Source organism: Cytobacillus sp. C11.1, assembly GCF_058145115.1.
The window spans coordinates 689,692-747,362 of record NZ_CM176935.1; the positions used below are offsets into that span (position 1 = coordinate 689,692).

Annotated in this window: 47 protein-coding genes, 10 tRNA genes, 3 rRNA genes and 1 pseudogene (1 of these 61 running past the window's edge); 8 read left to right on the top strand and 53 right to left on the bottom strand. The window is 42.5% G+C overall.

The window, feature by feature from the left end; all coding sequences use genetic code 11:
• Nucleotides 1-238: 238 nt before the first annotated feature.
• The 7 genes from AC3ZVC_RS03495 to AC3ZVC_RS03525 all read right to left on the bottom strand — a co-directional run bounded on the left by AC3ZVC_RS03495 (nucleotide 239) and on the right by AC3ZVC_RS03525 (nucleotide 7,592).
• Nucleotides 239-1,867, bottom strand: coding sequence for a peptide ABC transporter substrate-binding protein (locus tag AC3ZVC_RS03495; RefSeq protein WP_490066278.1), 1,629 nt, complete (start codon nucleotides 1,865-1,867; stop codon nucleotides 239-241).
• 109 nt (nucleotides 1,868-1,976) lie between these two features.
• The gene (locus tag AC3ZVC_RS03500; RefSeq protein WP_214724218.1) at nucleotides 1,977-2,975 is read right to left on the bottom strand and encodes an ABC transporter ATP-binding protein; all 999 of its coding nucleotides are present in this window, start codon (nucleotides 2,973-2,975) and stop codon (nucleotides 1,977-1,979) included.
• Nucleotides 2,976-2,979: 4 nt separating this feature from the next.
• Nucleotides 2,980-3,936 carry an ABC transporter permease gene (locus AC3ZVC_RS03505; protein ID WP_490066279.1) on the bottom strand — a complete coding sequence of 319 codons (957 nt, stop codon included), beginning with the start codon at nucleotides 3,934-3,936 and terminating at the stop codon, nucleotides 2,980-2,982.
• A complete protein-coding gene (locus AC3ZVC_RS03510; protein ID WP_214724214.1) occupies nucleotides 3,936-4,868 on the bottom strand; it encodes an ABC transporter permease in 933 nt (310 codons plus the stop codon). The genes AC3ZVC_RS03505 and AC3ZVC_RS03510 overlap by 1 nt, the downstream gene beginning before the upstream one ends.
• Before the next feature lie 13 nt (nucleotides 4,869-4,881).
• The gene (locus AC3ZVC_RS03515; RefSeq protein ID WP_490066280.1) at nucleotides 4,882-5,706 is read right to left on the bottom strand and encodes a M55 family metallopeptidase; all 825 of its coding nucleotides are present in this window, start codon (nucleotides 5,704-5,706) and stop codon (nucleotides 4,882-4,884) included.
• Nucleotides 5,707-5,905: 199 nt separating this feature from the next.
• Nucleotides 5,906-6,223: a DUF3870 domain-containing protein gene (locus tag AC3ZVC_RS03520; protein ID WP_214724210.1), complete on the bottom strand. Its 318-nt coding sequence runs from the start codon at nucleotides 6,221-6,223 to the stop codon at nucleotides 5,906-5,908.
• Nucleotides 6,224-6,383: 160 nt separating this feature from the next.
• On the bottom strand, nucleotides 6,384-7,592 hold the full coding sequence (locus AC3ZVC_RS03525) for an alanyl-tRNA editing protein (protein WP_490066281.1): 1,209 nt from the start codon (nucleotides 7,590-7,592) through the stop codon (nucleotides 6,384-6,386).
• Nucleotides 7,593-7,770: 178 nt separating this feature from the next.
• Between AC3ZVC_RS03525 and AC3ZVC_RS03530 the strand changes: the two genes are divergently transcribed.
• Both AC3ZVC_RS03530 and AC3ZVC_RS03535 read left to right on the top strand, forming a co-directional pair.
• Entirely contained in the window at nucleotides 7,771-8,544 is a 774-nt protein-coding gene (locus AC3ZVC_RS03530; RefSeq protein ID WP_490066282.1) for a general stress protein, read from the top strand.
• A gap of 413 nt (nucleotides 8,545-8,957) precedes the next feature.
• The gene (locus tag AC3ZVC_RS03535; protein WP_490066283.1) at nucleotides 8,958-9,446 is read left to right on the top strand and encodes a DUF4145 domain-containing protein; all 489 of its coding nucleotides are present in this window, start codon (nucleotides 8,958-8,960) and stop codon (nucleotides 9,444-9,446) included.
• Nucleotides 9,447-9,540: 94 nt separating this feature from the next.
• Here the strand turns inward: AC3ZVC_RS03535 and AC3ZVC_RS03540 are convergent, their stop codons facing one another.
• From AC3ZVC_RS03540 to AC3ZVC_RS03555, 4 genes are all read right to left on the bottom strand, one after another.
• Nucleotides 9,541-9,675 (bottom strand): BA3454 family stress response protein, encoded by a 135-nt coding sequence (locus AC3ZVC_RS03540; RefSeq protein ID WP_214724202.1) that lies wholly within the window; start codon nucleotides 9,673-9,675, stop codon nucleotides 9,541-9,543.
• Nucleotides 9,676-9,744: 69 nt separating this feature from the next.
• A complete protein-coding gene (locus AC3ZVC_RS03545; RefSeq protein ID WP_490066284.1) occupies nucleotides 9,745-10,311 on the bottom strand; it encodes a TetR/AcrR family transcriptional regulator in 567 nt (188 codons plus the stop codon).
• Nucleotides 10,311-11,723 (bottom strand): efflux RND transporter permease subunit, encoded by a 1,413-nt coding sequence (locus AC3ZVC_RS03550; RefSeq protein WP_490066285.1) that lies wholly within the window; start codon nucleotides 11,721-11,723, stop codon nucleotides 10,311-10,313. Before AC3ZVC_RS03550 ends, AC3ZVC_RS03545 begins: the two co-directional genes overlap by 1 nt.
• Nucleotides 11,716-12,729, bottom strand: coding sequence for an MMPL family transporter (locus AC3ZVC_RS03555; RefSeq protein ID WP_490066286.1), 1,014 nt, complete (start codon nucleotides 12,727-12,729; stop codon nucleotides 11,716-11,718). Before AC3ZVC_RS03555 ends, AC3ZVC_RS03550 begins: the two co-directional genes overlap by 8 nt.
• Before the next feature lie 371 nt (nucleotides 12,730-13,100).
• Between AC3ZVC_RS03555 and AC3ZVC_RS03560 the strand changes: the two genes are divergently transcribed.
• The gene (locus AC3ZVC_RS03560) at nucleotides 13,101-13,751 is read left to right on the top strand and encodes an aspartate/glutamate racemase family protein (protein WP_490066287.1); all 651 of its coding nucleotides are present in this window, start codon (nucleotides 13,101-13,103) and stop codon (nucleotides 13,749-13,751) included.
• Between the two features lie 339 nt (nucleotides 13,752-14,090).
• On the opposite strand, the pseudogene AC3ZVC_RS03565 reads toward AC3ZVC_RS03560, so the two are convergent.
• Both AC3ZVC_RS03565 and AC3ZVC_RS03570 read right to left on the bottom strand, forming a co-directional pair.
• Nucleotides 14,091-14,402: pseudogene (locus AC3ZVC_RS03565) on the bottom strand (efflux RND transporter permease subunit); the annotation flags it as partial.
• Between the two features lie 18 nt (nucleotides 14,403-14,420).
• Nucleotides 14,421-14,987 carry a hypothetical protein gene (locus AC3ZVC_RS03570; protein ID WP_490066288.1) on the bottom strand — a complete coding sequence of 189 codons (567 nt, stop codon included), beginning with the start codon at nucleotides 14,985-14,987 and terminating at the stop codon, nucleotides 14,421-14,423.
• Between the two features lie 192 nt (nucleotides 14,988-15,179).
• Here AC3ZVC_RS03570 and AC3ZVC_RS03575 point away from each other — a divergent pair, with 192 nt between their 5' ends.
• A complete protein-coding gene (locus AC3ZVC_RS03575) occupies nucleotides 15,180-16,403 on the top strand; it encodes an MFS transporter (protein WP_490066289.1) in 1,224 nt (407 codons plus the stop codon).
• A 52-nt stretch (nucleotides 16,404-16,455) separates the two neighbouring features.
• On the opposite strand, the gene AC3ZVC_RS03580 is transcribed toward AC3ZVC_RS03575, so the two are convergent.
• Nucleotides 16,456-19,539, bottom strand: coding sequence for an efflux RND transporter permease subunit (locus AC3ZVC_RS03580; protein WP_490066290.1), 3,084 nt, complete (start codon nucleotides 19,537-19,539; stop codon nucleotides 16,456-16,458).
• Nucleotides 19,540-19,633: 94 nt separating this feature from the next.
• On the opposite strand from AC3ZVC_RS03580, the gene AC3ZVC_RS03585 reads away from it, so the two are divergent.
• Nucleotides 19,634-20,470 (top strand): TetR/AcrR family transcriptional regulator, encoded by an 837-nt coding sequence (locus AC3ZVC_RS03585; protein WP_490066291.1) that lies wholly within the window; start codon nucleotides 19,634-19,636, stop codon nucleotides 20,468-20,470.
• A gap of 108 nt (nucleotides 20,471-20,578) precedes the next feature.
• On the opposite strand, the gene AC3ZVC_RS03590 is transcribed toward AC3ZVC_RS03585, so the two are convergent.
• The 9 genes from AC3ZVC_RS03590 to sigW form a co-directional block, all read right to left on the bottom strand.
• The gene (locus AC3ZVC_RS03590) at nucleotides 20,579-21,724 is read right to left on the bottom strand and encodes a mannitol-1-phosphate 5-dehydrogenase (protein WP_490066292.1); all 1,146 of its coding nucleotides are present in this window, start codon (nucleotides 21,722-21,724) and stop codon (nucleotides 20,579-20,581) included.
• 13 nt (nucleotides 21,725-21,737) lie between these two features.
• On the bottom strand, nucleotides 21,738-23,837 hold the full coding sequence (locus AC3ZVC_RS03595) for a BglG family transcription antiterminator (protein ID WP_490066293.1): 2,100 nt from the start codon (nucleotides 23,835-23,837) through the stop codon (nucleotides 21,738-21,740).
• 90 nt (nucleotides 23,838-23,927) lie between these two features.
• Nucleotides 23,928-25,841 carry a PTS mannitol transporter subunit IICBA gene (locus AC3ZVC_RS03600; protein WP_490066294.1) on the bottom strand — a complete coding sequence of 638 codons (1,914 nt, stop codon included), beginning with the start codon at nucleotides 25,839-25,841 and terminating at the stop codon, nucleotides 23,928-23,930.
• 404 nt (nucleotides 25,842-26,245) lie between these two features.
• The gene (gene glmS, locus AC3ZVC_RS03605) at nucleotides 26,246-28,048 is read right to left on the bottom strand and encodes a glutamine--fructose-6-phosphate transaminase (isomerizing) (protein ID WP_490066295.1); all 1,803 of its coding nucleotides are present in this window, start codon (nucleotides 28,046-28,048) and stop codon (nucleotides 26,246-26,248) included.
• 660 nt (nucleotides 28,049-28,708) lie between these two features.
• Nucleotides 28,709-30,058 carry a phosphoglucosamine mutase gene (glmM, locus tag AC3ZVC_RS03610; protein WP_490066296.1) on the bottom strand — a complete coding sequence of 450 codons (1,350 nt, stop codon included), beginning with the start codon at nucleotides 30,056-30,058 and terminating at the stop codon, nucleotides 28,709-28,711.
• Nucleotides 30,059-30,099: 41 nt separating this feature from the next.
• Nucleotides 30,100-31,410: a CdaR family protein gene (locus tag AC3ZVC_RS03615; protein ID WP_490066297.1), complete on the bottom strand. Its 1,311-nt coding sequence runs from the start codon at nucleotides 31,408-31,410 to the stop codon at nucleotides 30,100-30,102.
• On the bottom strand, nucleotides 31,403-32,230 hold the full coding sequence (cdaA, locus tag AC3ZVC_RS03620) for a diadenylate cyclase CdaA (RefSeq protein WP_490066298.1): 828 nt from the start codon (nucleotides 32,228-32,230) through the stop codon (nucleotides 31,403-31,405). The genes AC3ZVC_RS03615 and cdaA overlap by 8 nt, the downstream gene beginning before the upstream one ends.
• A 200-nt stretch (nucleotides 32,231-32,430) precedes the next feature.
• Nucleotides 32,431-33,060, bottom strand: a complete 630-nt coding sequence (locus tag AC3ZVC_RS03625; protein WP_490066299.1) for a zf-HC2 domain-containing protein — start codon at nucleotides 33,058-33,060, stop codon at nucleotides 32,431-32,433.
• Between the two features lie 17 nt (nucleotides 33,061-33,077).
• Nucleotides 33,078-33,641, bottom strand: a complete 564-nt coding sequence (sigW, locus tag AC3ZVC_RS03630; protein WP_490066300.1) for an RNA polymerase sigma factor SigW — start codon at nucleotides 33,639-33,641, stop codon at nucleotides 33,078-33,080.
• Nucleotides 33,642-33,817: 176 nt separating this feature from the next.
• Between sigW and AC3ZVC_RS03635 the strand changes: the two genes are divergently transcribed.
• Nucleotides 33,818-33,976, top strand: a complete 159-nt coding sequence (locus AC3ZVC_RS03635) for a Spo0E family sporulation regulatory protein-aspartic acid phosphatase (RefSeq protein WP_490068816.1) — start codon at nucleotides 33,818-33,820, stop codon at nucleotides 33,974-33,976.
• Nucleotides 33,977-34,016: 40 nt separating this feature from the next.
• On the opposite strand, the gene rocF is transcribed toward AC3ZVC_RS03635, so the two are convergent.
• From rocF to AC3ZVC_RS03710, 15 genes are all read right to left on the bottom strand, one after another.
• Complete coding sequence (gene rocF, locus AC3ZVC_RS03640; protein WP_490066301.1) at nucleotides 34,017-34,922, bottom strand: arginase; 906 nt, start codon at nucleotides 34,920-34,922, stop codon at nucleotides 34,017-34,019.
• Between the two features lie 579 nt (nucleotides 34,923-35,501).
• Nucleotides 35,502-35,577, bottom strand: a tRNA-Ala gene (locus tag AC3ZVC_RS03645).
• 5 nt (nucleotides 35,578-35,582) lie between these two features.
• A tRNA-Gly gene (locus AC3ZVC_RS03650) sits at nucleotides 35,583-35,657 on the bottom strand.
• A 66-nt stretch (nucleotides 35,658-35,723) separates the two neighbouring features.
• A tRNA-Lys gene (locus tag AC3ZVC_RS03655) sits at nucleotides 35,724-35,796 on the bottom strand.
• Between the two features lie 155 nt (nucleotides 35,797-35,951).
• Nucleotides 35,952-36,026: transfer RNA gene (locus AC3ZVC_RS03660), tRNA-Gln, on the bottom strand.
• A gap of 66 nt (nucleotides 36,027-36,092) precedes the next feature.
• Nucleotides 36,093-36,176 (bottom strand) — tRNA-Tyr (locus AC3ZVC_RS03665).
• Between the two features lie 96 nt (nucleotides 36,177-36,272).
• A tRNA-Thr gene (locus AC3ZVC_RS03670) sits at nucleotides 36,273-36,348 on the bottom strand.
• Nucleotides 36,349-36,356: 8 nt separating this feature from the next.
• Nucleotides 36,357-36,432 (bottom strand) — tRNA-Val (locus tag AC3ZVC_RS03675).
• A 4-nt stretch (nucleotides 36,433-36,436) separates the two neighbouring features.
• Nucleotides 36,437-36,511 (bottom strand) — tRNA-Glu (locus AC3ZVC_RS03680).
• A gap of 28 nt (nucleotides 36,512-36,539) precedes the next feature.
• Nucleotides 36,540-36,612 (bottom strand) — tRNA-Thr (locus AC3ZVC_RS03685).
• 36 nt (nucleotides 36,613-36,648) lie between these two features.
• Nucleotides 36,649-36,723, bottom strand: a tRNA-Asn gene (locus tag AC3ZVC_RS03690).
• 19 nt (nucleotides 36,724-36,742) lie between these two features.
• Nucleotides 36,743-36,859 (bottom strand): 5S ribosomal RNA (gene rrf / locus AC3ZVC_RS03695).
• A gap of 124 nt (nucleotides 36,860-36,983) precedes the next feature.
• Nucleotides 36,984-39,917: ribosomal RNA gene (locus AC3ZVC_RS03700) — 23S ribosomal RNA — on the bottom strand.
• A gap of 309 nt (nucleotides 39,918-40,226) precedes the next feature.
• Nucleotides 40,227-41,776 (bottom strand): 16S ribosomal RNA (locus AC3ZVC_RS03705).
• The 16S, 23S and 5S rRNA genes sit together here with 10 tRNA genes alongside, the layout of an rRNA operon.
• A 316-nt stretch (nucleotides 41,777-42,092) precedes the next feature.
• On the bottom strand, nucleotides 42,093-42,320 hold the full coding sequence (locus AC3ZVC_RS03710; protein ID WP_490066302.1) for a hypothetical protein: 228 nt from the start codon (nucleotides 42,318-42,320) through the stop codon (nucleotides 42,093-42,095).
• A gap of 147 nt (nucleotides 42,321-42,467) precedes the next feature.
• On the opposite strand from AC3ZVC_RS03710, the gene pdaB reads away from it, so the two are divergent.
• On the top strand, nucleotides 42,468-43,220 hold the full coding sequence (gene pdaB, locus AC3ZVC_RS03715) for a polysaccharide deacetylase family sporulation protein PdaB (RefSeq protein WP_490066303.1): 753 nt from the start codon (nucleotides 42,468-42,470) through the stop codon (nucleotides 43,218-43,220).
• A gap of 298 nt (nucleotides 43,221-43,518) precedes the next feature.
• Here the strand turns inward: pdaB and AC3ZVC_RS03720 are convergent, their stop codons facing one another.
• Nucleotides 43,519-44,151 carry a KinB-signaling pathway activation protein gene (locus tag AC3ZVC_RS03720; RefSeq protein WP_490066304.1) on the bottom strand — a complete coding sequence of 211 codons (633 nt, stop codon included), beginning with the start codon at nucleotides 44,149-44,151 and terminating at the stop codon, nucleotides 43,519-43,521.
• Between the two features lie 164 nt (nucleotides 44,152-44,315).
• Between AC3ZVC_RS03720 and gerD the strand changes: the two genes are divergently transcribed.
• A complete protein-coding gene (gene gerD, locus AC3ZVC_RS03725; RefSeq protein ID WP_490066305.1) occupies nucleotides 44,316-44,957 on the top strand; it encodes a spore germination lipoprotein GerD in 642 nt (213 codons plus the stop codon).
• Nucleotides 44,958-45,010: 53 nt separating this feature from the next.
• Here the strand turns inward: gerD and AC3ZVC_RS03730 are convergent, their stop codons facing one another.
• The 14 genes from AC3ZVC_RS03730 to rplQ all read right to left on the bottom strand — a co-directional run.
• Nucleotides 45,011-46,069, bottom strand: coding sequence for an Mrp/NBP35 family ATP-binding protein (locus tag AC3ZVC_RS03730; RefSeq protein WP_490066306.1), 1,059 nt, complete (start codon nucleotides 46,067-46,069; stop codon nucleotides 45,011-45,013).
• A 334-nt stretch (nucleotides 46,070-46,403) separates the two neighbouring features.
• The gene (gene cwlD / locus AC3ZVC_RS03735; RefSeq protein ID WP_490066307.1) at nucleotides 46,404-47,126 is read right to left on the bottom strand and encodes an N-acetylmuramoyl-L-alanine amidase CwlD; all 723 of its coding nucleotides are present in this window, start codon (nucleotides 47,124-47,126) and stop codon (nucleotides 46,404-46,406) included.
• A gap of 135 nt (nucleotides 47,127-47,261) precedes the next feature.
• A complete protein-coding gene (locus AC3ZVC_RS03740; protein ID WP_490066308.1) occupies nucleotides 47,262-47,705 on the bottom strand; it encodes a YbaK family protein in 444 nt (147 codons plus the stop codon).
• Between the two features lie 348 nt (nucleotides 47,706-48,053).
• A complete protein-coding gene (locus AC3ZVC_RS03745; protein WP_490066309.1) occupies nucleotides 48,054-49,322 on the bottom strand; it encodes a glutamate-5-semialdehyde dehydrogenase in 1,269 nt (422 codons plus the stop codon).
• 24 nt (nucleotides 49,323-49,346) lie between these two features.
• Nucleotides 49,347-50,471, bottom strand: a complete 1,125-nt coding sequence (gene proB / locus AC3ZVC_RS03750) for a glutamate 5-kinase (RefSeq protein WP_490066310.1) — start codon at nucleotides 50,469-50,471, stop codon at nucleotides 49,347-49,349.
• 159 nt (nucleotides 50,472-50,630) lie between these two features.
• Nucleotides 50,631-51,473, bottom strand: coding sequence for a pyrroline-5-carboxylate reductase (proC, locus tag AC3ZVC_RS03755; RefSeq protein ID WP_490066311.1), 843 nt, complete (start codon nucleotides 51,471-51,473; stop codon nucleotides 50,631-50,633).
• Between the two features lie 354 nt (nucleotides 51,474-51,827).
• Nucleotides 51,828-52,256 (bottom strand): ASCH domain-containing protein, encoded by a 429-nt coding sequence (locus AC3ZVC_RS03760; protein WP_490066312.1) that lies wholly within the window; start codon nucleotides 52,254-52,256, stop codon nucleotides 51,828-51,830.
• Between the two features lie 260 nt (nucleotides 52,257-52,516).
• The gene (rpsI, locus tag AC3ZVC_RS03765; RefSeq protein WP_026583690.1) at nucleotides 52,517-52,909 is read right to left on the bottom strand and encodes a 30S ribosomal protein S9; all 393 of its coding nucleotides are present in this window, start codon (nucleotides 52,907-52,909) and stop codon (nucleotides 52,517-52,519) included.
• A 20-nt stretch (nucleotides 52,910-52,929) separates the two neighbouring features.
• Complete coding sequence (gene rplM, locus AC3ZVC_RS03770; RefSeq protein WP_214727167.1) at nucleotides 52,930-53,367, bottom strand: 50S ribosomal protein L13; 438 nt, start codon at nucleotides 53,365-53,367, stop codon at nucleotides 52,930-52,932.
• 233 nt (nucleotides 53,368-53,600) lie between these two features.
• Nucleotides 53,601-54,338: a tRNA pseudouridine(38-40) synthase TruA gene (gene truA / locus AC3ZVC_RS03775; RefSeq protein WP_490066313.1), complete on the bottom strand. Its 738-nt coding sequence runs from the start codon at nucleotides 54,336-54,338 to the stop codon at nucleotides 53,601-53,603.
• 12 nt (nucleotides 54,339-54,350) lie between these two features.
• On the bottom strand, nucleotides 54,351-55,148 hold the full coding sequence (locus AC3ZVC_RS03780) for an energy-coupling factor transporter transmembrane component T family protein (protein ID WP_490066314.1): 798 nt from the start codon (nucleotides 55,146-55,148) through the stop codon (nucleotides 54,351-54,353).
• On the bottom strand, nucleotides 55,145-56,014 hold the full coding sequence (locus AC3ZVC_RS03785) for an energy-coupling factor ABC transporter ATP-binding protein (RefSeq protein WP_490066315.1): 870 nt from the start codon (nucleotides 56,012-56,014) through the stop codon (nucleotides 55,145-55,147). Before AC3ZVC_RS03785 ends, AC3ZVC_RS03780 begins: the two co-directional genes overlap by 4 nt.
• Nucleotides 55,990-56,829: an energy-coupling factor ABC transporter ATP-binding protein gene (locus tag AC3ZVC_RS03790; RefSeq protein ID WP_490066316.1), complete on the bottom strand. Its 840-nt coding sequence runs from the start codon at nucleotides 56,827-56,829 to the stop codon at nucleotides 55,990-55,992. Before AC3ZVC_RS03790 ends, AC3ZVC_RS03785 begins: the two co-directional genes overlap by 25 nt.
• Before the next feature lie 583 nt (nucleotides 56,830-57,412).
• Nucleotides 57,413-57,671: the 3' portion of a 50S ribosomal protein L17 gene (gene rplQ, locus AC3ZVC_RS03795; RefSeq protein WP_214727162.1), read on the bottom strand. It continues 104 nt past the right edge of the window; only the last 259 of its 363 coding nucleotides appear in the window; the start codon falls outside the window, past its right edge; it ends in the stop codon at nucleotides 57,413-57,415.

The window sequence follows — 57,671 nt, forward strand, 5'->3', positions numbered from 1 at the left end:
CGGGAAATAATTTCAATAATCGGAGGAGACTGCTTAGGGACGACAAGCACAAGACGATTCCTGCAAGAAGGCGTTTTTTTCTTCTGGAAGGAAACGGCTTATGACCTCGAGTCCCTAGGACCCGCAGCTGGACACTCATCAAAGTTCAGGGAAAATGATTTGTCCTATCTCCTTAAAAAAGGGATGTTCGAGCGAACACCCCTTTTTCCTGTCACCTTCAAATCATTCTTCAGAAGATTTACTTCTTATCTGCCCACTTAAGTTCCATGTAACCCACTGGATGGCGGACGATACCTGAAACTGCATCATTTGTAAGATAAACTTGGTTGTAGAAATGGATAGGGATAATCGGCATTCCTTCAAATAGGATTTTTTCTGCTTCGTACATCATTTCAAAACGCTTCGCTTCATCTGCTTCACTCTTGGCATCTTTAATTAACTGATCGTACTTTTCATTGCTCCAACCAGTACGGTTCATTGAATGTCCTGTCTGGAAGTTTTCCAGGAAGTTGATTGGATCAGCATAGTCAGCAAGGAAAGAGCTTCTTGATAGTTGGAACTTTAGCGCTTTTTGTTCTTCTGCAAATACATTCCATTCCATGTTGGCAAGCTTTACATCAACACCAAGGTTTTCTTTGAACATTTGCTGCAGTGCTTCAGCAATCTTTTTGTGCGAATCGCTTGTGCTGTAAGTTAAAGTTACTTCAGGAAGTGTAGCATAACCTTCTTCTTCCATACCTTTTTGAAGAAGTGCTTTTGCTTCCTCTACATTTGTTTTCACAAGGTCACCTGCAGTTTCGCGGAAATCATTTCCAGATGGATCAGTAAATCCGTAAGAAACAAAGCCATATGCAGGCTTTTCGCCATTCTTTGTTACATAATCAACAATTTGCTGCTGATCTACTGCCATAGCAAATGCTTTACGAATGTTTTCGTTTTGGAATGGTTCCATATTGACGTTAAAACGGTAGAAATAATCACCAGCCTGATCTTCAACATTTGCTTCTCCTAAAAGCTGTTCGCTTAGCTCGGCAGGGACATCAGATACATCAAGCTCGCCAGTTTGGTACATTTGGTATTCAGTATTGGTATCATCAATGATTGCCCAGTGAACTTTATCCAGTTTTACATTCCCAGCATCCCAGTACTGGTCGTTTTTCTCCATTACAAAATGGCTGTCATGCTCCCATTCCGTTAAGTTGAAAGGACCGTTTCCAACAAAAGATTCTGCTTCAGCAAACCACTGCGGGTTTTCTGTTGCTATCTTTTCGTTAATAGGAAAGAATGCTGGATTTGTGATTACACTTAAAAAGTATGCCTGCGGACTTGTTAAAGTCACTTCAAAAGTTTTCTTATCAACAGCTTTTACTTTCACATCATCAGCTGAACCTTCTCCATTGTTATAAGCTTCTCCGCCTTCAATGAAGTAGCCAAGGAATGCTGCTGAAGACCCAGTGTCAGGGTTTAAAAGGCGCTTCCAGGCAAATTCGAAATCTCCTGCTGTTAAATCATCGCCATTTGACCATTTTGCATCTTCACGAATGTGGAATGTATAAGTCTTTCCATCTTCTGAAACGTCCCATTTTTCAGCGATAGCTGCTTCTGGCTCATGGTCTTTGCCTAAACGAGTTAAACCTTCCATTAAGTTGTTTAACGCGCTCCAGGAAACAGAGTCAAACCCAATTGGAGGGTCAAATGAAGTCGGCTCCTGGCCATTATTCAAATAAAGAACTTTCTCAGTGCTTTCTTCCTCTTTCTTACCATCATCCTTGCTATCGGTTTCATTGCCGGCATTTTCGTTTGCCGTACAAGCTGCCATTACAAATAGCAATACAGCCGCTAGCATAAGAGATAAAAACTTTTTCATACTTTTTCCCCCTCTATTAAATTTATTTCTTTCTATATTCAGCTGCCAGTAGCAGCTGAAAGAATAATAACTTTCACTGGCACAAAATAAGCACCGTGAAAGGAAAAACCTATTTAACACCTGCAAGCATTTTCTGTGCCCGCTCATCCTGGAGCCAGCAATCAACATGATGTTCCCGGCTCAGGTGGGTTTTATATGGGTAGACCCGCTCACAGACTTCCATCGCAAAATCGCATCGTGCTGCAAAAGGGCATCCCGCTGGCGGTGAAAACAAGTCTGGCGGGGATCCCCCGATTGGCACCAGGTCAGCCCCATCCAGATCCAGCCGTGGTACTGAATTTAATAAGCCTTTTGTATATGGGTGCTGAGGATTATAAAAGATTTCTCTTCTTTCCCCTGCTTCCACAATTTTTCCGGCATACATGACGGCAATACGGTCAGCTACCTGGGCAACAACCCCCAGGTCATGGGTGATAATTATGATGGAAACCCCTGTTTTCTTTTGAATATCTTTAAATAAATCCAAGATCTGTGCCTGGATGGTTACATCCAATGCTGTAGTCGGTTCATCCGCAATCAGCACTTCAGGCTCGCAGACCAGGGCCATAGCAATGACAATACGCTGCCTCATTCCCCCGCTGAATTGGTGCGGATAATGCTTCAATCGTTCAAGCGGATTAGGGATTCCGACTAAATCAAGCATTTCCAGTGCCTTTTTACGGGCATCCTGCCTTGAAATCGTTTCATGCTGCATAATCCCTTCTATAATTTGCTCTCCGATTGTAATCGTCGGATTTAGAGCTGTCATAGGATCTTGGAATATCATAGAAATGTCCGCGCCGCGAATATTTCTCATTTCCGATTCTTTTAATTTGGTCAAATCCTGTCCATTAAACAAGACTTCACCTGCAGCTATTCTGCCGGGCGGAGAGGGAATCAGACGCATAATACTTTGGGAAGTTACGCTTTTTCCACATCCCGATTCACCGACAATTGCCAGTGTTTCACCTTTGAAAAGATCAAATGTTACTCCCCTTACTGCCTTAACCTCGCCTCCGTAAGTTGTAAATGTGACATGCAAATCTTTTACTTCCAGTACTTTCTCCATGCTGCTACCTCCTTAACTTCGGATCGAGTGCATCCTGCAATCCATCTCCAAGCACATTAAATGAAAACATTGTCAGGGAGATGAAAAAGGCCGGGAAGAATAGGCGCCACCAATGGCCTGATAGAATTGTAGACAAACCATCGTTTGCCATTGAGCCCCAGCTCGCAAAAGGAGGCTGAATACCTAAACCAAGAAAGCTCAGAAACGCTTCTGCAAAGATGGCTGACGGCACTGTAAGAGTCATCTGTACAATGATTGGGCCCATTGTGTTTGGCAGCAGGTTTTTCTTGATAATCCGGGAAGTCTTTGTTCCGAATGTCTTGGATGCCAATACAAATTCATAGTTTTTAATTTGCAGAACCTGTCCTCGGACAATCCGCGCCATGCCTACCCAGCCCGTTACAGAGAGGGCAAATATGATTGTAAATAAACCAGGTCCCATTACAACGCTGATTAATATTACAACAAGCAAGTATGGAAGCCCATAAAGGATTTCAACGATTCTCATCATGGCATTATCTGTCCGGCCGCCTTTATAGCCGGCAATACCGCCATATATGACACCAATTGCAAAGTCAATCATCGCCGCTACAATACCGACGAACAAAGAAATTCTTGCCCCATACCAGGTTCTTGCGAACACATCACGGCCCAGCTCATCGGTGCCAAACCAATATTTTGAAGATGGAGGCAAATTCTGATTGGCGAGGGACTGCTCGGATACACTGTGCGGTGATATGACTGGGCCGAATATGGCCATAAAAGCTAAAGCTATGAGAAAGAATAATCCTGCCATTGCGAGCTTATTTTTCAAAAGCCGGCGCCAGGCATCCTGCCAGTAGGAAAGACTTGGCCTTACAACTGCTTCCGCTTCATCCTGGTCCTTGGCCTTGGGCACAAACCAATCATCCGGGATATCGGGTGCAAGATTATGGTTATCATGCTGTTTGCGCAGTTCCATTAGCTTCCCTCCTTTTTATGCAGCTTAATTCTTGGATCTAAAACTCCGTACGCAATATCAACGAGGAATAGCATCATAATTAAGATTGTGCTGTAAAAAACGGTCGTTCCCATTATGACCGGATAATCACGCGTATTGATGCTTTCGACGAAATACTTTCCCATTCCAGGAATAGCGAAGATCTTTTCAATAACAAATGTCCCTGTCAAAATGCTTGCCGCCAATGACCCCAAAACGGTAACGACCGGCAGCAGGGCATTTCTTAATGCGTGCTTAAAAACAATTTTAACAGGAGATAGCCCCTTTGCTTTTGCTGTCTTTATGTAGTCCTGCGTCAGTACCTCCAGCATACTTGATCGTGTCAGACGGGCAATAATGGCCATTGGTCCGGTTGCGAGCGCCAGGGTTGGCAAGATCATGTGTTTCGGACTTGACCAGGTAGCCACCGGAAGGATAGCCAGATTAACCGCAAGCTGCTGAATTAACAATGTGGCCAGCACAAAGTTTGGTACTGATATTCCCAGTACGGCAATCGTCATCGCCAAATAATCAATAATGCCATTGTGGCGGAGCGCTGCTATGATTCCCAGGGCAATCCCCGAGAAAACGGCTACGATAAGAGTGACTATACCCAGCTCAAATGAAACCGGGAATCCCCGTCCCAGCATTTCATTGACCGTCTGGGATGACTTTTTAATAGATGGGCCAAAATCAAACGTAACAACAGATTTCAAATACATCCCATATTGGACATAGAGCGGTTCATCCAAATGGTAGAACTTCTCAAGGTTTCGCTGAACTGCTTCGCTCGTATTCCTTTCTTCATTAAAAGGAGAGCCAGGAATAGAATGCATTAAGAAAAATGTCAGTGTGATAATGAACCACAGTGTTACCATCATGGCGAAAAGGCGCTTAATTATGTATCCAGTCATTCATTTACACTTCCTAACAGAATGTAGTTCTCATGGCCAGCTCAGTCATCACCAGCATTGCCTGGTATGCCTCAAGGATGTCTTTTGCCTGATAGCGGACAATGGTTGTATTCTTTTCAATCTCTGCTCCAGGCATCAAAGCTGCCCACTCAGCCTGGCCGTAATTGGCAAATTCAATTCTTAATACAGGGTTATCCGGCGGAACAAGAGGCTTGACGAGGTCTCTCTTTTTAAGAGCCTCTGCTGCTTTTTCTTCTAAAAGCTTCCCTGCTTTTGCCGGAGTCAGCGACTTTACAGCTGAACGGGAAATCGTTTCTTTTACAACAGCAGTTGTGACATTTGGAATTAATTCTTCTGCTTCCAAAGCCGCCTGGTTATCCCCGGCCACCATTAAAACAGGAACTCCGTGATAGCCGGCTACATAGGCATTGAAGCCCATCTCGCCAATAGCCTTGTCATTTATGTACATATGCCTCACGCCAAATATCATAGAGTGGGACATAACCCCCTTCATGGAAGCGCGTGCATGATAGCCTACAAACATCGCACCTGCAAAGCTGGAATCCAATCCCTGAACCATTGAATATGGTTTAACATCGCCGGTAATTAGCTGTGTTTCAGGATGCATCCTTTCAATTAGGAGGTTATTCATCTTTGAGTGGCTGTCATTCACAATAACCTCACTGCAGCCTTCTTCAAAGGCAGTTGTGACAACATGATTTGCTTCATCGGTCATGATCACTCTGCCGCGTTCATAATTATGCCTAGAAGAATCAACATGGGTGTGGTCTGCCAGCCCTGTAATCCCTTCCATATCAACAGATAGATAAAGCTTCATTCAGAATCCCCCAAATATTATATTATTATAGTATTTTTCTATATTATAGATTATTTTATATTTTCTGTAAACTATTCCAATAGCCTACCAAATTAAGATATTTGCAGTCCCATTTAAAATGAAAAAAATCCAGCTATCGGAGAAATATAGTTCTTCTCTGATAGCTGGATTTCATCTGCGGATAACAGAAAAAGCAGCTCTATTTATTCATAATTTGTGAGTATTTTATATGGGCATTTTTAAAAGCAACCATTAGGGCCTTTTGAGAGGAACCGAAGTATCGGTTTTCAATTTCTTCCATCACCCTGTCTACTTCTAATATGGATTTGCCAACAAATATAGATTTAATAAATAATGAGGTTAAATTAATGGTAGATGAACATTCAGCATCTACAATTTCATCTGTTTCCCTATCGATTATAAGTGCAACAAAGAAACCATTATATTTTTGCATGATAGGATTGTTCAATGATGTCTTGCTGTCTCCGATAATATAAACGGTATTTTGCTGATACATGAACTTGCCTCCTGCAGAACCGGATACTATATGAGGTGTTTATGCGGTCAACATGAACATTCATTATAATGCATGGCTCATACCAAAATTGTAATACAACAGCGGCTCTATTACAATCACTTTTCAATACTTTTCTAAATATTTTATCAATTCAGCAGCCTTAATTAATCTTTTGTCGTGCAAGTTCAAGTGCTTGCTCCAGCAGTTCTTCTCCACTCATTAGCTTCTCTCCGCCGCCTTGTGCAAATTGCGGATTCCCTCCTCCTTTGCCATTAATCTTTTTTAAGAGAGCTGCCGATAGGTCCTTCATATTGATTTCAGAAAGTGTTCCCCTCGCACAAACAAATTGCAGTTTTCCCCCCATCTCATTTACCAAAATAACGGCTGCACTTTCTGACTGTCCTGCAATAAGGCGTGCAAGCTTTTGCAATTCCTGAATGGAACGTTCCTGATAGTTTCCACTAATCAGCCTCTCATTTTCTGCTATAGCTGCATCGCTGGCCATTTCCTTTGCTTCATAGACTAAAAGGGCAGCTTTTGCTTCTTCCAGTTCCTTCTCGAGATCCTTTCCATTATCAATTAATCGTTTTCCAGCCATAATCAGGTCCTGTTCTGGGGCATTAAGCAGCTGGCTGAGTTCTTTCGTAATCCTGTATCTTTGCTGAAGCAGTTTAAGTACACGGCCGCCGCAGATAAATTGCACTCGTATTTTCTTCTTTTGCCGCTCCCAGCCCAATATTTTGATGCTGCCTACTTGGCCAGTTGAAGAGGGGTGCGTTCCACCGCAGCCGTTATAGTCGTATTCGGGAATAATGACCAGCCGAATATCTTCGCTAACTGAAAGCTGCTTGCGAAGAGGAAAATGCGCAGCTTCTTCAGCTGTTACCCACTTTGTTATAATTGGCCGATTTTCAAGGATAATGGTATTGGCCACTCTCTCAGCTTCCTCTGCATGCTGTTCTGGCAGATCGGCAATATCCAAGTCAATCGTTAATAAATCTTTCCCTAAATGAAAGCTGACCGTTTTATACCCGTAAAGCTCCTCAAGGGCAGCTGATAATATATGCTGGCCAGCATGCTGCTGCATATGGTCAAACCGCCTTTCCCACTCTATTTCACCCGACACTTCCAGGACAGAACCATCCATTTCCCTTTCTAAATAGTGACGGATTTCTCCTTCTGTCTCTTCGACATCCAGCACTTTTATTCCATTCAGTGTTCCCAGGTCATGGGGCTGGCCTCCGCCAGTGGGATAAAAAGCAGTTTCCTTAAGTACCGCAAAAACCCTTCCCTGGCCGTCCGTTCCCTGATTCTGCAATTCCGTTTTAAATGATTGTATGTATGGGTCCCTGTAATAGATTTTATTCAATTTAATCAACCTTCCTAGTCTAGTCTATTATAAAACTAACCATTTAACTTTTTAAGGTCAAGCAAACTCGTTAGTCAAGGATAAATTATTAGTAATTTTACCCACCCGGTTTATAAATGCTCGTAAAAAGGTATGTACACCAATAGATAAGCAACAAAAAACAAGGAGGATGATAACAATGGCAACAAGCAAACATATTGTAGGCGCATATGATACAGAGCAGGAAGCTATTCAAGCCGTAGAAAAATTAAGAGCTGAAGGATATCGTCCTGAGGATATTTCGGTAATCAGTAAAAATCAAGAAGATGTCGACGCAGTTACAGAAGAAACAGGGACTAAAACAGAAGAAGGACTAGCCACTGGTGCCGCTACAGGCGGAGTACTTGGAGGGTTGACAGGTCTGCTTGCAGGCGTTGGCGCATTAGCGATTCCTGGAATTGGGCCGATTGTAGCTGCAGGGCCAATTGCTGCTACATTAACAGGTGCTGCTGTTGGTGCAGGAGCAGGCGGTATTGCCGGGGCTCTTATTGGAATGGGTATTCCTGAAGAGGAAGCACATCGGTATGAAGCGGATGTCAAGTCAGGGAAAATCCTTGTGCTGGTAGATCCCGAAACCAGATCTGCTGACTTTAATGACGGCTATACCAGCACTGACCGTACAACGCTTGAAGGAGATCGGACAGCCTATACAAATGTTGACCCTTTAAATCCTGGCGAGCTTGATCGCGGAACCAATGCTTTTAAGGATAATACTCGAAACAGCAGCAGTCTTTGGACAGATGACAATCTTGATTCAAACCGGCCGCTAAGTGAAAATCTTGGTGATACAACAGCAGATGACTTTACTGACCGCACTGTATCCGGCTATAACGATGAAGTGGATGTTCGCCGCAGAGACGCTTACGACTTTGACAATGTAAGGGAGAATCGAGATAACCCTTATAAAGGATAAGTCCTTTACGAGCAGATATTTAATATGAATGGGAGCTGCTTTCTAAATTGAAAGCAGCTCCTTTTTGTCTTCACCATTAATGCCTATATCGCTAAATCCTACTAAATTCCAGATTTTTCAGGCTTGTCCTTACTATTTTCAAAGTTATACTTAAATGTAATGGAATGGTAATTTAAGTATAGTCACGTTAAAAAGATATACGGAGGGATATTATGAGAAGGGTATTGCCTGCGCAAGTTGTTTCTCATAGTCAGTTCGGCTATAAAAAAATACCCGCAAGCGTTCAATGCGAGTGTCCGAAATGCGGTAAAACAAGCCTTTTCACAATTAAAGCTAATTATAGCCATACAAGTAAGTCAAGCATTCTTTCCCACGGGGTATGTTCGGCCTGCAAAAAAGAGTCAGTCTTTATTATGATTCTTAACCAAACCGATCAAACAAGCGAAGAAACTGCCCTTTATATTTATGATCCCAACTCTGCCAAAGAGCTTTTGACTCATCTAGAGAAAATCCAAGATATACCGGCTGATTTAACAAGAGCTTACCGATCCGCATTAAACGTCAGCCAATCCAAAGATACGGTTGCTACTGCAGTCATGTCAAAACGGGTCCTGGAAAGCATTCTTAAAAACTTTCTCGGTGAAGAAATCAAAGGGCAAAATCTTTCAAAGCAATTTGAACAATTGCCAAAACATGTTGATTTAGCAAGGCCCCTAGAAGCTCTAAGCCAGCTGGTTCAGCCGGGAAGCGCCTTTTACCAAATGCTTGACCTTGAAAAGGATATTGATCAAGAGATGGCTGCATTATTGATGGAGCTATTAGAAAGTTTAATAGAGTATTTATTTGTCCTGCCAAATAGAATTGAATTTTTGCAGGCGAAGTTGGATCAAAAGCTCCGTTAAAAAATTTATGAAACCTCATCAACGTATACAAAAACCCCCTTATCTGCCACACAATGGTGCTAATAAAGGGGTTTTAATGTATCCTTTCGCAGATTCACCCTGCCCATTGTTTTCTGACCTGGTCTTCTGCCTGTTTCATAATTTCCTCATCACGGGCTTCTTTATTTGTGATGATATTGGTCTGATATTTCATTCCATCATAATCAATCGTTACAGTGATTTCTTTCATATCTCATGATCCTTTCTGGTTGTTATACTATATAACTACCAACAAAGGCCGGTTTTAAAACCCTTTTACTCAAAGCAAGCTTAATACCGATTTTGCATATTTTTCGAGAAGTGCATTCTTTTCTTCTGTTTCTAGGATGTGATAGGGGCGATCATTTGGCAGAACGATATAACTCAAAAAGATTCCGCCAAGCAGTCTGGCCCAAAGCTCTGTGTCCACTACCTTTTCTTTTATTTGAAAATGATGATCCAATGCCTTTTTAATACTTTTAAAAATAATTTCCGGCAATTGCAGTTCTTCCGTCAAATTCCCCATCAAACTTTCGGAAATAAGCATTCTGACCATTGGGGCATTCTTAGATAAAACATTAAGTCTGTTATTCATTACTTCCTTCAAAAAAACCTCTGTATCTTCCTCTTCAGCCAGCTGCATTAGCTTCACATCAAATTTAGTCTCGAGCACTTTCTTCATAACTGTTATAAAAAGATTTTGCTTTGTGGAAAATTTGCGGAATAGTGTTATTTCCGCAACATCTGCTTCTTTTGCGATTTCCTGTGTAGTTGCCTGAAGCCCTTTTTTTATAAAAACAGCAGCTGCCGCTGTAAGGATTTGCTCCGTCTTATCTCTCAATGCCATCACCCTGTCACGTTAGGTTCACTCTTCCCCGTTGATTTTATTGTTACAAAACGATCCAAAATAATCAATATTGCCGGCATGATAACAAGGGTACTAATTAAAGCCAATAAAATGTTAATGAGTGTCATTAATCCAAAATTGCTAAGGATGACAAAGTCTGACACCATTAAAGCGCTAAATCCTCCAATTGTCGTCAGTGCAGAAGCGAAAATGGCTTTTCCTATTTTACGGCTGGCAATCTCCACAGCCTTATGCGCTTGCAGACCTTTCTTTCGTTCTTCAAAATACCTTTCCATGATTAAAATAGTAAACTCTGTGCCAATGCCAATAATCAATGCTCCAAGAGTGGCTGTTAACGGGGTATACTTAATATCCAGAAAAGCCATAGCAAGACCGGACCATCCAATAATTAAGATAATTGGAAGCAAGGGAAGGAATGCTTTTACGGGCTGTCGGTAAATCAGCAATAGGCCTAAAAATACGAGGCCCATCCCAAGCAAGGTCATTTTGTACCTCCCTGTTGTCAAGGCAGACACCATTTCAGCATCCAATACTGCTTTTCCCGTAATCGATGTTTCCAGACCTGCTTGTTTTCTTCCCTCCAAAAAGACGGTTAATTCATCAATAAAATCCTGCAACTCCTGTGCTTCCAGGTGCCTTATCCCAACATTAATGACACCCTTGGAACGATCCTCATTTATTAGAAGCTTCAATTGCCCCTCAGGCATTTTATTTATTTGATCTTTAAGTTCAATTTTCTCCGGGAGAGAGCCTTCATTCATTTTCTTGAGAGCACTTGAGATGGAATTCGCATCGATTACTGTATCAGGAAATTCGTGATTCAGCGAACTTGTAACAGAATCCGTCCAGACAAGGCTTTCTGGTGACAGGACATCTTTTCCTTTATAAACAATAGAAATCTGATCTGTGGTTCCGATTAAATCCCTAAGTCTTTGAATATCCTTCAATTGCTGTGTGTCCTGTGGCATAAAGGTTTCGACATCTGTTTCCACATGAGCATCCAAATCTGCCCAAATGCCATATCCAGCTGTTAAAAAAGCAAACGTAAGGATTAGCCAGCGCCATTTGATAAACTTCTTAGCAAAAAAGGACAGCATTGCTTCAGTTTTTGAATGACTCTTCCCTTTAGCTTGAACTTTAACTTTTTTAGCACCAAAAAAGGAATCTCTCGCAAAAAGGATTGGAAGCAAGAAAAAGACACCCATAAAAAAGCTGACAACCATACCAACAGTCAACATTTTTCCAAAATCCTGAATCATCGGCACAGGGGACGTATATAAGGAAATAAATCCGAGAGCTGTTGCAATCAGAGCGGTCATGACAGCTGGTGTCATTTTAACAACAGTTTGGTGTAAACTCTTTTTTGCACGGCTTTGTACTTGTTTATTCATTTTGAGCCTCCTCTGCACTCATTTCTTCTGAATAGCGGCTCTGAAACTGAATCGCATAATCAATTCCCAGGCCAATTAGAATTGGAAAAACAGCCATTGAAACCATTGTGACCGGAATGCTAATCCATCCCATTAATCCGACTGTGCCAATGACGGCAGCCAAAATCATGCCGAGCGGCAGAATACGCCAGCTTACCTTAAAAACAAGAGACAAAATGATAATCATGAATACCACAGAAAGCATCATCATTTTCTTCATGCTTTCCTTCATGGATGTCCGAATAGCATCGTCCAATACCGGTTTCCCGGAAACGAACACATCCGTGGTTTCAAGTTTGTTTTCATTTAAGAAACGATTCATCTTTTCAACAATCTCACTTTTGGATGAATCCGATGTGCCTCCTTCAAATTTGATGACCATCATCATATGTCGATCATCGATAACAACCTCTTCAAACACGCTTCGAAGCTGGCCATCCTTATCGTGAATCATAGTCTCCAATGTCTCCTGCTTCTCAGGCAAACCCGGGTGTAAAATATCTGCATTGGCTGACATCAAGTCCAATTTACTGCTGATGGTTGCGAAGTTTCCCCCCACTTTTTCCAAACTGCCGCTAATATCTCCTATTCCATCCTGATAGTTCTGAAATTGTTTATCTGACATTTGTTCAACAAAAGTGACAGGACTGATGATGCTGTAAATATCTTGTTCTGCAATCACCTCATTCTCCAGTCTTTTCATATGTTTTAAATTTTGAATGGTTAGCAAACTATCTCTTCGGGCTGCTTCATACATTACTATGACCGATTCACCGCCAAATTCTTTTTCCAACTGTTCGTTCTCCTGATAAACCCGGGATTCTGAGCTGATTAAAGTATCATTTCCAGTTGCCATTTCAATATTTTGCACTCCAACCGCAGTTAAAATAATGGCAGCAATGGAAAGCAGGATAGCCTTCATCGGATATTTCTCCAATATCCCCGCAAGCTTAATAAGGATCTTCAATTTATTTCCCTCCCTAGTTACTCCATTGTATGTTAGTAGTTACTTACATTTAATTATACAAACGTCTTTTAAATTTGGTGTGATTCATATCACACTTTGAAAATAAATAAGCTGTAGTTACAGGAAAATCCCTACTTCAGCTTTTCGTCCGGTAGCCGGAGAACCTATGGATCATTAATATACTATTTTAAGGTTATTTTTAAATTCCTTTCTTTCAAGTATTACACTTAGATTAAAGAAAGCATAAATTTTGGAAAAACGGAATTTGCTGAAATAAACAAGGAGTCAGTAAATGCATATAGAAATAAATTAAAACGGCTAAAGGAGTAAATGCTCTGGTTGGCAATTATAATTACAAAGGAGCTGGCAAAATGAAGGTTGCTTTAGTACACGCTATGAAAGAATCGATTCAACCAATTGAAGAAGCTTTTAACGAGGTTGCCCCCGATGCAGAAATTATACATTTACTGGATACCGGTTTATTAAACAGGTTAGAAAAGCAAGGTGAATTAACCCCGGCTATTATAAGAAGCTTCACCCGTTTGCTCGATTCGGCAATCGATTCCGATGTAGATATGATCCAATTAACTTGTTCTGCATTTAATAATTTGTCTAGCGTCCTACAGCCTTTGTACGATGTTAAGATATTTCGGTCGGATGAAGCGATGCTGGATGAAGCACTGGCTTATCATCGGATTGGCTTAATTTCTACCGTAAGAGCTACCCCCCTCGCTCTGCAAGACTATTTATATGAAAAAAAACCAAACATCCATATTGAGTCTTTAATTAATAAAAAAGCACTTCATTTATTGCATAGAGGCAATACGGAGGAGCATGATCGCTTAATATCAGAAATGATACTGGAAATAGAAAAAAGTGTGGATGTAATTGTTTTATCCCAATACAGTATGTCTCATGTTGCCAGCCAAGTCGATACCTCTGTTCCCATCTTAACTGGTCCGATACTTACTGCTAAAAGATGTTTGGATTACTTCAAAGATAGGCTCCAAGTTTCCAAATAATTAACTTTCCATTTGTCGCTTTATAATTATAAGTTTATTACTCTTGTGTTTGCCACCTCTTTAAAAGTCCTGCAAGTGATCAACACTAATCTGATCATAAGCACTAAAAATAATGCTCTGTTAAGCTTGAGTATTTATTTCCGCTGCAGGCACTCGCCGCGGACGGTCCCAAGAGCTCCTCGGCGCTCTGCGCCTCCCTTTGATTCGCTTATCTAGCTGAAGTCTCATGCTCTCATGCCTCCGCTCCAAACAACACGGGGCTAAATCAAGAATTAGCTATAACACAGTTAAAAATAAAAAAGCCCTGCAGGCAATTATTAAGCCTGCAGGGCTATCTTTTTAGTTTTCATCAATTTCTCTACGTTTTTTCTTGAATATCTTGGATAAGATTTCATAAACGATCGGAACAATAATTAGTGTTAATAACGTTGAACTTGTTAAACCTCCGATTACCGTAACTGCAAGGCCTTTTGAGATTAAACCGCCACCGCCTGAGCCGATTGCCAGCGGGATCAAGGCACCGATTGTCGCAATGGCTGTCATAAGGATGGGGCGAAGACGAGTTGCACCGGCTTCGAGTACCGCTTCCCGCATCACCATACCGCCGCGTTCCATATGAATAATACGGTCAACCGCTCCAATCAACTCTGTGGATAAATGCAGTAATCTTTATCCCTTTTTCACATGCTCTTCGAAAACACTTGCCAGCCTTTCCTTCATTTCCTCTTCCGTTACAACTAGGCTGTGGCTGGTCATTTTTGTTTTAAGGATCAGTTCATAGCCTTCATTTACTTCCTGAGAATATCCATAGTATTTATGATTCAAAACGATTTTTTTGAAATGAAAGGATTTCACCTTTTTCCATGGAACAAACTTGCTTCCACTTATAAAGCCGTCATCATAGACAGCAAATACATTCAGAAGATCCTTGGCATTGATTAAAGGGATAAACAGCAGATAGAGATATGTCCAGCTGAACTTAATATTATATTTTCCGAATATAAACATAGCGATTAGAAAAAACAGCATGACAGCATACATGGTTAGTCCCAGCTTATTTTTTGAGATAACAGGGGCATCCGCAGATTTCTGGGGGAATTTCCTTACTGTTTTCAGGTCAATCTTGTCTAAAGGAATAAGGGCAGTTTTCTTCTTCATTTTCGTTATTAAAATGATGTAATGATAGCTGTAATAGATAACAATTGATAGAAATAGAACCTCGAAAATTAATTTCATCAAACCCGCCTCCTTAATAACCTTTACGATTATCCAAAAGATAAAGTTTCACCTCTATAAAAAAATGTAAATTTTTTTGATTGTGAAAATAATCTAATTCGAATATAATCTAATTAGATGTTTATCTAATTAAATACTTCTATCAGTAAAGTAGGTATATATCGAATTAACATTCGCAGAGGTACGGAAAAAATGACAAATTGGACTGTATGGAAACAGGAAGCAAATTATCAAAAGCTCTTTTGGGCTGGTGTCATTAATGGAATTGGAAATCGATTTACACAGGTTGCGCTGCTTGCACTGCTATACCACGTAACCGGTTCCGGAGTAGCGATTGGGCTGTTATTCGCCATTCGCATGGCACCTTTTTTCTTCATTGCCCCAATAGGCGGAATGCTCGCAGACCGCTTTTCCAAAAAGGCCATTCTGGTGGCAGCAGACTTGTTGAGAGTGCCTGTTGTCCTGGGGCTGCTTTTCGTAAGGGACGCAGGGGATTTATGGATGGTTTACGCAAGTGCGTTCCTAATCTCAACTGCAGAAGCCATCTACTCACCAGCCAGGATGTCTGCGATACCTGCCCTTGTAAAATCAGATAGGCTCATATATGTTAATGCGGTTGAACAAGTCATGATCGGGGCCGTCCTCATTATTGGATCAAGCACCGGCGGAATCCTCGCCTACTTTCTGGGAAACAATGCTGCTTTCATGATTAACGGCCTTACCTTCTTGTTATCAGCATATCTAATCTCCAGGATGGTTTTCCCGGCTGTCTCTGAGGAAAATAGAAAAAAAACGAAAACATCTGCTGCGATTTCGCCAGCGAGACTTATACTTGGCTCTTCTGCACTGATTGCCTTTTTTATCATGATGCTGACCATGCCGCTCGCCAATGGAATTGACAATATTCTTGTAAGCATTTATGGGCTGGAAGTTTTTGATATGGGAGAATTGGGCGTTGGGTTTATGTATGGCGCATTGGGGATTGGACTCATTCTAAGTTCATTCTTTTCTCATATGATCAAGAAGGGCCTCCTGATACTCGCGATCATCTTTATCGCTTTAGAAGGCACTGGCCATATTTTATTAAGCCTCGCACCAAGCTTTTATGCAGCACTTTTCACCGTTGTGCTGATCACCTTTGCTGGCGGCCTTGGCAACATCTGCCTGGACACGGTCATGATGAAATTCATACCCCGATCCAAACAGGGAACCTTTTTTGGTTTAATGCAGATGGTTTCAAACCTTTCCCTGGCTATTTCCATGGGTGCAGCAGTATTCCTGCTGGAGATTTTTGCCCCGAGGACTCTTAGCCTGATTATTGGCTTGTCGTATCTTATTTTTACTATTATGTATGCACTTCTGTTTGCAAGAGTGGATCTTGTAAAAGAAAAGAGGGAGTTTATTAGGGGAATTTAATTGAATAAATAGAGAAGCCCTGCAGCATTCATTTATCCTGCAGGGCTTCTTTTTAGTTTTCTTCGATTTCTCTGCGATTTTTCTTAAACATTTTAGATAATACTTCATACACGATTGGCACAATGATAAGGGTCAATAGCGTCGAACTTGTCAGACCGCCGATAACGGTAATCGCAAGGCCTTTGGAGATAAGCCCTCCACCGCCAGAGCCGATGGCCAATGGAATTAATGCACCAATTGTCGCAATGGCTGTCATCAGGATTGGGCGAAGTCGGGTTGCTCCCGCTTCCAGCACCGCTTCCCTCATGACCAGACCGTCACGTTCCATATGGATGATCCGGTCCACCAGAACGATGGCATTGGTTACGACAATACCAATTAGCATTAATAGTCCCATCATGACCGATACAGAAATGGTTTCGCCAGCAATTAACAAGCCAACGAAAGAACCAATCACGGCAAATGGAAGGGAGAAGAGAATCGCAAATGGCGCCACCCCTTCACGGAATGTAACGACCAGAATGAAGTACACAATCGCGATGGCTGCAAGCATCGCAACCCCAAGCTGAGTGAACGTCTCAGTCATATCTGCCTGAACGCCCGCAACTCCGACTGTTACACCCTTAGGCAGATCCAATTCATCAATCGCTTCATCTGTTTTAGAAGTAGCCTTTGAGATGTCATCGCCTTTGACCGTACCTGACACGGTTGAGTAGTACTCGCCTTTACTGCGTGCAAGCGTATTATGCGTTGTACCTTCTTTCACTGTGACAAGCTCGGAAAGAGGCATAGTTGTACCCATCGCTGTCGGCACCTGCGTTGCCAGGATATCATCAATGGATTTCGGCTGTTCCGCTTGCTCCTGCTGTACGATGACTTCAATCGTTTCTCCGTCTTTTTCAATTGTAGTCAAAACATCCTGTGTTTTTGACGGATTCAGCATCATGACAATTTGTCCGGCTGTCAGACCGTACTGCAGCAGTTCATCCTGCTCAACATTGAAGGTATATTCAACAAAGGCGTCTTCTGCACTTGAAGAAACGTCCTCCAATTCTTCGTTTTCCTTCATTACGTCTTCTACCATTTTGACAGAGTCATTCAGTTTATCTAAATCTTCACTGTAGAATGTGTAGCTGATTTCATTGGTTGAACCGGACATAGAAGAGAAGTTCTGGCTCTTCCATTCACCTGATTGTCCGATATTAAACACATAATCTTCTATCTCTTCACGGACCTCAGGGAAATTATCCATTTCAGGGTCAAAGATCAGGTACATTAAGGCTCCGCCTGCTCCTCCGCCCATCATGGCAGCCATTTGATCCGCTTCTTCGGTTACAGATATTTGAACAATGTCAATATCTTCTCGTTTAAGCATTTCTTCTTCTACTGCTTCAACGTTCTTTAAAGTTTCATCTTTCAGTTCTCCAGCTTCAGGCGTGTATGTTAGATACATCACTTTATCTTCTTCACTGCCCATAAAGCTGAATCCGATCATTGGTGTTAGAGCTAAGCTGCCCGCCAGCAATACAACCGCAATGATGGATGTAATAATCTTATGATTTAGAGACTTCTCGAGAATGCCTTTATACCATTTTGATAGCTTTCCAGCTTCTTTATGGCTGCCTTCCGTTTTTTCGCTGTACAATTTTTTTCTAAACAAGAAGTGAGATAGCGCTGGAACGATTGTAATTGCCACAAGGAGTGAAGCACCAAGCGCAAACGTCATCGTCAAAGCGAATGGCATAAACAGCTCGCTGACCATGCCTCCAACAAAAATGAGCGGCGCAAATACAGCAACCGTTACTAAAGTCGAGGACAGGATTGGCTTGAACATCTCAATCGTAGCTTCTCGAATAAGGGCACGCCCTGTTAGTTTTTCTTCTTTTAAATGCAGGCGGCGGTAAATATTTTCAACCACAACGATAGAGTCATCAATTACACGGCCGATGGCAACCGTAATGGCTCCAAGCGTCATAATATTCAAGGTAATATTCATCCAGTTCAGCAGCAGCAAAGCCATGAAAATCGAAACTGGAATCGATACGATCGAAATAATCGTTGATTTAAAATCACGCAGGAACAGCAAAATAATTAAGACTGCAATCAGCCCGCCGAACACTGCTTTTTCAATCATGGTTGAAACAGACTCTTCTATTGGCGCTCCCTGGTCAAGCGAGACATCTAGGACAAGGCCCTCGATCTTTTCCTTTTCTTCCTTGATTAATACCTTTACACTGTTAACGACTTCAACCGTGTTTGCCTGCTGTTCTTTAACTATTTGAATTGCAATGGCATCATCGCCATTTGTCCGGGAGACAGATTGTACTCTGCCGACCGTATCAATCTCGGCAACGTCACTTAGCTTCACAAAAGGTGATTGGTTTTGTGCGGATGGTGTTACCGGGATGAGCATGTTCTTTAATTCTTCCTCAGTCATGAACTTGCCGTCTACTGCGACAGCCTGTTCTCCTTCCTCAAACTCGTAAAGTCCCAATGATACAGCCATGTTGCTTGCCTGGATCATTTCCTTTACTTTTTCTTCGGTCAGCTCAAGCACAGCCATTTTCTCTTGATTGTATGTGAGCTGCACTTCTTCCACATGCTGACCAGTGATGGTCGCCGATGCCACACCATCAATTTTATCCAGTTTCGGCAGGATGATATCCTCTACTGTTGACGTTAACTCAACAATATCCTCCGATTTGCTGCTTACACTTAGCGCAGCAACCGGCATCATATTCATGCTGATGGCAGTGATAGTCGGCTCCTGTGCTCCTTCCGGCAGCTCCACTGTATCGAGGGCTGATTGGAGAGCACGCTTGGCTTCGTCCATATCAATACCATATTCATATTCCACTTGGATATTTGACATGTTAGAATATGAATTTGAGTAAACTGATTTAACATCTTCAAGGCCTTCCACGGTTTTTTCGATTGGGATGGACACATCTTCCATCACTTTTTCTGGAGTGGCCCCCGGATATACGTCCATTACCATTAAGTAAGGGATTGAGACATCCGGTATGGTCTCCATATTCATCCGTGTACCCGAATAGATTCCAGATACCGTGATAATAATTGTTAACAGCCAGACTGCAAGTTTATTCTGCAGCACAAAATTGACCAAACCTTTCACTCGTACACCTACCCCTAATTGACTTGTTAGACTCAATTACATATAATAATGACCGATTGGTCATTTGTCAATCAAAAAGGAGTGACAGCATTACATGAGCAAAAAACAATTAATTATGGAAAGCGCATTAGAACTCTTTGCCAAGCAAGGATTTGAAGCTACCTCTGTTCAGCAGATCACTGAGCATTCCGGTATTTCCAAAGGCGCTTTTTACTTATCATTTAAATCAAAAGATGAATTGATTATGGCATTGATTGATCATTTTATGATGCAATTCATTTCAGATATTGACCATATAGTCAAAGATCCGAATATTACAGGTAAAGGACTTTTAAACAAGTTTTTTTACACTTCATTCCACTCCTTTCAGAAGCATTCAGACTTTGCAAAGATCTTTATTAAAGAACAAGCGCATACATTCAATGAAGAACTACTATCAAAAGGGCGCCACTTTGACCAATTAATTGATGATATAACCCTATCAATGTTAGATCAGTTATATGGAGAGACTGTCAAACATACAAAATACGATTTAATCTATTGCATTAAAGGCTTCATGCATATATACTCTCATTTATTTTTATTTTTCAATGTGCCTTTGGACCTGAACCTTCTGTGCCGATCCCTCGCGGAAAAAACAGACCTGATGGCAAAGCAATCAACGATCCCCTTTATCACGGACGAGCTATATGTGATGTTCAGGGAACCGGTAGATGAAGAAATAACTGCCGGGAAATTGATTGAAATCATGGAGCAAAAAATAGAGGAATTAGAGGAGTCAATTGAAAAGGAATCACTGGTCCTGCTTAAGCAGGATGTGCTGGAACCCAGCTTGAGCCCTGCTATTATAAAAGGATTGATTTCAAATATTCAAAACGATCCACATTGCAAAATGATCGCCTTTTTGCTTCGAAAATATTATCATGTTTAACATCTTTTATAATTCTTTTAATGCTTCATGTAAAATTAACAGACCAAAAAACCTCAGGCTAACGAGAAACTCGAAAGCATGAGGTTTTTAGAATTTTTTAATGAACGATTACTTTTTCAAGGATTGATATTGGCTGATAATTTCATTTGCAAGGTCACTTGATTTATCAAGACGACAAACCTCTTGAAGTACATACGCCACTCCATTTTCTTCAATCATATCCTGCATTTTTACTGCCTCTTCATCTCCCTCGTAATCAAACATTAAGGCTGCAGCTATTGCCATTGCAAGGTTGACAGCGGAAAGACCTGCTTTTTGTGCTTGAACTGCCGGACGTATTAGACGGTCATCTGGGCCAAGTTTTCTCAATGGTGAACGTCCGACTCTCGTTACACCATCATTTAAGTGGGCATTTTGGAAACGGCTGATGATTTTATCAATATATTTCTGATGTTCTTCAGGATCCAATTCATAACGCTTAATTAAGTAGGCCCCGGTCTCACCCAAAGTAGCCTGAACCTGATTGTAAATCTCTTCATCAGCAAGCGTTTGGTCAATCGTTTTCTTATTCTTAAGATAGCCGAGGTAAGCGATAACGGCATGTCCTGTATTCACTGTAAACAATTTTCTTTCGATAAAAGGAGCAAGTTCAGGGACAATCTTCATTCCTTCAATTGGTGGAATTTCTCCCGTTGTCTCCACAACCCATTCATGATATGGCTCAACCAAAACATCCAGTGACCCTTGATTATTTTGAATTGGAACGATTCGATCCACAGCAGAATTTAAGAAAGATACATGCTTCTGAACCGTTTCTTTTACCTTTTCGTCAAGGTGCTCTAAAATATACCCTTTTAACTGGTCTGTTGCTGATATTTGATTCTCGCAGGCAATCACATAAAGTTTTTCACCTTTGCCTTCCGCCACTCTAGCTGCTAATCCCTTAGCTATTAGCGGTGCAATCCTAGGAAGAATATTAGGTCCGATCGCAGTCGTCAAAAATGCTGCATTTTTGATCGCATCGACTACTTCTTTTTCTTGTTTCAGATTATTTAGCCCAGAAACGTTTTCGATGGTCATCGTCTCCTGCTCATTTGCAGCAAGCATAACCTTATACTGCTTTTCCTCATTTAACTGATTAATAATCTGATCGGCAATATCTACAAAAACAACATGGTACCCTGATTGGGAAAAAAGGGCACCGATAAATCCCCTTCCAATGTTGCCTGCTCCAAAATGCACTACTTGTCTCATCTAATTCATTCCTTTATCGATTTATTTTAAAATTCGATTGAAGATACTCTACAAATATAGTTTCTAGCTTTTTGCAGATCATTTCTTCATTTGCTGAAGAAAAAACCAGAATTGCCTCATCGGTTTCAATGATATTTGTACTAATTAAGCTTAATATCTCCTGCTCTCTTATGCTTAATTCTTCTGGGGCCAGCATGAGCAGAAGGTTCTTCATTGCTACATCGTTTCCATCCATCCCTTTTACAAAACATGGGTCTGGCAGATGGGCAATCTGAAAAATAAGTTCCCTCACGTTTTCATTCCTGGCATGGAAAAGGGCGATATTGGTCTCAGGAATACCGAGGCCTCCCTTCCGTTCTCGCTCCTTCAGAGCTTCCATAATAGCGGCTGGATTTGTCAGCAGGTTTTCACCCTCAGCTCTCATAACCATTTTCTTTAGAATTTGTTCCTGACTTGTCCGCTTATCCATTTGATAAAACCGGAAGTTATGAAGGATAGCCTCTATACTATGATGAATATCTTTTACCTCTTTAAGCATATCAGTTAAGGCGATATTTTTCTTATTTGCAGACGTGCTTATACCGTGATGGGCAACCTTTTGATACTGCTTGTCTTTTGTGAGGTTTTCTATATTGCTCTGTAAAAAATCTTTTATTGTAAGGATATTTTCTTCACTTAATAGCGGATTCACTAAAATATACTCAGCATTAATAATGGGAAGTCGGACAGTTGAAAGAATAATATCATATACATTCAGGTCTACTTCCTCTGTAATCTCTTTAATCGATTTTATGTCAATTTCATCAATCTCTGTTATTTCTTTTTTTATTCTGCTCATCAGCATTTTAGATGTTCCAATTCCGGTTGGGCAAATCACCAATGCTCTTATCAGCAAGTTCTCTTCTTGCATCACCAAAGCAGATCCGAAATGCAGAACCATGAAAGCTATTTCATCATCAGGAAAATGATCAATTTCTTTAAATTCCTCTTTCACACTATTTTTTACGGCCATGAAAAGGATGGGATACTTCCTAATGATTTCATCTTTAAGAGGATTAAATGAATCTAATTTCTGTTTCATACGGAATAAGGCTGGTTCCATGTGTGCAAGCAGGCCCTGAAACAAGGAAAAATCCCTGGTCAAATCCACATGGAGCTGTTCAGAAACCGATTTAATTACATTTTTTATCTTCTGTGCGAGAACGATACTATCATAAGGGACTGACTCAGCCTCACGGGGTTTTGTGCCTTTGAGATTCAGTGCCAAATAAAGAATGTCTTGTTCCGAAAAAGTTAAACCTAATTTATGTTCTAGTTCACTTGTAATTTGTCTCATTACCTCATATTCATTGGTTATTTCTCTCTCTGGAAGGATTACATCCTTATTTATAAAAAAACGAGACTCTACTCTCTGCAAAGTAATATAAATATGTAGAATGATTTCCAGATGCCCGCTATCCGTAAAATGGGTATGTCCGCTCTTAAAAGCCGAATTAACCGATTCATTGACTGCAAGAAGATTTTCAGGCATAAAATAATATAGAATATTCTTCTCAGAATAATCCCCTTTTTCTAGCATAAACAACTTCTCGATTAATTCTTCGTTAAAATATTGAAGGAAATAATGTACAAGCGCTCTTCGTTTGTTTACTTCTAAACCTTTAAGCTCTACCCCGACTCCTCTTTTTCTTGTAAGCAGTAATTGAAAATTCTCAAGCCATTTAGCCAGTTCATCCAAGTAAGCTGCAAGTGTCGCCGTGCTGATCTCTAGATGACTTGCCAGAACCTGAGTTTTATATAACTCCTCCTCCATAACAGCTAGAAGGAGACGCAATTTCCGTTCCTGCGGAGATTGATCAATTGGATTGATGCTTATCATATACTGGATCAGCCGAAATATTTGCTCGTTACTTCCCTGTATCACAAGGCCCTGATCATTGTTTCTCACAAGCTTAAGGTCAAACTCCCTGATCGTTTTTTCTACAGCCTTTAAATCTCTCTGAATGGTTCGGGCACTGACATTTAGAGTAGAAGCAATGGATAAAGCCGTGTGTTTTCCTGATGTTTTGATAATTAATTCGATAATGGCTTTTTCCCTCGATGTAATATACATGAGATCATCTCATTTCTGAGTGATGTAAAAAGAGAACAATGAATAGAAAAGCGAATAAATACGCTTTTCTATTCATTAATCCGAATCTATTTATTTTTTGCCAATGATATCGATAATAGTCTGTGCTGTATCAGCCTCAACCATCTTTTCGATATTTTCCATATCTGAGCATGTTACAGCTATACCGGATAAAATTTCAAGATGTGTACCATCTTTCCCCGCAATACCAAAAATCAAACGTACTTTCTGACCACCAAAGTCAACACCATTCGGCACCTGCACCACAGTGAACCCTGACTTAATGACAGCTTTCTTTGCTTCTTCCGTTCCATGAGGTATTGCAACATCATTTCCCATATAAGTTGAAGTAATGTTATCACGCTCAATCATCGCTTCAATATAGCTCTCATCTACGTAGCCAGCGTTAACAAGTGCTCTGCCGGTAAAGCGGATTGCCTCTTCTTTATTAGCAAACTGCTGATTTAAAAAGATATTTTCCCGACGCAGCAAGTCGTCTTCATGTGCTAATTCCTCATCTTGATTATCAGGAACATTTTCCTCAGCTTCCTCGACAATTTCATGAAGCTCAGAATTTGCCGGGAACTGCAGTTCACTGATTAATTTATCGTACTCCGGACTTGAAAGGAAGTTATCCACAGAAATATGGTAAGCATTAGGCACTTTATTCCGCGCTCTCGGAGTCAGTTCTTCCTGCGTAATGACAATTTGAGCATCTGCCGGCAGATTACTGATTGCTGTATTCGTGACCGCAATATCCATTCCAGCTTCTTTCACCTTTTTGCGGAGAAGAGACGCCCCCATTGCACTTGATCCCATTCCAGCATCACAGGCAAAAATAATTTGGGTAACATTATCAGGCAGAGCTCCTTGATCCCCAGCAAATACATTTGATACTGAGCTTTTCTTGCCTTTCATTTCCTGCATCTTTTGTGCCGCTGCTTCGATATCATCTTCACCCTGCTTCCCTGTTTTCAAAATGAAGGAAGAAGCGATGAAGGAAACAGCTCCAGCTACAAAAACACCAGCAAAGTTAGCTACATATGCACTCGTATGGTGAGGTGTTACCGCGGTAATCGCGATAATACTGCCTGGTGATGATGGAGCGAATAATCCACCGCCTAACAGAACCAATGTGAAAACACCGCTCATTCCGCCAAGGATAACGGCGAAAAACAGCATTGGGCGCATAAGAATATATGGGAAATAAATCTCATGAATACCGCCAAAAAAGTGAATAATTCCGGCACCAGGAGCTGATTTCTTGGCTGTTCCCTTGCCGAAAAACATATACGCAAGGAGGACGCCAATACCAGGGCCAGGATTTGCCTCAAGAAGAAACAGAATAGACTGTCCCGTTTGTTTTACCTGTTCTACACCAATAGGCGAAAGAACACCATGGTTGATCGCATTATTTAAGAACAAAACTTTTGCAGGCTCGATTAGGATGCTTGTCAGCGGCAGCAGGCCTGTTCCAACCAGCCAATCAACACCAGCTACAAGCCATTCTGTAAAGGCGTCAATGATAGGGCCAACACCCAAAAATGCAAGAATGGCGAGGATTGCCCCCAGAATCCCTGCTGAGAAATTATTGACCAGCATTTCAAATCCAGCTCGGACTTTCCCTTCAATCATCTGGTCAAACTTCTTAATCACCCATCCGCCAAGCGGGCCGATAATCATCGCACCCAGGAACATAGGGATATCTGCACCAGCAATAACCCCCATTGTCGCAATGGCACCAACAACCGCGCCCCGCTGCTCATGCACCAGCTTGCCTCCGGTATACCCGATTAAAATTGGAAGCAAGTAGGTAACCATTGGGCCCACCATTTTGGCAAGGCTTTCATTTGGAAAAAAGCCAGTTGGTATAAATAATGCTGTAATTAACCCCCAGGCTATGAAAGCTGAAATATTCGGCATAACCATAGAGCTAAGGAAATTACCGAACTTTTGAACAGCTACTTTTATATTAGATTGAGCCATTTACACTCATTCCTTTCAGAAATATAGTACTTAGATTATCCTAAAGTACAATACCCTCAAACTCAACAAACTTGATACCTAACTTTGTCGCAGCATTAATGACAAAGTTATTGTTTCTCAAAATATTATTCTTTATCCTTTTAAGAAATTATATAGCTCTGTTTCAGACACTGCTTTCAGCTTTTTGAGAGATATGAAGATTTTGAAAGGCAAGGTTTTTTTTTAGTTCGACCAGATTTCTATTTTGTTTGCTCTATTAAGGCTGCAATGTAATAGAGCGGCGTAGCTTAACCATTCATATGACCTTCTATTCTGTATCCCATAATTATTTCAATTAAAAAAACTGCTCCTTAAGGAACAGTTTTTTTAATGTAAAATGTATTCGTTTTTCTATTTTATTTAGCCTACTCCACTGTAACCGACTTAGCCAGGTTACGCGGTTTATCCACGTCACACTCGCGGTGCAGTGCAGCAAAATAAGAAATTAATTGTAATGGTATTACAGAGATAAGAGGTGTTAATAACTCGTTCACTTCCGGGATGATGAAACTGTCTTCTTCCGTTTCCAGCCCTTTCATGGAAATGATGCAAGGGTTTGCTCCGCGGGCAACAACCTCTTTGACGTTACCGCGAATACTTAAATTTACACTTTCTTGAGTTGCTAGGGCAATGATCGGCGTACCGTTCTCGATCAAAGCGATGGTACCATGCTTCAATTCTCCGCCAGCAAAGCCTTCAGCCTGAATATAAGAGATTTCCTTCAGCTTTAGCGCACCTTCAAGGCCTACATAGAAATCAATTCCGCGGCCAATGAAGAAAGCGTTCCGTGTAGTAGCAAGGAATTTACTTGAGATTTCCTCAAAATCTTCCTTCGCGTCACAAAGAACTTCCATGGCATTTGCTACAATACCCAGCTCCTGAACAAGGTTGAAGTCTAACTCAATGCCGCGGCTCTTGGCTGTTACTTCAGCAAGAATAGATAGAACAGCTATTTGGGCTGTATAAGCTTTTGTAGAAGCAACGGCAATTTCAGGTCCTGCATGAAGCAATAAAGTATAATCCGCTTCACGAGATAGAGTAGAACCAGGAACATTCGTAATCGTTAAAGCCTTATGGCCCATTTCCTTTACATTTACAAGCACGGCACGGCTGTCTGCTGTTTCACCGCTTTGAGAGATAAAGATAAATAGCGGCTTCTCTGAAATCAATGGCATGTTGTAGCCAAACTCACTTGAAATGTGAACTTCAACTGGAATTTTTGCAATTTTTTCAATGAACTGCTTTCCAACAAGACCTGCATGATAAGAAGTACCTGCAGCAATGATATAAATGCGGTCCGCATCATTCATCGTCTCAACAATTTCCTGGTCGATTGTCAGCTCGCCATTATCATTTTGATACTTCTGGATGATTTTGCGCATCACTAAAGGCTGCTCATCGATTTCTTTCAGCATGTAGTGAGGGTATGTTCCCTTTTCAATATCGCTTGCATCCAATTCAGCAGTATACGGATCACGGCTGATTTCCTCGCCATTCAGCGTCTGAATCTTAACAGCATCTTTGGTAACAATAACGATTTCTTTGTCCATCAATTCAACATACTGATCTGTAACTTGAAGCATCGCCATTGCGTCAGAAGCAACTACATTGAACGTTTCGCCTAAACCAACCAGAAGCGGGCTCTTGTTCTTCGCAACAAAAATCGTTTCATCGTTTTCTGCATCCAAAAGGGCGATCGCATAAGAGCCTTTTAAAAGTGTCAGCGTTTTGCGGAACGCTTCTTCAGTATTTAATCCTTCGTTCACGAATAATTCAATCAGCTGAACGATGATTTCCGTATCTGTATCACTCTTAAGAGCAACTCCCTGCAAATATTCGCGCTTTAAGATATCATAGTTCTCAATTACGCCATTATGAACAAGCGTAAAGCGGCCGGAATTACTTTGATGAGGGTGAGCATTTACTGTGCTTGGAACACCGTGTGTCGCCCAGCGAGTGTGTCCGATCCCTGTGTTTGCCATCACATCTTCATCAACAATATTGCGAAGGTCCGCAATACGGCCTTTTTCTTTGAAAACCTGAACGCCGTTATCATTCATAACCGCGATTCCAGCTGAATCATAGCCTCTATATTCAAGCTTTTCCAAGCCCTTTAATAAAATTTCTTTCGAATCTAAGTTTCCAATATATCCAACGATACCACACATACTTCTTTTCCTCCTAAAAATGAAGGGGCAAGAAGCCTTTTCGGGGCAGTCTTGCCCCTTATCTCTGTTTTTTTATAGATTTAGTTAGATGTCTAGCTACAGCGCCTAGGGGCTCTCAGGTCTAAGCCGATTCCTTCCAAAAGGAAAGAACACCTTCTTACAGGAATCGTCTTATGCTTGAGGCCCGCAGGATGCGGGTCATGCAGACGTTGCCACAGGACGTGGCGATTTTAGTCTGCGTTCCACTTTTAGCAAGGCGTTTTTGCTTTTCTAATTAGCATTCCCTTCTCTTTGTCCATTCAGTTGCCCAAATGTTTTAAAGAAAGGATTTTCGGTTGTGCTTTCAACCGGGAGGCATCCGCCGAACATTCGATAAACCTCCTCCTCGTCAACTAATCCAATAACTATCAGGATCAGTCCAGGCGCTTTATATATTGCTCTGTTTCCTACCCACCTTTCTCTGCTTGAATAAAAGTATTTGTATTCTAAATACAAAAACAGGATTATCATACATCATATTCTAACATTCCGTCAACAGAAAAATTCAGGAAGCTGCCAAGCCGCCCATTTGGATATACCCTTATGTTGACCCTGTAAACTTCCATATATTTAAAATATGCATAAGGGAATTAATGAGTTCCCTTATGCATATTCTTCTGTTTATTCTTTTAAACCCATTTCAGTCTCTACAACAGCTGCAATACGTTCTACATATGATGCGCAAAGTTCTCCTGTTGGCGCTTCAGCCATTACTCGTACAAGCGGCTCTGTACCAGAAGGACGGACAAGAATCCTGCCGTTTCCGTTCATTTCTTCTTCCACCTGGGCAATGATTTCTTTCACTTTTTCATTATCTGTTACATGATGCTTGTCTGTTACACGGATGTTCACAAGCTTTTGCGGGAACTTCTGCATTTCTCTCGCGAGTTCAGATAATGGTTTCTTGGTTACTTTCATGATGTTAACAAGCTGAAGGCCTGTCAGCAATCCATCCCCAGTTGTAATGTAGTCCAGGAAAATAATATGCCCTGACTGTTCTCCGCCAAGGTTGTAGCCGTTCTTCTTCATTTCTTCCACAACATAGCGGTCTCCTACAGCAGTCTGAACACTTTTGACACCGTTAGCTTCCAGCCCCTTATAGAAGCCAAGGTTGCTCATCACAGTAGATACCACTGTGTTTTGCTTAAGTCTTCCTTGCTCTTTCATGTATTTTCCGCAGATATACATGATCTGGTCACCATCTACAATATCGCCATTTTCATCAATTGCAATCAAACGGTCGCCGTCTCCATCAAAAGCCAGACCTACATCTGCTTCTTTTTCCTTAACAAATGCAGCAAGCGCTTCTGGATGTGTAGATCCAACCCCTGCATTAATATTTAATCCGTTAGGAGAAGCTCCCATCATCGATAAATCTGCATCGAGGTCAGCAAATAAATGCGTAGCAAGCGGTGACGTTGCCCCGTGTGCACAATCCAAAGCAATATGTATGCCTGAGAAATCCTCGTCTACGGTCTGCTTTAAATATTGAAGGTATTTCTGTCCGCCTTCAAAATAGTCATTAACCTGTCCGAGATTTCCCCCGACTGGTCTTGGCAGCTGATCTTCCGCCATATCCATTAATTCCTCAATCTCTGCTTCCTGATCATCTGAAAGCTTGAATCCGTCTGGACCAAAGAATTTAATTCCATTATCTTCAACCGGGTTATGGGATGCAGATATCATAACCCCAGCTTCAGCACCTAGCGCTTTTGTTAAATATGCAACTCCCGGAGTGGAAATAACACCGAGGCGCATCACTTCTGCGCCAATTGATAATAGTCCTGCTACAAGTGCTCCTTCCAGCATATGACCGGATATACGGGTGTCACGACCGATTAATACCTTTGGGCGGTCATGGTCTTTCGTTAATACGTACCCTCCGAAACGGCCCAGTTTAAAAGCCAGTTCCGGTGTTAATTCACTATTTGCAACTCCGCGTACTCCATCTGTACCGAAATATTTACCCATTTTCGTAATCGCTCCTTCTTACTATTAAAAATACTATATAATTAAGCCTCTTCTTTTTGCGTGATAGATATTACCGCTTTTCCTGCTGCAGGCTTTGCATCTACCTCAGCAGGCGCGTCGACATTTATATTGACTTCATGGTCCCCTTCTCCAAGGCCGGCCAAATCGAGATAAACACTAAGATCGCTGGCACTCAGCTCCTGAACCACATTGTTTTTTCCAGAAACCGTTATACTTGTCCTTCCGGAAGCTGGATTTTTAAGGACAGCCTCGAACTCTTCGGATAACCCAACTAAATTGATAGGGAGGTTTGAGAATGTTTTCATTTCCTCTGTTGTCTGTCCTTGTGTTTGTTCTGCCGGTTCTTCCGCAGTTTCCTCTTTTTCTGCATCTTCCGTTACACTTACATCTACATTAGCCTTTACCGTTTTTGGATCAGCCCCTGAAATGCCATCGGGAATGATAACCGGGACAGTAAGCACAGTATCTTCTTGTATCCGGCTCACATCCACTTCCACTCTTACACTTTCTGTCTCATTCAGAACATCTTCACGACCGGTAATCACAGCCTCATTTACATCAAGTTCAACAGAATTAATAGTAACGCCATTTTGCGGATTCCCTTTGCGGACGATTGTAATAGGAACCGTTTTGCTTAACTGCTGGACTGGTACGGTTACCCGAATCACTTGAGGTTCCACAATGACATCAAGTTTGTTCATCTCACGGTCCAGCACCCTTACCGTTGCTTCCTCTGTTATTGTCTCTGTAATAGGCCCTTTTAAATCTAAGGTGGCTTTTACAAAGCTGATTCGTTCAATAACCTCTTTTGATCCGGTAACTTTGACTGTATTGGGTTCTGCCGCCGCTGCTTCGGATGTATACCCTTCGCCAAGCAAGCTTTTATTAAATTCTGCTTCCACTCTAAACTCCTGTGTCACTTTCTCATGTATGGTGACATTTGCATATTGTGGATCAATTGTAACTTTTAACTTGTCGGAGATATCCCTGATTTTTATTTCAACTCTTTCGTTTCCTACTTCTGCATCCGATAAATCCACATAGACTTCAAAGTTTCTTTGCGTTTTAGCCGGCTGCAGGTGGCTTTTTGGACCTGTGATAGTCAAATCGACTGTTTCCGGAATACCTGTCACCACCAGATTTTCGGTATCATAATAACTTTTCACCGGTACATCTGCAATGACCTCGGAGTCCTTTTCACCAGGAACATTTACATCCTTTAATTCTTTGTCTGCATCGTATACAGAATCAAATAGAAAGAGGGCCAATATCAAGGCAACTACTTTCATAAACCAGCGGGTATCGACAAGTTTATCAATGAACTTATCCATTCTTTTTCCCCCTCCAGTTCCAACGACCTGAAGAAGTCTGCTTTATTTTATATTGAGCCAGCAATTCATTCGAAAGCATGTCTTTAAAAGCATCCGATTTTAAATCACGGTGCAGCTCACCATTCTTTGTTAAAGATACACTTCCCGTTTCCTCAGAAACAACAATTGTAATGCTGTCGGTTACTTCACTTATACCTAAAGCCGCCCTATGTCTGGTGCCAAGCTCTTTTGAGATAAAGGGGCTCTCCGACAGCGGCAAGTAACAGGCTGCAGCAGCAACACAATTTTTTTGAATGATGACAGCTCCATCATGCAGCGGGGTGTTCGGAATAAATATATTAATGAGAAGCTCCGATGAGATTTTCGAATCAAGCTGTATGCCCGTTTCAATATAATCCCCCATCCCAGTTTCCCGTTCAACCGAAATAAGTGCGCCAATTCGGCGTTTAGCCATGTAATCTACCGCCTTGGCAATAGATTCCACCAGTTTCTCCTGGTCTTCCTCCTCCTGATTTCCGCTCCTCGAGAAGAATCGCCCTCTTCCCAATTGTTCCAGCGCTCTCCTCAACTCCGGCTGGAAAATAATAATAACGGCAAGAAATCCCCAAAGAAGCACTTGTTCCATCATCCATCCTAACGTTTGCAGGTGGAACTTGTCGCTTGCCACTTTAACAAGGATAATGACAAATATACCTTTTAGCAATTGGACAGCCTTCGTTCCTTTGACAATCATTATGAGTTTATAGATGACGTACCAAACAAGGAGAATGTCTATTGTATTAGCCAACAATTTCAAAATAGAGAAATCTGCAAACGACATTGTCCTTCCTCCAAATATATATTTCAAAAGCTATAAGCTTTACGTTCAAGCTATGGTATGTTCCTTTATATATGTAACTTTCATATTATATCATATTTAAACCTAATTCCAATTTTGCGGCCACGCAAACAGCTGGAAAATTTATTGCGCTGATATTAAGAATCCCTGCTCTAGAGCAGGGATTCTTTTATTAGCTATTTTTATTTCTCTGATTCATCATTGTCAAAGACACTAACAATATCCTTTGATGCCTTTTTAATGTGGTACCAAATCCATTCAAAAATGGCGTTAACTTCTTCTATTTCTCCCGTTACTTTTCCTGCAGAAGCCATATACTGCTCCCCATTAATGACAGTAACATTTCCTTCTACTTGACCTTGAATTTCCAAAGTTCCATTTTTTACAACAACATCACCTTTAACAATTTCCCCTTCTGGAACAATAACCTTATCATTTTGCACAACCAGATTTGGCTGTTTGGAAACTGATAACTGGTGGTCCTGATCCCAAGAAGAGACAAGGCTGCCCATCATTAATACAAGAAATAGGGAAGCTGCGGTTAAAAGCGGATGCTGCCTGAACCAGCGCTGTACACCGACCTTGCGTTTTTCCTTTGGCAGTTTCGCCATCACTTTAGCTGTAAAATTTTCTGGTGCCTGTATATGTGAAGTGCTTTGTACTAAAGCTATCGTTTTTTTCAACTCGTGAAAATGATTTTGGCACTCTTCACAGGTTTGAAGATGTACCCTTAATTCCTTTTCATGTTCGGCTGAGATCTCTTCATCTAAATACTCATGCATATAAAGAATAATTTCTGCTGGACATTTCAAAGTTCTCACCCTCTTTACTAAACATATCGTAATTGATTTCTAAGCGCTTCCCGGCCCCGGTGAATCCGGGTTTTAACCGTCCCCAAAGGAAGATCCAGCGTTTCACTGATCTCATTTAACGATAACTCTTCAATATACTTCAGTACAATAACTGATCGGTACTTTTCAGGCAGCTTGGATATCTCCCTTTGAATCGTCTCCTGCAGCTCCAAGCTTTCCACATCGTCTTCAGGCAGCCTGGCATCCGAGGCAATTTGAGAATACATATTAAGCCCATCCGTGCCCGCAACTTCTGCATCCAGGTAATAATCCGGCTTCTTTTTCCTTATCCTGTCTATACAGAGATTAGTGGCAATCCGATATAGCCACGTAGAAAACTTCAATTCAATATTAAAGCTGCTGATATTCACATATGCCCTTAAAAATGCTTCCTGCGCAATATCTTCGGCTTCATGCCTGTTACCCAGCATTCTGAAACAAATTTGAAACACCTTATCTTTATATATTTCAACTACTTCAGCATAAGCATCCTGGTCGCCTTTTAATACTTGCTTGATCCTTTTCTTTACGACTGTCTCCATTTTTTTACCTCCGCTCCACTGCGGCTAATCGATATTACGAATCGATAGCGGAAAAGGTTTCATTTTTTTATAAAAAACATTCATTTTCTATATTAACAAATATTTACTTCTTCTGGTTTAAAAAAATTTTATCAGGGGTATAAAAGTACTAAAATTATGGAAAAGGGTTGGTTACGGTGTTTGTAGATGACTTATTAAGAGATATTGAGGATTGCCGGTCGGAAATGGTACAGTTAGCAGCAGTTACTTCATTTACTAACCATCGGGTAGTAGAAACTAGCATTAAGCTCGATCGACTTCTAAATAAATACTATATACTTACATCAAAAAAATGAGCAGAACTCATAGCGGTTCTGCTCATCTTTTTTGCTGCTCTTAAAGAAGCTTCTCTCCAAACAATGAACCCATAAGTGCTACTGCTACAGTAGCCGTTTTATTTTTATCATCCAGAATTGGATTTACTTCCACAAATTCTGCCGATGTAATAATTTGAGCCTCCGCGAGCATTTCCATTGCCAAGTGGCTCTCACGGTAGCTGATTCCGCCAATTACCGGTGTTCCAACCCCTGGTGCATCATGCGGATCCAGCCCATCAAGATCCAGTGACAGGTGGACGCCATCCGTATTGCGATCTTTTAAATATGTAATAGACTCTTCCATGACCTTTGTCATACCGAGACGATCAATTTCATGCATTGTGTAAACTTTTATGCCCTTTTCTTTAATAAGTTCTCTTTCACCTTCATCCAAAGATCTCGCACCGATAATAACAATGTTCTCCGGCTTTACCTTTGGGCCATATCCGCCGACATTCGTTAATAGCGTATGACCGATTCCAAGGCTGACTGCAAGAGGCATCCCATGAATATTTCCGGATGGCGAGGTTTCCGCTGTATTTAAATCACCATGGGCATCATACCAGATAACCCCTAGATTCTTGTAATGCTTGGATACACCAGCTAATGTTCCAATGGCAATGCTGTGGTCACCGCCAAGCACCAATGGAAATGATCCCGCCTCTATAGCCTTATCTACTTCTTCGGACAACTTTTCTGTCTTTTCTGCTATTAAATCCAAGTTTCTAAGATTGGATTCCGGATCTACCTGTACTTCCGGTCTTCCAATTGCAATATCACCCTGGTCATGGATTTCTTCAAATAAACTCTTTAATCGCTCATTCACGCCAGCGTATCGAATCGCACTTGGCCCCATATCCACACCGCGTCGCATCTGACCCAAATCCATAGGCATTCCAATTATCGATAATTTCTGTCTTTTCATAATCTGTGTCCTCCCTTTCCCTTCATACTATTATTTTAACCGCTTTCAAACACATGACTCAACTCGACAAAATCGTGTATATATATGCGGTTAACAAGGAAAGAGAAAAAGTATTTGGGAGAGCATTTTATATTGCTCCTCACTCCGTTTGTACAGTTCAATAGTGAACATTGCGAACAAATCAGAGAAACAAGCTAATAAACCATGAAATTTAACGAACGAACTGCTGAAAATTACAAATAATACACTGAAAATCGAGAATAAACTATGACAGCAGGCTAGATTCTTTCAGAACAATGGATAATCCCCTTTTAAAATCCAGCAATTCTTTCTTAAATTTTCACTTATGAATCACTTTTCTAATTTATGTATCACTTTCAGCTGTTTATGCGTCACTTTTTAAACATATGAACCACTTTGACTGATTTACGTGCCACTTTTGGATTTTTTGCGCCACTTCCCGCTGCTAATGAGTTCTAGCTGCTTGATCTAGTAAGCCTATCGAGTAGTTATATATCAAAGTTATAAAAACAAAAAATCCTTAAGCCAAGTAGGCTTAAGGATTTACTATATGTATGATGGTGGAGCCTAGCGGGATCGAACCGCTGACCTCCTGCGTGCAAAGCAGGCGCTCTCCCAGCTGAGCTAAGGCCCCATTCTTGGAGCGGAAGACGGGATTCGAACCCGCGACCCCCACCTTGGCAAGGTGATGTTCTACCACTGAACTACTTCCGCAAACAATTTTATTCAAAAATATGACCTTCAGGAATCGATTCCCAAGGTCTATGTTATTGCTAAAGATGAGCCATGAAGGACTCGAACCTTCGACCCTCTGATTAAAAGTCAGATGCTCTACCGACTGAGCTAATGGCTCGGAAATAAATTGTTGCCTAAACTGAGATTGCAGAGGTGCTCCAAAACCCTTCGGTTTTTGTCGCAGATTGCTACAGCCTGCTATTCGCTGAAGTTTTGCTTCGATGTTGCAAACTTTCTCAATCCTCTACCGACTGAGCTAATGGCTCATAAAAATGGCTGGGCTAGCAGGATTCGAACCTGCGAGTGACGGAGTCAAAGTCCGGTGCCTTACCGCTTGGCTATAGCCCAATAATTAACAAAATAAAAAGGACATTCATAGCTTGTCCAGTTTTTGCTGTTTTTATTAAAAATAAATGGTGGAGGGGGGCAGATTCGAACTGCCGAACCCGAAGGAGCGGATTTACAGTCCGCCGCGTTTAGCCACTTCGCTACCCCTCCGAATGGTAAAAGGTGCTTCGATCCTTATAACTGCTCAAAATCCCTTCGGGATTTTTCGCATGCTTCCGCTGAAGTTAATCAAGGAAGTTAGAAGCATGGTGCCGGCGAGAGGACTTGAACCCCCAACCTACTGATTACAAGTCAGTTGCTCTACCAATTGAGCTACACCGGCAAGTTAAATGGTGGAGGATGACGGGATCGAACCGCCGACCCTCTGCTTGTAAGGCAGATGCTCTCCCAGCTGAGCTAATCCTCCAAAATGGTGACCCCTACGGGATTCGAACCCGTGTTACCGCCGTGAAAGGGCGGTGTCTTAACCGCTTGACCAAGGGGCCTGATAAATCTAGTTGTTTTTTCTAAAAGAGCTTCCAACCGGGCTCGAACCGGTGACCTCTTCCTTACCATGGAAGTGCTCTACCTGCTGAGCTATGGAAGCAACAGCTCATAAGTCCCAATAAGGTCTTTATGAAAATGGCTCCGCAGGCAGGATTCGAACCTGCGACCGTTCGGTTAACAGCCGAATGCTCTACCACTGAGCTACTGCGGAATAGTGGTATAATGAAACAGCCCGGCAGCGTCCTACTCTCACAGGGGGACAGCCCCCAACTACCATCGGCGCTGAGAAGCTTAACTTCCGTGTTCGGTATGGGAACGGGTGTGACCTTCTCGCTATCGCCACCAGACTATTTTTCAAAGACAAGTATTATTATACCGTCTTTTTATGATTTTTCAAGAGGAAATTTTAAATTTTCGTTCCCTCAAAACTAGATAATGAATGAAGAAGAATTGCCGAGTTTCACCAATAACTTGGTTAAGTCCTCGATCGATTAGTATCAGTCAGCTCCACATGTCGCCACGCTTCCACCTCTGACCTATCAACCTGATCATCTTTCAGGGATCTTACTAGCTTGACGCTATGGGAAATCTCATCTCGAGGGGGGCTTCATGCTTAGATGCTTTCAGCACTTATCCCTTCCGCACATAGCTACCCAGCGATGCCTTTGGCAAGACAACTGGTACACCAGCGGTGCGTCCATCCCGGTCCTCTCGTACTAAGGACAGCTCCTCTCAAATTTCCTGCGCCCACGACGGATAGGGACCGAACTGTCTCACGACGTTCTGAACCCAGCTCGCGTACCGCTTTAATGGGCGAACAGCCCAACCCTTGGGACCGACTACAGCCCCAGGATGCGATGAGCCGACATCGAGGTGCCAAACCTCCCCGTCGATGTGGACTCTTGGGGGAGATAAGCCTGTTATCCCCGGGGTAGCTTTTATCCGTTGAGCGATGGCCCTTCCATGCGGAACCACCGGATCACTAAGCCCGACTTTCGTCCCTGCTCGACTTGTAGGTCTCGCAGTCAAGCTCCCTTGTGCCTTTACACTCTGCGAATGATTTCCAACCATTCTGAGGGAACCTTTGGGCGCCTCCGTTACTTTTTAGGAGGCGACCGCCCCAGTCAAACTGCCCACCTGACACTGTCTCCCGCCCCGATAAGGGGCGCGGGTTAGAATTTCAATACAGCCAGGGTAGTATCCCACCGACGCCTCCACCGAAGCTGGCGCTCCGGTTTCTACGGCTCCTACCTATCCTGTACAAGCTGTACCAAAATTCAATATCAGGCTACAGTAAAGCTCCACGGGGTCTTTCCGTCCTGTCGCGGGTAACCTGCATCTTCACAGGTACTATAATTTCACCGAGTCTCTCGTTGAGACAGTGCCCAGATCGTTACGCCTTTCGTGCGGGTCGGAACTTACCCGACAAGGAATTTCGCTACCTTAGGACCGTTATAGTTACGGCCGCCGTTTACTGGGGCTTCGATTCAAAGCTTCGCTTGCGCTAACCTCTCCTCTTAACCTTCCAGCACCGGGCAGGCGTCAGCCCCTATACTTCGCCTTGCGGCTTCGCAGAGACCTGTGTTTTTGCTAAACAGTCGCCTGGGCCTATTCACTGCGGCTCATCAGGGCTATTCACCCTAATGAGCACCCCTTCTCCCGAAGTTACGGGGTCATTTTGCCGAGTTCCTTAACGAGAGTTCTCTCGCTCACCTTAGGATTCTCTCCTCGCCTACCTGTGTCGGTTTGCGGTACGGGCACCTTTTCCCTCGCTAGAGGCTTTTCTTGGCAGTGTGGAATCAGGAACTTCGGTACTAAATTTCCCTCGCCGTCACAGCTCAGCCTGTATGGTAACGGGATTTGCCTCGTTACCGGCCTAACTGCTTGGACGCGCATATCCAACAGCGCGCTTACCCTATCCTCCTGCGTCCCCCCATTGCTCAAACGGTAAAGAGGTGGTACAGGAATATCAACCTGTTGTCCATCGCCTACGCTTTTCAGCCTCGGCTTAGGTCCCGACTAACCCTGAGCGGACGAGCCTTCCTCAGGAAACCTTAGGCATTCGGTGGATGGGATTCTCACCCATCTTTCGCTACTCATACCGGCATTCTCACTTCTAAGCGCTCCACCAGTCCTTGCGGTCTAGCTTCAACGCCCTTAGAACGCTCTCCTACCACGGACATCGCAGATGTCCATCCACAGCTTCGGTGATACGTTTAGCCCCGGTACATTTTCGGCGCGGAGTCACTCGACCAGTGAGCTATTACGCACTCTTTAAATGGTGGCTGCTTCTAAGCCAACATCCTGGTTGTCTAAGCAACTCCACATCCTTTTCCACTTAACGTATACTTTGGGACCTTAGCTGGTGGTCTGGGCTGTTTCCCTCTTGACTACGGATCTATCACTCGCAGTCTGACTCCCATGGATAAGTCTTTGGCATTCGGAGTTTGTCTGAATTCGGTAACCCGATGAGGGCCCCTAGTCCAAACAGTGCTCTACCTCCAAGACTCTTACTACATGAGGCTAGCCCTAAAGCTATTTCGGAGAGAACCAGCTATCTCCAAGTTCGATTGGAATTTCTCCGCTACCCACACCTCATCCCCGCACTTTTCAACGTGCGTGGGTTCGGGCCTCCATCCAGTGTTACCTGGACTTCACCCTGGACATGGGTAGATCACCTGGTTTCGGGTCTACGACCACATACTCATTCGCCCTATTCAGACTCGCTTTCGCTGCGGCTCCGTCTTGTCAACTTAACCTTGCATGTAATCGTAACTCGCCGGTTCATTCTACAAAAGGCACGCTATCACCCATTAACGGGCTCTAACTACTTGTAGGCACACGGTTTCAGGTTCTCTTTCACTCCCCTTCCGGGGTGCTTTTCACCTTTCCCTCACGGTACTGGTTCACTATCGGTCACTAGGGAGTATTTAGCCTTGGGAGATGGTCCTCCCTGCTTCCGACGGGATTTCTCGTGTCCCGCCGTACTCAGGATCCACTCTGGAGGGAACGAAGTTTCAACTACAGGGCTTTTACCTTCTCTGGCCGGCCTTTCCAGACCTGTTCATTTACCTCGTTCCTTTGTAACTCCGTGTAGAGTGTCCTACAACCCCAAGAGGCAAGCCTCTTGGTTTGGGCTAATCCCGTTTCGCTCGCCGCTACTCAGGGAATCGCGTTTGCTTTCTCTTCCTCCGGGTACTTAGATGTTTCAGTTCCCCGGGTCTGCCTTCAATACCCTATGTATTCAGGTAAAGATCCTATCCCATTACGGATAGGGGGTTTCCCCATTCGGAAATCTCCGGATCAAAGCTTACTTACAGCTCCCCGAAGCATATCGGAGTTAGTCCCGTCCTTCATCGGCTCCTAGTGCCAAGGCATTCACCGTGCGCCCTTTCTAACTTAACCTACTTCGGCCAATGATCGACTGCGAATCTCTGCGTCAGCTTCGTCACTGTGCTCCTCACGTACTCTCGTACGCTCCGGTGCTCGTTCGGTCGCTTCCTTGATCTTCTTGCCGCTCATCGTCCTCATGGTTTGTGCTCTTACTTGGTTTTAAAAAACTTACATAAGAGAAAAAAACTAAGATGGCGATTACTCGGTTATTGCTTCTTCATTAACATTATCTAGTTTTCAAAGAACGAATAATTCAATGAGAGATTGGTCTCTCAAAACTAAACGAACAAAACACGTCACGTCTCAAGTAAATATCCTTAGAAAGGAGGTGATCCAGCCGCACCTTCCGATACGGCTACCTTGTTACGACTTCACCCCAATCATCTGTCCCACCTTAGGCGGCTGGCTCCAAAAGGTTACCCCACCGACTTCGGGTGTTACAAACTCTCGTGGTGTGACGGGCGGTGTGTACAAGGCCCGGGAACGTATTCACCGCGGCATGCTGATCCGCGATTACTAGCGATTCCGGCTTCATGCAGGCGAGTTGCAGCCTGCAATCCGAACTGAGAATGGTTTTATGGGATTCGCTTAACCTCGCGGTCTCGCAGCCCTTTGTACCATCCATTGTAGCACGTGTGTAGCCCAGGTCATAAGGGGCATGATGATTTGACGTCATCCCCACCTTCCTCCGGTTTGTCACCGGCAGTCACCTTAGAGTGCCCAACTGAATGCTGGCAACTAAGATCAAGGGTTGCGCTCGTTGCGGGACTTAACCCAACATCTCACGACACGAGCTGACGACAACCATGCACCACCTGTCATCCTGTCCCCCGAAGGGGAACGCCCTATCTCTAGGGTTGTCAGGAGATGTCAAGACCTGGTAAGGTTCTTCGCGTTGCTTCGAATTAAACCACATGCTCCACCGCTTGTGCGGGCCCCCGTCAATTCCTTTGAGTTTCAGCCTTGCGGCCGTACTCCCCAGGCGGAGTGCTTAATGCGTTTGCTGCAGCACTAAAGGGCGGAAACCCTCTAACACTTAGCACTCATCGTTTACGGCGTGGACTACCAGGGTATCTAATCCTGTTTGCTCCCCACGCTTTCGCGCCTCAGCGTCAGTTACAGACCAAAGAGTCGCCTTCGCCACTGGTGTTCCTCCACATCTCTACGCATTTCACCGCTACACGTGGAATTCCACTCTTCTCTTCTGCACTCAAGTTCCCCAGTTTCCAATGACCCTCCCCGGTTGAGCCGGGGGCTTTCACATCAGACTTAAGGAACCGCCTGCGCGCGCTTTACGCCCAATAATTCCGGACAACGCTTGCCACCTACGTATTACCGCGGCTGCTGGCACGTAGTTAGCCGTGGCTTTCTGGTTAGGTACCGTCAAGGTACCGGCAGTTACTCCGGTACTTGTTCTTCCCTAACAACAGAGTTTTACGATCCGAAAACCTTCATCACTCACGCGGCGTTGCTCCGTCAGACTTTCGTCCATTGCGGAAGATTCCCTACTGCTGCCTCCCGTAGGAGTCTGGGCCGTGTCTCAGTCCCAGTGTGGCCGATCACCCTCTCAGGTCGGCTACGCATCGTTGCCTTGGTGAGCCATTACCTCACCAACTAGCTAATGCGCCGCGGGCCCATCTGTAAGTGATAGCCGAAACCATCTTTCAGCTTTCCCTCATGTGAGGGAAAGAGTTATCCGGTATTAGCTCCGGTTTCCCGAAGTTATCCCAGTCTTACAGGCAGGTTGCCCACGTGTTACTCACCCGTCCGCCGCTGACTTCAGGGAGCAAGCTCCCATCCGTCCGCTCGACTTGCATGTATTAGGCACGCCGCCAGCGTTCGTCCTGAGCCAGGATCAAACTCTCCATATAAGAGTTGATTAAGCTCACTTACACACGGATTTGTTGACGTCGATGTTGCCACAGGACGTGGCGTTCTTAATCGACAATCCGCTGTTGTCTTTTCAAAAAAGACTAAAGAATTAACGTTGACGTTTTTGTTCGTTCAGTTTTCAAAGATCAATCCGTCGCCCAAAAGCGACTTTATTAATATATCATTTATCACCTTTGACGTCAACAACTTTTTTAAGTTGTTTTCACTTACCGTCATCAGCGACGCTTATTAATATACCAAGATACCATTTAGAAGTCAACAGTATTTAAAAAGTTTTTCCTTCAAAATTTCGCATCATCCTTTTTGTTCCCGCTGACGGGAACGCATGTACTTTAAGCAATCTGCTGGAGATGCCACTCGCTGGAATAATGAAAATAATATTTTATATCTTTCTTCCATAGCTCTTTTTACAATATGATCAATCCTCTCATCCCTTAAATCGAAAAGGATTTCATCCATCTCACGCTTAATCAAGTATTCCAATTCCTTTACTTCTTTTTGATTTAATATCATACCTATCAATTTCATTGCCCCCTGTGGTTTCTTTTTGGTTTTCTGTAGTATTTTTCCATTTATGCTTTTTTATGAATTAAAATTTTTTATTCATGTATGAGACATGGAAAGCATAGGTATGAGACAAGGAATGTATCGGACGAGGTGAAGGATATTATGAACTTTTTTTATGTGTTAAATGGGAAGTCATTAAAACAAATCTTGTTAGTGGTAATAGCAGCATTTTTTACTGCGTGGTTCCTCTATATGGAGAGCATCGTCCACTTGCCTGCATTTTCAGCCAAGGATGGACCAAAGGCGGTATATAAAGGGGAAAAGGATTTAGCCATAACCTTCAATATTGGATGGGGTGATGTTAAAGCAGAACCTATTTTGGACATACTCAAAAAGGAAGGTGTTAAGTCGGCGACATTTTTTCTAGCAGGATCCTGGGCAGAACGCCATCCGGACTTAGTAGCTAGAATCGTGAAAGAGGGTTACGAAATTGGCATATTGGGCTACGATTACGAGGACTATACCGAACTTGAAGAAGATAAGATAAGGCGGGATCTCGCAAAGGCCCAGGAAGCTTTTAGAAAACTAAATATTAAAGATATCAAATTGGCACGTGCCCCTACAGGTCACTTTGACCAAAAGACATTAAAGGTTGCAGAAAGAATGGGTTATACAGTTGTACATTGGAGTATTGATTCAAAGGACTGGACTAACCCTGGAGTTGAAGTAATTGTAGAGAATGTCTCTAAAGTGAAAAGAGGGGATATTGTCCTGCTTCATGCATCCGATTCAGCCAAACAAACAGCAAAGGCACTTCCAATTATCTTGAATGATATTAAAGGAAAAGGCTTAAAGCTTGTTACTGTTTCCGAAATGATTGCAAATGCTGATACAAAGACAAATGAAATAAAATAGCAGGCTGTTTTAACTATTTTGCTTTATAAACAAGTAGTGAGGGGTTGATTTCCGCTCGGGGCGGGCGGTGAGCAACCTCTGTGCGCAGCACTTGTGGGACCTCACCTGTCACACTCCTCCCGCTGGACTTTGAATAAGCGGCCTGAATCATCACCGCACGAAGGTATTGCGGATGCATTTTCGAGGATCTCGCACATTAAGCTCCAAACAACCAACCTTTTTTATCAATGTTTTTATTTACAAAATCTATTTAGAAGCAACAATCTTTTAGAAAAGAGCAAAAAGAGAAGCCATCCAATTATCTGGATGGCTTTTCCGCTATTTTGCTTCTCTGTTTTCGCGAGTCTTCATTAAGTTTATGGAGAATAAGCAACTGATAAGTATTGCAAACTAATAATGGAAATAACATTAAGTATAGCCAGCTTTCTTCATTTACCCTTAAAACCGGAACCCACTCAATCGCCGTTACCACCACCATAAAAAAGACTGCCGGGATGAATGCATGCTGATTCGTTTGCTTGGTTTTTATTGCAGCGACTACAAGTCCCACTATTAGGAGGAAGCTTGCAACGCCAATATACGGTAGGATGCTGTCCCCCTCATTGGCAAAAGCCTTATAGCGAAAATAAACCAAATCAAATAATGCAAACAAAATAAGCACGATTTGGATTGGATTCCATAAGCCTTTAAAAATGCCTAATCCAAAACGGTGTACAGTTAGATAAGCAAAGAACCCCATTTGGCTCACGATACTAAAAATTAATCCTACACCTATAAGCCAGAACAAAACAGAGAGGACTTCAAGAATATCAAAATCAGTGAAGATAGGTGCAAATTCTTCCCATCGAACAATAAATCCTACAACTCCAGTTGTTAAACCCCCAACTAAAAGAGTTGATATAAAAAGCTTTACCCAATTACGGCTAGTCAATTTATTTTTCCCCCATAATAATTAAATTCATTCCTTTTAGACAAGACCTCCTTATGATTGTACCAACCAAAGTTTGAAAAATCTAGGCATTGTATTTGCAGCGCATAATATTTGCTGATTTTCTTCATTCTAAAGTTAAGGACACCTCTGAAAGGAGCTTCACCATGCTAAAAAAATTCCGTTTGCTCCTGCCATTTGCAATTGTGTTTTTTATATCAGGCTGCGGCCAGGGTGAAACCGGCGGCGCCCAAATGGATTATGAGCAAACTAAAAAAATGGTTGTAGATATATTGAAGACAGATGAAGGAAAAAAAGCCATTGAAGAATTAATGGCAGATGAAAAGATGCAGCAAAAGCTAGTCATGGACCAAAAGATTGTAGCTGAAACAATTGAGAAAACTTTGACCTCTGAAAAAGGCACAGAATTTTGGAAGAAGTCATTTGATGATCCTAAGTTTGCTGAAAGTATGGCCAAAAGTATGCAAAAGGAAAATGAACAGCTTTTAAAGGATCTAATGAAGGATCCTGAATATCGCGGAATGATGATAGAGGTACTAAAAGATCCTGAGCTTGAAAAGGAAGTAACCAACGTTCTAAAAAGCAAAGAGTATCGGGAGCACTTGCAAAAGGTAGTGACTGAAACATTTGAAAGCCCGCTTTTCAAAGTCAAAATCCAAGATCTCCTTCTTAAAGCTGCTGAAGAAGTAAAAAGCGGAGAACAGCAGGGCGGCGAAGAAGGCGGCGGTGAAGGCGGTGGCGGCCAAGGTGGAGACCAAGGCGGTGGCGGCAGCCAGGGCGGAGCTTAATAAGTGCTGCACCAAATTAAAAACCTCTTCCATTGCGGAAGAGGTTTTTGTTATTACTTGCTTTCAACTGCTTGAATAACTTTACGCGCGATATCCGTATAAATTTGTCCAAGTTTATGATCTTCATCATAGATAGATGGAGCGAAGTCTTCTTCATTCCAATCAGGCTGTTGAAGAGGCAGCTGGCCTAAAACCTCTGTTCTTAGCTCATCAGCTAGCTTTTCTCCGCCGCCTTGGCCAAAGACATGCTCTCTTTCCCCGGTCAGCTTGCTTTCAAAGTATGCCATATTTTCAATAACACCTAAGATCTCATGCTCTGTCCGAAGAGCCATAGCACCTGCACGAGCAGCAACAAAGGCCGCAGTTGGATGCGGGGTTGTAACAACAATTTCTTTGCAGGACGGCAGCATTGTGTGCACATCCAGGGCTACATCGCCTGTTCCAGGCGGCAAATCAAGAAGGAGGTAATCAAGCTCTCCCCACTCTACTTCATTAAAGAAGCTGTTCAGCATTTTCCCAAGCATTGGGCCTCTCCAGATAATTGGCGCATTATCTTCAACAAAGAAACCCATTGAAATGACTTTTACCCCAAAGCGTTCTACTGGAAGAATTCTTTCTCCCCTGACAACAGGTCGCTTTGTTATTCCCATCATATCAGGAACACTGAATCCATAAATATCAGCATCAATAAGGCCCACCTTCTTGCCTAATCTTGCAAGGGATACTGCTAGGTTTACGGAAACAGTGGATTTGCCAACCCCGCCCTTTCCGCTTGCAATTGCAATAAATTCAGTTTTATTGCCTGGAGAAAGCAAACCCTTATCTTCCTCAGATGCAGCCTCTCTGTATTGCGATAAAACTTCTTCAGGAAGCTCGCTGAAGCGGATCCCAACAGTAGCCGCCCCTGCTTCTTTTAAAAGGTTCACAATTTGTGTTTGTAGTTGAAGCTGTTCAGCAGTACCTGTTTTGGCAATCTGGATTTTTACGCTGACATGATTCTTTTCTTCTTTAATTTTAATTTCCTCTATCGCATTTAGTTCGCCTAACGTTCTATGTATAAATGGTTCCTGCAAGCCGGTTAAAGCTTCTCTGACTTTCTGTTCAGTTAACATAAAAACACCCGCCTTCTGAATTCGTTTCCATTTTAGTATAACATATTGAATATTCTTTACTGTTAATTCTATCACATCTCATTTTGATTCACTATTCCCCGGCTTGTTCATCCTTGCTTCTAAAACTCTGTTAAACTTGCCTGTTGATGTCCGCTGAAGTCACGAGCGGTCCGGACGTTGAATCAGCATCCTAGACTAGATAACACACGAAGAAAATGCGAATGCATATTCGAGGATCTCGTCCCTTCCACTCCAATCTGCATATTGCCAAAATCAATAATGAGCTTTAACAGAGCAACGCTAAAAAAAGAAAAGATGCCATTTCAGCACCTTTTCACTCCCACTTCTCTGTTAATTCTTCCTCATTTGTATAAAAGCGCATGATTCCATTATATATGGATGCAGCAATTTTATCCTGATACTCTTCTGTCTTCAAGTTAGCTCTTTCACCCGGGTTGGATAAAAATCCTACTTCAACTAGGACCCCCGGTTTTTTAGCGTATTTTAAGATAAAAACATTATTCAACGGTTTGGAATTTCGGTTTGTATTTTCCAGATTGCGGCGCAGCTCGTCCTGAATGAATTTTGCGGCTTTCGCGTTTTCTTTGATTCCAGGCGCGTAGAAGGTCTGGGCACCGCTCCACCGGGGAGAAGGAATCGAATTTAAATGAATGCTTACGTAAAAATCGGAATCAGAAGTATTAATCATTTCAAGCCTTTTCTTAAGGTCTTCCACTTTTCTCCTGCTATATCCCCTGGTCCCCTCAGGTGCAAGGTCCCGATCATCCTCTCTCGTCATCATCACAAGGGCTCCCTGTTCCTGAAGGTAGTCCCTTACTTTTAAAGAAACATCAAGGGCGATATCTTTCTCCAGTGCGCCCTCATCGCCGGCGCCGCCATCCGGACCACCGTGGCCTGGGTCAAGCAAGATAATCTTTCCCGTTAACGGCAGATTCCACGATTCCCAAGAATCATCATCCGTAAAATCATATTGTAAAATGAGAAAAAGAATGATAAGCCCGATCGCAAACCCGCTTATTTTTAATTTTTTCTTCATATGCCCTAATCAATCCCTCCTGCTTATCCTCATTTCAATATATGGGACAAGGAGGAGTTCTAGAACTTCGAAAAGGGACACCGCAACGCCTCACTAGAGACAATGAGATGGGCTAAGTCTTAGTGAGGGCGGCAGTCAGTGCAGCCGTAGCTTATGCCTTCTTTCTCCTTTATTAAACCCTTCTGACCACCAGCTGTTTACATATTGCTCGCACATGTAATAAAGGGATTCGCTCATAACAGCCTCTGAACCATGTCCCCAGTACAGGAAGAAGTTATATAAAGTATCAACTAGATGTTTTTGTTCTTTTTCACACCTAATACGGACTTGATCCACGGATTCGCCATAGAACCCAAAACGGCTGTAATTTGCGCCCAGCAAATACGCTTCTATCGCCACATCGTAACAGGCTTCTTCGATTCCGGAATTCATCATCAACCCAGAAACAAACCTGGACGAGCCAAAAAACTGCTGAACTTTTTCTTTTAAAGCTTTTATGGAAATTTCCCGAAGGACTGATTTTTCATATTTAATTTGCTTTTCTCTTTTTTTCTCTTTGAACGTCGTTATGACAGTCACTGCATTCTCACCCCTTGAAGATAGTCTTTATCTGCCGCGGGAGAGAAATACAAAAAGCAGGCACGATTCAGCTGCCAATTTTTTTAACAAAGACACCGTTAAGCTTCGGTGTTGATTTCCGCTGCAGACAATCGTTTTCCGCGGCCTTCAAAGCTTCCGGCATTTATACGCCTGCAGTGTCTCCCTTTACGCTTTTACCGAAAGACATTGAATCGAATTTGCAGACTAACTAGACACGACAAAGGAAATGTGACAGGTATTTACGAGTAAACCAACATAACAAACAAATTGCGTTAACACTGTCTAACAAAAAAAGCACCCGCGTACGCCGGTGCCTGTCATAAGCTCTTATCTAATTTGCCCGTTTCCGGACATTAAATATTTACGGGTTGTTAATGCTGGAAGGCCCATAGGTCCTCTCGCATGAAGTTTTTGTGTTGATATGCCGATTTCAGCACCAAAGCCTAGCGCCCCTCCATCTGTAAACCTTGTGGATGCATTATGGTAAAGTGCCGCAGCATCCGTTAACTGCATAAACTTCTTTGCTGTGTCTGCATTTTCTGTAATAATCGCTTCAGAATGCTTTGTACCATACTGGTCGATATGGTCATTCGCTTCTTCCAAATCTTTAACTGTTTTTACAGCTAGATCCAGGCTTAAATATTCATTTGCCCAATCACTTTCAGTTGCTGCCTTTACATCCGGAAGAGCAGCTGCTGCTGACTCGTCTCCATGAACGGTAATACCATGCTTTTTAAGTGATTCCGCAAGCAATTCTTTATGCTGGTTAAGCCATGCTTCATGAACAATCAGCGTTTCCGCTGCATTGCAGACAGCCGGCCGATCTGTTTTTGCATTAATAAGGATATTAATGGCTTTCTCCGGATCTGCATCCTTATCAACATATATATGGCAGTTACCTACTCCTGTTTCAAGCACAGGAACTGTCGCATTTTCAACAACAGCTTTAATTAAAGATGCTCCTCCTCGTGGAATTAATACATCGATATGCTCTTTCATAGTGAAAAGCTTTTGTGTGGCTTCTCTGTCCACCGTATCAATGAATTGAACCGCATCTTTTGGTATTTTTGTTTCTTCAAGTGCATTATGAATAATCTCCACAATGGCTTTATTCGAATTAAGAGCGGAAGAACCGCCTTTTAAAACGATGGCATTTCCTGACTTTAAGGCCAGGCCTGCTGCATCAGCCGTTACATTTGGGCGCGCCTCATATATCATTCCAATGACGCCAAGCGGAACTCTTACCTCTTCTACCTTCAATCCGTTATCCAATGTCCAGCCTGACATGACATCTCCAATTGGGTCAGGAAGTTCTGCGACTTGGCGAAGGCCGTCTGCAAAGTCAAATATTCGTTCTTTATTAAGGGAAAGACGGTCCATAAAGGCCTGCTCAAACCCTTTTTCTTCTCCATTTTTTAGATCGATAAGATTTGCTTGTATAATCGATTCATATCCTGTATCCAAAGCATCTGCGACTGTACGAAGTGCTTCATTTTTCTCTTCTGTCGTTAAAATACTTAAACTTTTGGCAGCCCTTTTTGCCTTTTTCGCCTGTTCTTCAACTGTATTTTTCTTTACTGCAGCTGCAGTAGTCATTGAATCCCTCCTAGTATATTTACATTAAACAAGTGCCGGCAGTTTAAAATCTCGTGAACATACAAACGTTTCTTGTGCAATTGCCGGTTCTAGCTCTTTTTCATCTTCTGCTGTCATTTCATTAAGCTGTTCATTTGAAAAATTAATTCTGCCGAGGCCGATCTCTTTTCCTTCTTCATCAAGGATACGGACAACAGCGCCATCCTTGAACCGGCCTTTAACCTCCTGGATATCAGAACGATACAAATTTTCATTTTTATCAATAATGGCGGCTTTGGCATTAGAGTTGATTGTAACCTTGCCTTCTGGACCTGAATGGAAAGCAATCCACTGTCTTTGATTATCGAGGTTAAATGCATCTGATTCCTGTTCGAAATAAGTTCCTTTTGCAGTACCTTCCACAGCATCCAATAAGATATTCTCGGTTCCTGCTTTTCCTAAAAAGGAGTCGATCCCTGCTGCCATCGCAATTTTCACTGCCTGGATCTTTGATTTCATGCCGCCGGTTCCAACAGCACTTCCTGACCCGCCAGCTGCTGCTTCAATTTCCGGTGTAATGGAATGAACATTTTCCAGAAGCTTTGCATTTGGATTATCATTTGGATTGCTGTCATATAGGCCATCAATATCCGATAGAATGATGAGCAGATCAGCATCAATAAGGCCTGCAACCTTCGCAGCAAGGGTATCATTGTCCCCAAATTTCAACCGATCGACTGTAACGGTATCATTTTCATTAATAATTGGAATGATTCCGCGCTCCAATAGCACATTCATCGTGTTATGCATATTTCCATAACGTACTTCATCGGAGAAGTCACTTCGTGTGATTAATATTTGTGAAGCCACATACCCGTGAGATAAAAAGAGTTCTGAGTAAGATTCCATTAGTAGCCCTTGGCCAATTGAAGCTGCAGCCTGCTTTTCCGGAAGTGATGATGGGCGTTCAATGCACCCAAGCTTGCGATAACCCGCTGCTACCGCACCTGATGAAACCACAGCTGTTTCATAGCCTGCATCCTTCAAAGCCACAATTTGCTCCGCAAGATTTTCAAGCTTCCTGCGGCTGATTTCTCCATGCATGCTTGTTAATGAGCTGCTTCCAATCTTAATAACAACTCTTTTTATCTGCTTTTCTTTATTTAACATCCAATACCTCCTGTGAACTATTGCAGCCTTTATAATTGCGGTTCATAAATAAGTACAGGGGCCGAGAAGTTCGCATTGACACAATGGCCGCATGGGGTGGGCCAGAGAGTCAAAAGAATTCGACCGATTTATTCCCCGGGTTTATGAACTTCCTAAAGGCTAGGAAGTGACAAGTGCCCCTTCCAATTCCTTGCTGATTTCCTTCGAGCGTTTCGCAGCATGTTCGACTGCCTGTGAGATGGCTTCTCCTCCGTTAAATTTCCTTAGCGCTTCCAGTCCCGAAGCGGTAGTTCCGTTAGGAGAAGTTACTTTTTCCCTAAGTGAAGTCGGTGCTTCTTCTTTTTCCAGTACCATCTTTGCAGCACCGAAAATGGTTTGCGCCACTATTTTTCGAACCGTTTCTTCATCCATACCTTTTTCTACCCCTACGCGTTCCATGTTTTCCATCAAATAATAGAAATAGGCAGGACCGCTTCCGGCTAACCCCGTAAAAACATCCATTTGGTCTTCATCGATGATATAAACCTCACCCATGCATTCAAGCAGCTCCTTAACCAATTCAACATTAGCCATGCTTGTATTCTTGCCTGCCACGACAGCAGTAGCGGATTCCTGAATCATGCTTGAGGTATTCGGCATCACACGGACAACCTGCTGGCCAGCATTTAAATGCTCTTCCATAAACTCCGTTGTAATGCCTGCTAATACAGAAAGGATCACCTGGTTAGGTTTTAATTTGTCTTTTATAGAATGAAGAGCTTCTTCTGCACCCTTTGGTTTCATGGCTAAAATAAACAAGTCAATCTTTTCAAATGGCAGCTCGCTCTGCGGCATAGCCTGCACACCGTACTTTTCACCCATTTCAACAAGTCTGCCTGCATTGCTCTTGTTTGTAACATAAACTTGATCGGCCGGCATTTTTTCAGCTGTCATAACTCCTGAAATCATTGACTCTGCCATTGAACCTGCGCCTAAAAAAGCAATCGTTTTATTTTCTAACATGGACATCCTCCTTAAGATGATCATTCTGTTCGTAAAACCGTTCGTATTTTTTCAACGTTATCTATCGTAACATGCTGAGACTCATAATCAAGGCTATATCGGAAAGTCAGGAGGATAAGGGCGAGATAGTGAATGAAAACGCTAACATTTACATCTGAACATCCCCTTAGGCTTCCTCAGCAATGATAATCCCTTCTCAAGCCGATATTTGCTGAAATAAAAATCACCACTTTCTGTATAGTCTGCTATATCCGACAATAAGCGACAGTGACTTACCGAATTAAAAATAAAAAAACCCAGCTGGCTGGCTGAGCGATATGAAGGACTATTTATCTTTTCAAACTGCACTTTTGGCTAATTCAGCTCATGCTCCCATAGCCCTAGTTTGCCTTTTGCCGGTATAAAATCATGGAGCATCTGCATATTTTTAATCTCCCAGACGTAGCCTCCCATTCTATAGTCCCCAAGAAAAAATTCATTCCCTGTTATGACTCGTCCATCTTCCAAAATGGCAGAAGATTGATCATTTCCAATGATTTTTAAGCAATTCTCAAGGTTACACTTGGCAATGATCATACCAGTGGGAAGATTCTCACTTAAGTACCCATGCTTCTTTAAGAGATTTTGAATTGCTATATGGCGGCACGCAGCTCTATCTACCTTTATACTTGTATGAATAGCTAAAGATCCTCTATAATTCGTTTTCCAAGACCTTGTTTCAAACTTCGATTCTCTCAGAACAAAAAGACTTGCCCAAGGCTGGATCATTGATAGAACTTTCAAGCTTCTGCACCCTTTCAAATTCTAGAACCTAATTTTAATATGCCCCTGTATCCTTATTTCAATTTTGCAAAGGCTAAAAACAAATACGATTCTTAGCTAAAGAATAGAGTCTTGTTCAGTACTATATTCAGCTTCCCAGTCACTTATTTAAATAACCGCTTTTCCAACCTGGATCTAGTTGTTCTAAAAGTCAACTAAGCTTTTTAGAATTAAAAAAGACCCCCAACCAAATCGGTTGAGAGCCTTTGAAACGCTGATAATTAACGCTTTGAGAACTGAGGAGCACGACGAGCACCTTTAAGACCGTATTTCTTACGCTCTTTCATACGTGCGTCACGAGTTAATAGTCCTGCGCGCTTTAATGTTGGACGGAATTCTGGATCAGCTTGAAGTAACGCACGAGCGATACCGTGGCGGATTGCGCCAGCTTGACCAGTGTATCCACCGCCATTTACATTTACAAGAATGTCATAGCTGTTAAGAGTTTCAGTAGCTACAAGCGGTTGTTTTACAACTTCACGTAAAGCTGCAAAAGGAATGTAATCTGTGATTTCACGACCATTGATGATGATTTTACCGTCGCCTGGAACTAAACGAACACGTGCAACGGAGCTCTTACGACGACCAGTACCAATATATTGAACCTGTGCCAAGTTAATAACCTCCCTAAAAATTATCCACGAAGTTCGTAAACTTCAGGTTGTTGTGCTTGGTGCGGATGTTCGCTACCAGCATATACGTGTAATTTCTTGAACATTTGACGGCCAAGAGAGTTCTTTGGAAGCATGCCTTTGATAGCAAGCTCTAACATTCTCTCAGGGTAGTTTGTACGCATTTCAAGAGCAGTTCTTGTCTTTAGACCGCCTGGGTGCATGCTGTGACGGTAGTAGATCTTGTCAGTAAGCTTTTTCCCAGTAAGTTCGATTTTTGAAGCGTTGATAAGAATAACATGATCACCAGTATCTACATGTGGTGTATAAGTTGGTTTATGTTTACCACGTAAGATTGATGCTACTTCACTAGCAAGACGACCTAGAGTTTTGCCTTCAGCATCAACCACGTACCATTTACGTTCGATATTATTTGAATTCGCCATAAACGTTGTACGCATCAGTTTCCCTCCTAATAAATCCATCATTAATCATTTTGGTTTAATATATTCGACACAATAAGTTCCGGGGCTTATCGTGGTTTTAATAATAATACCATATGCTATATTATAACTTTGACAGTCCAATGTCAAGGGGATGTTACACCTGGTTTAGTTGTTTTAGATCTTTTTTTTAAAAAGAATTTGGCTTTACAACGCGTCCCCGTGGTTCCTCGCTGTTTTTTACCAAAATTTTAATAAAAAACTTTCCATAAATATAAACCTTGGGGAGGCGCTGTTTTCCCTGCAGCAGATCTGTTTTTCTCCTCGATAACAGCAGTCATGGAATCCGGGTCTCTTTCCCCGGACCCAACCTCCAGAAGAGTTCCGACGAGTATGCGGATCATATTATATAAAAAACCAGTGCCTTTAAAACGGAATATGAGCATATCCCCTTCTTCGAGCACCTCGATCTCCTGGATTTCCCTTACCTTATCTTGCACTTCCGTTTTTGCTGAACAGAAGCTCGTGAAATCGTGCGTCCCAACTAAGCCCGCTGCTGCTTTTTTCATAGAGCCAACATTTAAAGCATAAGGAAATTGATAAGCATAATGGCGCTTAAAAGGATCCCTCCTGGACGACAAATGCACGAAGTACCGATATTCCTTCCCTTTGGCATCGAAGCGTACGTGAAAGTCCTCAGCAGCCCTGGCAGCCCCCATGATCGCCAAATCATCCGGCAACAGTGAATTCAGGGCAAGCTCCCACTTTTCAAGAGGAATATTTAGTGGAGAATCAAAGTGAATCACCTGACCACTTGCATGGACGCCAGCATCGGTTCTTCCGGATGCTGTGACCCTTATGTCTTCTCCCTTATGAAGTTTCTTTAAGGCCCGCTCCAGCTCTCCCTGTACGGTCCGCTTATTCGGCTGAACCTGATAGCCGGCAAAATGGGTGCCATCATAGGTAACGATACATTTAAATCTTTGCATAATTCAGCTCCATTACGTTCTCAGCAGAAATAGCACAAGGGTCAGTGCTGCAAGCAGAGCAAGCATTCCTGTATCCTTCAGACCCCAGCTAAGCTGCCGGTATTTCGTTCTGCCTTCCCCGCCTCTGTACCCGCGTGCCTCCATCGCCACTGCAAGCTCCTCAGCCCTTTTAAAAGAACTGACGAACAAGGGGATTAGCAGCGGGATTATGGCTTTAACCCGGTCTTTAATAGGGCCGCTCGTAAAGTCCACTCCCCTTGCTGTTTGTGCCTTCATAATCTTATCTGTTTCCTGCATGAGGGTTGGAATAAACCGAAGAGAAATAGACATCATCAGAGCCAGCTCATGAACCGGAAACTTTATCTTATTTAGAGGAGCGAGCAGACTTTCCAGACCGTCCGTTATTTCAATCGGTGTCGTTGTTAATGTCAAAATGGAAGTCATCAAAATCAGCAGGAAAAAGCGCAATGAAATAAAGATACCCTGCCTCAATCCTTCTTCATAGATGGTTAACCACCCAAACTGGAAGAGGACTTCTCCTTCTTTCGTTAAAAATAAGTGCAGGAATAAAGTAAAAATAACAAGCAGAAGTACTGGCTTCAAGCCCGTATAAATAAACTTGAACGGCACTTTGGACAAAGCGATCATAAAGAAGGTATAAACCGTTAATAAACCGTAAGTCAGAAAATTATTGGCAAGAAACACGATACAGACAAATAAGAAGATAAGAACCAGCTTTGAGCGGGGATCCATCCAATGAATGACAGAATCAGCGGGAACGTAGCGCCCAAAAATCATTTTCTCCATCATTTCGGCGCACCCCTCTTCACTAATGATGCTACCTCTTCCGTCAGCTCTTCCATTGTTAAACAAGTCTTAGAGAAACGGATGTTGAATAACCTTTCAAATTTCTGCTGAAAACGGACAACCTCTGGGACATCAAGGCCAAGTTTAAGCAACCCCTCAGGTGAGGAAAAGATTTCTTTAGGTGTTCCCTTCTCATACACTTCTCCGTTATGCATAATCACAATCTGGTCAGCGTAACGGGAGGCATCCTCCATGCTATGAGTTACCAGCACAGTTGACAGCCCTCTGGTTTGATGCAAGCTAAAGAACATATCCATAATCTCTTTTCTGCCTCGCGGATCAAGGCCCGCAGTGGGCTCATCCAGGACAATAACATCTGGTTCCATAGCAAGCACACCGGCAATGGCAACACGCCTCATTTGCCCGCCAGATAGATCAAACGGAGACTTGTTCAGGATTTCTTCTGGAAGTCCAACTTGCAGGATTGCTGCACGTGCCCTTTTTTTGGCTTCCATTTCAGAAACTCCAAAATTCATGGGGCCAAAACATATATCTTTTTCTACCGTTTCCTCAAACAGCTGATGCTCTGGAAACTGAAATACGATTCCGACCCTTTGGCGGACTTCCTTAAGCTTTTTCTGTTTTTTCTCTGCAGTAATGACTCGATCACCAATAACCACCTTGCCTTCTTTCGGCTTCAGCAGCGCATTCAAATGCTGGAGAACAGTAGACTTTCCAGACCCTGTATGCCCAATGATAGCCAGGAAGGTCCCGGTTGGGATATCGATGGATACATCTTTTATCGCAAGGCGTTCAAATGGCGTATTAACCTGGTATCGGTATTCTACATCTTGGAGTGAAATGTCCATAACTCTTCCACCAACTCTTCTTCAGATAAATAATGCCTGGATAAGGGCAATCCTTTTTCCCTTAACATTTTGCTAAGCTTAACAGGAAAGGGGATATCTAAACCGAGCTTAACTAGCTCGTCATCCATTTGAAAGATTTCCTCAGGTGTTCCCTCACGATAAAGCTGTCCTTTGTTCATGACCAGAATACGGTCCGCCTTTGCGGCTTCCTCTAAATCATGAGTAATCGAGATAACCGTCATATTATAATCCTTCTTAAGCTCTCTAACTGTTTCCAAAACTTCTTCACGCCCTCTTGGATCCAGCATGGAGGTAGACTCATCAAGGATAATGATATCCGGCCTTAAGGCGATGACGCCTGCAATCGCTACCCTTTGCTTCTGGCCTCCGGAAAGATGGTGCGGCTCTTGATCAAGAAATTGTGCCATTTTGACTTTTTCTAATGATTGAGTAACTCTTTGCACCATGTCATTTCTTTCAATTCCATGGTTTTCTAAACCAAAAGCCACATCATCTTGAACCGTAGTTCCAACAAACTGGTTATCCGGATTTTGAAAAACCATGCCGATCTTCTTTCTGGTCTCCCATACAGTATGCTCTGCCAATTTCATTCCGCCAACTGTTATGATCCCTTCAAGAGGAAAATGCAAACCATTCAGGAGCTTGGCAAGCGTCGACTTTCCTGAACCGTTATGACCTACAATAGCTAGCCATTCTCCCTTAAAAATAGTAAATGAAACATCTCGAAGGGCATATTCAGACTCAGCATCGTATTTAAACGAGACATTCTCTAATACAACCAGTGGCTCTTTCATCTCGATTCCTCCTCTCAACTCTGCTTCTCTCTTTTTTCAGCTCTGCTCATAATAAATCTTTGCTGCCTAAACTTACTATATTTTTTGCCTAATAAAAAACCCGCCATTTTTGGCGAGCTTTAATAGTTCGATAATAGGTTATTTAACTGGATAGCAAGCGTTGAATGTAACCATTCTCCCACACTTGTACGATACAAGAAAACTGGATTTCTGCTATCTAAGCTTATTGGATGCCTATTATGCCTCCCTATTAAAAGCTCATACTTAAGCAGTATGGTGGTTCTTGCTATTAAAAAAGCCTGCACCTCTTTCCGTCAGATAGAAATCCTGTCCATCGCATTAATAGAAAACGGAAGAGGTGCGTGAGCTAGACGAGACAGTGTACCAGGAAAAAGGAGAGCCTTTTAAGAAGGAAGGTACAAAAATCCCTTCATCCTGTTTAAAAGATGTACATGCTCATCATAACGCTCGTTTTTTTGCTTGGTTAACGGACACCTTACAAATTAAGGAAGGTATCCACGTTATAGAAAAAGGGCAAAGAACAAGTTTCTGATTAAACTGTCCCGCGCCCTTTCCTTTAAAATTATACTAACTCGATAATTACCATTGGCGCACCGTCTCCACGACGAGGTCCAAGCTTCATAATACGAGTGTATCCGCCTTGGCGCTCTTCATAACGAGTTGCGATGTCGCTGAATAGTTTTTGAACTGCATCTTGCTTAGTTTCAGCGTTTGCTACCTCATTACGAACAAAAGCTGATGCTTGACGACGAGCATGCAAGTCGCCACGCTTTCCAAGAGTGATCATTTTCTCAACAACTGAACGAAGTTCTTTCGCACGA

Coding starts and splice junctions, on each gene's coding strand:
- AC3ZVC_RS03585 (WP_490066291.1), top strand. CDS start 19,634: ATGAGCAAAAAACAATTAATTATGGAAAGCGCATTAGAACTCTTTGCC.
- AC3ZVC_RS03500 (WP_214724218.1), bottom strand. CDS start 2,975: ATGGAGAAAGTACTGGAAGTAAAAGATTTGCATGTCACATTTACAACT.
- rocF (WP_490066301.1), bottom strand. CDS start 34,922: ATGAAAAGACAGAAATTATCGATAATTGGAATGCCTATGGATTTGGGT.
- AC3ZVC_RS03520 (WP_214724210.1), bottom strand. CDS start 6,223: ATGTATCAGCAAAATACCGTTTATATTATCGGAGACAGCAAGACATCA.
- AC3ZVC_RS03545 (WP_490066284.1), bottom strand. CDS start 10,311: ATGGCATTGAGAGATAAGACGGAGCAAATCCTTACAGCGGCAGCTGCT.
- AC3ZVC_RS03530 (WP_490066282.1), top strand. CDS start 7,771: ATGGCAACAAGCAAACATATTGTAGGCGCATATGATACAGAGCAGGAA.
- AC3ZVC_RS03790 (WP_490066316.1), bottom strand. CDS start 56,829: ATGAAAGAGCCACTGGTTGTATTAGAGAATGTCTCGTTTAAATACGAT.
- AC3ZVC_RS03595 (WP_490066293.1), bottom strand. CDS start 23,837: ATGTATATTACATCGAGGGAAAAAGCCATTATCGAATTAATTATCAAA.
- cwlD (WP_490066307.1), bottom strand. CDS start 47,126: ATGAAGAAAAAATTAAAAATAAGCGGGTTTGCGATCGGGCTTATCATT.
- glmM (WP_490066296.1), bottom strand. CDS start 30,058: ATGGGTAAATATTTCGGTACAGATGGAGTACGCGGAGTTGCAAATAGT.
- AC3ZVC_RS03780 (WP_490066314.1), bottom strand. CDS start 55,148: ATGATGGAGAAAATGATTTTTGGGCGCTACGTTCCCGCTGATTCTGTC.
- proC (WP_490066311.1), bottom strand. CDS start 51,473: ATGTTAGAAAATAAAACGATTGCTTTTTTAGGCGCAGGTTCAATGGCA.
- gerD (WP_490066305.1), top strand. CDS start 44,316: ATGCTAAAAAAATTCCGTTTGCTCCTGCCATTTGCAATTGTGTTTTTT.
- rplM (WP_214727167.1), bottom strand. CDS start 53,367: ATGCGTACAACGTTTATGGCGAATTCAAATAATATCGAACGTAAATGG.
- truA (WP_490066313.1), bottom strand. CDS start 54,338: ATGCAAAGATTTAAATGTATCGTTACCTATGATGGCACCCATTTTGCC.
- AC3ZVC_RS03540 (WP_214724202.1), bottom strand. CDS start 9,675: ATGAAAGAAATCACTGTAACGATTGATTATGATGGAATGAAATATCAG.
- AC3ZVC_RS03600 (WP_490066294.1), bottom strand. CDS start 25,841: ATGGCTCAATCTAATATAAAAGTAGCTGTTCAAAAGTTCGGTAATTTC.
- cdaA (WP_490066298.1), bottom strand. CDS start 32,230: ATGTCGTTTGCAGATTTCTCTATTTTGAAATTGTTGGCTAATACAATA.
- pdaB (WP_490066303.1), top strand. CDS start 42,468: ATGAACTTTTTTTATGTGTTAAATGGGAAGTCATTAAAACAAATCTTG.
- proB (WP_490066310.1), bottom strand. CDS start 50,471: ATGTTAAATAAAGAAAAGCAGATAAAAAGAGTTGTTATTAAGATTGGA.
- glmS (WP_490066295.1), bottom strand. CDS start 28,048: ATGTGTGGTATCGTTGGATATATTGGAAACTTAGATTCGAAAGAAATT.
- sigW (WP_490066300.1), bottom strand. CDS start 33,641: ATGGAGACAGTCGTAAAGAAAAGGATCAAGCAAGTATTAAAAGGCGAC.
- AC3ZVC_RS03785 (WP_490066315.1), bottom strand. CDS start 56,014: ATGGACATTTCACTCCAAGATGTAGAATACCGATACCAGGTTAATACG.
- AC3ZVC_RS03615 (WP_490066297.1), bottom strand. CDS start 31,410: ATGGATAAGTTCATTGATAAACTTGTCGATACCCGCTGGTTTATGAAA.
- AC3ZVC_RS03535 (WP_490066283.1), top strand. CDS start 8,958: ATGATTCTTAACCAAACCGATCAAACAAGCGAAGAAACTGCCCTTTAT.
- AC3ZVC_RS03575 (WP_490066289.1), top strand. CDS start 15,180: ATGACAAATTGGACTGTATGGAAACAGGAAGCAAATTATCAAAAGCTC.
- AC3ZVC_RS03515 (WP_490066280.1), bottom strand. CDS start 5,706: ATGAAGCTTTATCTATCTGTTGATATGGAAGGGATTACAGGGCTGGCA.
- AC3ZVC_RS03510 (WP_214724214.1), bottom strand. CDS start 4,868: ATGACTGGATACATAATTAAGCGCCTTTTCGCCATGATGGTAACACTG.
- AC3ZVC_RS03590 (WP_490066292.1), bottom strand. CDS start 21,724: ATGAGACAAGTAGTGCATTTTGGAGCAGGCAACATTGGAAGGGGATTT.
- AC3ZVC_RS03505 (WP_490066279.1), bottom strand. CDS start 3,936: ATGGAACTGCGCAAACAGCATGATAACCATAATCTTGCACCCGATATC.
- AC3ZVC_RS03745 (WP_490066309.1), bottom strand. CDS start 49,322: ATGACTACTGCAGCTGCAGTAAAGAAAAATACAGTTGAAGAACAGGCG.
- AC3ZVC_RS03495 (WP_490066278.1), bottom strand. CDS start 1,867: ATGAAAAAGTTTTTATCTCTTATGCTAGCGGCTGTATTGCTATTTGTA.
- AC3ZVC_RS03560 (WP_490066287.1), top strand. CDS start 13,101: ATGAAGGTTGCTTTAGTACACGCTATGAAAGAATCGATTCAACCAATT.
- AC3ZVC_RS03730 (WP_490066306.1), bottom strand. CDS start 46,069: ATGTTAACTGAACAGAAAGTCAGAGAAGCTTTAACCGGCTTGCAGGAA.
- AC3ZVC_RS03570 (WP_490066288.1), bottom strand. CDS start 14,987: ATGAAATTAATTTTCGAGGTTCTATTTCTATCAATTGTTATCTATTAC.
- AC3ZVC_RS03550 (WP_490066285.1), bottom strand. CDS start 11,723: ATGAATAAACAAGTACAAAGCCGTGCAAAAAAGAGTTTACACCAAACT.